The following is a 57,671-nucleotide window of genomic DNA, read 5'->3' on the forward strand; positions in this document are numbered from 1 at the left end:
AATCTATTATCGCTTGGTACTCCAATTACCGTCTTGTTCTTGTTATTTCATATTCTCCCTTTAAAACTCTCAACAAGAATTTACCTTATCCAATTAGAAAACTTAACACTTTACATGGAATTAACATTAATGCTAACTTCAACACAAAAATAATTACTCATGCATAAAGTTCAATATAAATAATTTACCAAAAACTATATATTTACTAATTAGTTTCAAAGTTAATAAAGTATACTAAACCTTTAGGGCATCTCTAAAAATAGTGTTTTTTTTGAGAGAGCAAAGAAATTCTGTACCGACAACTGTAGTGTATAAGGAATACATGAGGATCCAAGTACAGCGCTAACGCAATTGTCGTAAAAAAAGCGCATTTTTAAAGATGTCCTCTATGTGAAATATACCGTAAAGCAATTATAACCAAAGCAGTGATTTGATAGCACGAAATATTTTACACTGAAAAAACAAAATGTTATTCACTTTTACCATAATCACTTATACGTAATTCAAGAGTATAAAAACTAAGCATATAAATGCCTAATCACTTCTCTACTACCTTTAAAACCTGTTCTACCATGTAGTACCCGCTCATTATCTAATATCAATATATCCCACGCTTTTAAGGGGATAGCCCACAAGTTTATAGGATCAGATATAATATCAATGGCTGCTTGATACATCGCTTCTATTATCCGATTTTTACCTATCACATATTGAGCTAGCGTAGTAAACCGAGTGTGATAGCAAGTTTTATTGCTACCTTTGACATTCCAAAGCATTGCTGAGCATTCTTGCAACTCTCTACCTGACTGAAAACCTTTAAATATAAGTCAACGCTCTTGGATCTGCTAATTGTGTTACTAGGCTGCCAAACTGCTGTTGTAAACATGCACTCAAAGTGTCACTTTTCATAACAATGGAACTACCACCCACTGTTGCAGGTACTTTACACGTTAACGACATGATTCGTGGATAATGCTTTGCATAAGCACTATCTGTATGTAATGCCATATAGCCATCACCATAGGCTTGCACCTGATAACGACTATTTTTCTTGAGAAATTCTTCTTGCTGTCCTTCTAAATGGTCAGTCGATGAAGAATACATTGATTTTAAAGTATTACTACCTAGTCACTAGCAAAGATTCTAATCTTTTGTCTTTCACAGTCAGTATCTTGCTTATAAAACGAACAAGTCATAATTTCGTCTTATAAATGCTCGATAAACTCATGACAACTAAATTAGTTTTTATTTATATTGATTGACTGCTTCATTGGATTTAAACCTAATCCAAGAAAACCGCCTTTAGTTCACAAGTAAAATACAAACGAAATCCCGATAACTCAGTTCACTTACACAACAATGGCAAATATCCTACACAGGCATACAACAATCGTCACTTTGCTTCCAACCCAAGTTAGACCAAACTATATATCAACAGGCTGGCACCAACGGATGGTTCAAGGAAGCTCTTTCGTAAGGATGCGTCAGGGATAAGCCAGCCAGGTTTTAAGATAGGACCCAATGGAATGGGTTAGGGAACAACTTAAAGGACTAAGTATCACTAGGATGGTGACAAAAAAACCTGCAGGATGCAGGTTTTTTTGTGTCTGCAATTTAAGCAAGAAGCTTCATACTTCCTTCATTTTTCCTTGAGTGACAACTTCATCACTCGTTTGCCGACGATGGTTAATGAGGTATAACGCACCAAGTACCAAAACTAGACCAATGAAATGCAAAAAGTAAATTGCTTCACCATCTAATACTCCCCACATAGTCGCTACAATAGGAATAAAGTAAGTTATAGATACAGCAAAAATCAGTCCATATCTTAGAATTAAACGACTATAAAGCGAAATCGCAACACATGTACCTAATAATGCAAGCACCGCAATGGCTAATAAAGCAACAACCGTATGATTTGTAGTGGGCAGTTGACCTGCAGAATAACGTAAAACGATCCCTATAAATGCTGGTATAGACCATATACTGATGGAGATGGCTGTCAATCTCACTGCAGAGATATGCTTTAATCGGTAACGAATCAGGTTACTGGCAATCCCATAGCTGATAATACCAAGTAACACAACACCACAATAAAATAGGTGATGTGTAATATTAGCTAAATCAGAGCCTGCTGATACCAAAATAACAGCCCCAATACAACCTAAGCCAGTCCCCAGCAACTCGTTCCTAGAAAAGCGCTGATTATATGCAAAAAATGCAATAACCAAGACAAACACAGGTTGTAATGTATTTAACATCCCCACTAAGGCACTAGGCACAACCTGTTGCCCTACTGCAAACAATAGTGTTGGAAACACACTACCAAAAAAACCTGTAAGTGCTAAATACTTCCAGTCACTAAGTGACAACTGTTTTAATGTTGGCCGTAACCAAAAATACAGTGGAATAAAGAAGAATCCTGAAAAAAAAGTACGTAACAAACCAACATCCAATGAGCTAAACGCCGTTAAACCTTGCTTAATGAGAATATATGTACTACCCCAAATGATGGATAACACCATTAACAACAACCAAGGTTCAAGACGCATAAGCAGTTTTGTATCTTTACGATCGAAGTTCATTATGATGTCCTTCTCGCATGGGTTAATGCACTCAATATACTTAAGAGTATATTGAGTAAATATAGGACAAATCGATAGAGAAAAGATGTTAGTTAAATGAACCCAAAAATAACAAAATAAGGCATTATTAATCTAATTATCAAAAAACACTTTCCGTTGATTTAAACAGGAAGTCATTACTATTAAAATAGTTTTTTTGCCAGATGTATTATGAATAATATAAACATTTAAATTAAAACCGCAGCATCCTTGCCATAAAAGAAAGCTTCATTAATAGCTTTCAGCCGTTTTTCAGCTATAAATTAAATATCTTTTCCAAACGCTTTTTCTACAGACTTAATAAATCTACTCTGCTCATCTGTTAACTGACCATCGGCATTTGCTATATAGTTCAGTGTTTCAACGATAGATTTTTTTTGTGCTCCAGAAAAGAGACTCTGTAGAGGGGCAACGATATACTTTACTTCTGCAATATAATTTGCACTGTCTTTCCATAAAAAGGCCGCTGTAGTAAAAGCTTCAAGAGCCTGCTTTTCAGAAAGACAAAAAGTATGAACAAACGCTTGGATAATTGTCTCTTTTAGCTCTTTTGTTATCTCTCCTTGTAGCTTTGCAATCCCCAAAACCAATACTGTTGCACCTTCAACAGCACTTTCCAAGCGGTGTAGAGGCTTAATTGAGTAAAGCTTTGCCCATTTATGTCTTCTGAACCAATGAAAAGGATTGAATGAGTTTAAGTCAACACCAGACTGTTGTAGCCGGTTAAAAGCCCAAACCAAAGCAGCAATTGACGTTATTAACCCGATAAGTATATGCATATGACTATCCTGTTATACTGCAAAAATAACTACTCATAACAAAAAGTCCTTTATAATAGCACCAGGAATACCCCATCACAATTGTGGGTTATACCTTCGTAGTTCAGTCTGCAGTCAATTATCTTCTTTAAGAAGGCTGCTTAATTAGCTTTTGTTATCAATATTTATCATTATATGCCTTTCTATAATATATCGATCACGTAAGCTTTTGAACGTGGCTAATCTGGCCTTCTCACACTAACGTTAGTGACAAAAAACGTTTTAACAATGCTAGCAAAGCCATCACGTAAAAAAGCTCTAGGCCAAAACTGCCACTGTAAGGCTGACATGCTCGAATCATGAGGAGTCCAGGCAAAGCTGACAAATCTATCAAGAGCACGTTAAAATAGTTTCATAAACCATTGAAGTATGCGCTAAGGATAATACGCATAAAAATTTCTTGTGAAAGGCATAGTATGTTTGAGTATCTTAAGCTGATACATACTTAGAAGTTTATTAGCGATCTATCAAGACTTAGTATTTAGAACGATTGTCAACCTGATGATAATTACATATCTTCCATAAAATATAGACAGATGTTCACATTCTAATTTACGCTCTGATTTTTACTCAATTAACAGAGAAACATAAGCATTTTTCTTTTCAATATGACCATAAGACTCATACAAAATCCACTACGTGCAAATAATATTTTATCAAGTATATCTATCTTGAGCCATTATTAGAGGTTAGAAAATAAAAAGAATCATCTAAACAATAAATATAGGCTCACAGAATATCATTGTTAATCAATGAGGTAATATCCAATAGATTAAATTTTTTATTATGCATTACTCTAGGCATTGATAACTAGCATCTTTTAGACTAAAAGATATACTCAAAGTAACTATACAACAGTAAATAGGTATATAAATGCTCAAAAAGGCTAAGAACGTAAATGTTTGGCCTGATCCAATTATTGAATGGGCTGTTACCTCCACTATCGATGTCAACCACCCAGTAATATGGATTAAAACACTAATTAAAAATTTATTAAGTACAGGGCTACCACTCTCTCGGATTAGAATTCTTCATCAAATTCTCCATCCTCAGTTAGCTGGAATTAGCTATTGCTGGACTCATCCCTCCCAAGATATCGTAATTAATAAACCAACTCAGGGTCTATTAGAGAGAGAAACATACTTATCAAGCCCATTATACCTCATTTGCGAAGGTAACACCGAAAAAGTCCGCTGTCGTCTGAATCAAGTACAAAGTCAACCTGATTATCCAATACTCAATGATTTAAGAAAAGAAGGCATGACTGACTACCTCGTGCTACCACTTAAATTTTCGGAGGAACGTACGGGAGCTATAAGTTTTGCTACCACCCACTCCGATGGTTTTTCTGATGAAGAGGTTTCATACCTACAACAATTTGTACGAGCGATAACGCGTAGTTTAGAAGTACTGGTTCTTCATGAAAAGGCACTTTCTCTCCTCAATGCTTATTTAGGTAAGACAACAGGTAATCGTGTATTAGCGGGTACTATCCAACGTGGAGATGGAGAAACAATTAATGCTGTTATTTGGTTTTCTGACTTACGTGCTTCAACAAAGTTATCAGAAACATTACCCTCCAATGAATATCTCAACGTATTAAATCAATATTTTGACTGTCTTGCTGGCAGTGTTTTACAGCAAGAAGGTGAAGTATTACGCTTCATAGGAGATGCTGTTCTCGCAATATTTCCTGTTGGAGAACATAACTTTAAAACATGGGATAGTGCTTGTAATGCTGCGTTGGTAGCTGTAAAAGAAGCAGATAGACAGGTCACCGCTTTAAACCAGGCACGAAAACAAGTTAATCTTTCTCCTATTAATTACGGTATTGCACTCCACATAGGTGAAGTACATTATGGCAATATAGGCACAGCTACCCGTGTTGAATTTACGGTCGTAGGTAAAGCTGCTAATGAAGCAGCAAAAATAGAGTCATTATGCAAAGTACTTAACAAAAAAGTACTGATTTCTGAAAGTTTTACACAGTACCTTCAAGCACCATGGCGATCGTTAGGAGAACATGCACTTCCTGGATCACATCAAACTATCAAGCTATACAGTTTTGATTTTCATTAAGTTATTACCCTGAGAAACAATAAACACACAAAACATAAGGAATAATTACCTTAAACTATAACCTATCATAATTTACAGCGCGGCTATACTCCTTAAAATTCTATACTCAAATAAGAGAGCTGAAGTATTTATCTACTAGTCTATAAAAATATACCTTTTACTTAGTCATCTCCTTTCATTATGACTAAATACAAAATTTTGTTTTATAAAGGTATATATCTACTCGATTCATAGTTGTTTTCCACACTCAAGCTTGCTTTTTTATATACCCTTAACGAAGGGTTTTTATACTCAAACACTACTGGACGGTTATATTCATAAATAACTGGAGTGAAAGACGCTTTTCAATAAACACTAAAAATAACTTGTAAAGAAAATATTCAGCATATCAATTACGCCTACTATAACGCTAGTTATAGATAAATAAAGCCTCTTAATAACCAACGAAGGAAAGAGAAAACTTGACCATAAACAAGGAAGGTTATAATGAACTCTAAATCAAAGTTAACCCTTATTAGAAATAGCATCTTAGGTTACTTAGGTTCAATCTTTATACTAATCCATGCTAATAGTGTAATAAGTGCTGAACCTGAAAGCATAATACCAAATCAGTTTGAACAAGATCATCTTATATATACAACAAATGAGATGTTTAGCTTTAATATACACGAATTTATAGAAAAAAACGCGCCACATATAGTTCAATATACTGAAGTAATATCTCACTGGAGCGGTTATTCAAGCATCAGTCCGAAAGTATTAATTGCCTTAATAGAGCAGCAGACAGGGTTAATTACTAATAAGAATTTAAATATATCTGAATACAATAAGCCTTTAGCTAACTTATCAGATAAATATGGTTTTTCTGAGCAAGTAGAAGATGTGGCCATCAAGCTTTCAACATTCTTTTATAATAATGAAAATAAAGCAAGAAATGCGATACCAATAACGTCCACTGCACTCGAGCAACTTTTTTCCACAGTAAATCAGCAACAATATTCTGACATCACAAAAAAACAGTATACACAAGAGAAACTCGCAAGTTTTTATGCTATCTACTACAAGTTATTTCCAAAGGAGTCACATGAAACACATGAAATTTCATCTGAAAGAAAGCAAGATAAATTAACTAATCAAAACTTGCAAAATAATCAGCTTATTATTCCTCCTGACAATCTTCTACAACTACCTTACCTTGTTGGCAGGGCCTGGTACTTTGGCGGCACACATACTAACACCGGTAGTGGCACGTACCCTCAATCCTCATTAGACTTAAATAATGGTGGTGTTTGGGGGTCAGATACCTCTAACAAATGGGTTGCAGCTGCAGCACCAGGGCGAGCTAAAGTACACTCATCTTGTAACCTGGAGATTGTTCATGAAGGTGGCTGGTCTACCACGTATTACCATTTAGACAATATTCAAGTAAGCACAAATAACTCTGTTTCCCGCAACCAAAAAGTGGCTAATTACGCAGGCAATAAATCACAAGCATTATGTCAGGGAGGACACTCCACTGGACCACACCAACATTTCAGCCTTAAAAAAGACGGCCGCTTTTATCACCTTAATGATGTCAAACTTTCAGGTTTTAAAGTCCATACTGGAAGAGATAGTTATGACTCAAACTGTAACTATTTTTGGCTTGAAAAAAACAATAATAAGTATTGTGCCTGGAATAAATTAACTAATCCTGGCGTGCCTGGTGAACCCGACCCAGATGATGATGTTGAACTAAAAAATGGTATTCCTATAACTAATATTTCAGAAACTAAAGGGGATCAAACATACTATAAAATTAAAGTTCAAGCGAATGCTTCAGACCTCATGATTAAAATTGATGAGGGATCGGGTGATGCGGATATGTATGTCCAACCGGATACAAAACCCACATTATCAAATTGGGATTGTAGACCTTATAAGGTTACACAGCTTGAAGAGTGTTTATATAAAACTCCCAAAGCAACGACTTATTATGTACTACTTCATGCATTCAGTAATTATAATAATATAACACTCAAAGCTTCATATAAAAACGCAGGTGATCAAGTACTAGAAAATGGTGTGCCAATAACTAACCTTAGTGCCACCAAAGGACACCAAATCTATTACCAGATTAATGTACCCGCTAAAGCCAGTAACCTGAAGATATCAGTGGATGGTGGATCAGGTGATGTTGATATGTATGTAAAATCGAGTACTAAACCAACACTTTCTGAATGGGATTGTAGACCTTATAAAGTAACTCAATATGAAGAATGCGCTTACAATACGCCAGATGCTGCAACTTACTATATACTTTTACACGCATTTAGTGACTACAATGGCATTACGCTAAAAGCATCATACGACAATTAGAGCTTAAAAAAATGCCAGGCATGCTTAATCACGCAGTTTTGGATATTAAGCATGCCTGATTTTGACTCTTCCACTCTAATCAGTTAATAAACCTCTCTAAACACCATACTAATCCCATGCTTTTAGAGACTCCTCATAGGATGTTGTCTTTCCGGGTGGTTCTTCATTTGATAATTTGGGTTTTGGTGCGCCAGGTTGTGATAACCAGTAATTTTCATCTTTAGGCTTATTTAACCTTGGTTCGCAACGTTCCTGACCGTTAATTGCAATTTGTTGTAAACGATTATCCATTTCTTGGGCCATTTTATTCATTGCTTGCTGAGCTGAATGAGTACCTGTGATAGCTAATGAAACATAGATCCACCATACATCGGATAAAAATGGATAATTTGGTACATTTAAGCCTGTCGGTGTCCATGAGTTTCTTGCATTACTGCGGTAAAACTCAACAAGACCGCCGTATCTATTGGCAGCCTTGGAAAATGCCTCTGAGTTTATATCCGACTTTCTGATGGGGGTTAAACCAACCAGTAACTTACGTAAAGATACCGTTTTTGATACAACAAATTGTGCATATAACCATGCCGCTTTCCTTCTATTTAATGGTGTGTTTTTCAAAAGAGTCCAGGCACCTACATCCTGATACCCCATTTTCATTCCTGGCTCCCAATAGGCGCCTTTAGGTGAAGGAGCCATACGCCATTTAGGGATACCATCACTATCAGTGACCGGTAAAGAAGGGTCTGTCAATATTGCCGTATAAGCTGTATACCAGAAAATCTGTTGTGCAATATTACCTTGACCAATAATGGGTAACGAAAGTCTTTCATCCATATTGATCGCTTCAGGTGGTGCAAATTTTACCAGCCATTCCTTATATTTTCGTAACGCATATACCGCAGCAGGACTATTTAACGCTCCACCCCTGGCAACACTTGCCCCTACTGGGTGACAGTCTATAACTCTAATCCCCCATTCATCCACAGGCATACCATTCGGCAAACCTTTATCACCCGCACCCGCCATGGACAACCAGGCATCTGAAAAACGCCACGCTAAAGAGGGATCCTTTTTACCATAATCCATATGGCCATAAACGGTAATCCCATCAATTTTTTTTACTTTATTAGTAAAAAAATCTGCAATATCTTCATAAGCAGACCAATTTTCTGGTACACCCAACTCATAACCATAAATCGATTTGAATTTAGCTTTCAAGTCTGGCCGAGAAAACCAATCATGACGATACCAGTAAAGATTGGCAAACTGCTGGTCCGGCAACTGATAAAGTTTTCCATCTAACCCTGTGGTAAAACTTAAACCAATAAAATCATCTAAATCTAATGAGGGTAAGGTAACGTCTTTACCTTCATTTTTTATAAAGTCTGTTAAATTAACGACTTTTCCAGAACGAAAATGAGTACCAATTAAATCACTATCACCAATATAGGCATCATAAATATTAACCCCCAATTCAATCTGGGTTTCCATTTTCGTAACAACGTCATCCTCTGCCGTAGTTTCATGAACTACATTTATGCCCGTAATATCCGTAAATGCTTTGGTTAAAACATTAGCCTCATACCAATGCGTGGCAATGGGTTCTGATACAACCCGAATAGTTAAGTTTTGAAATGGTTTCGCCACACTGATAAACCATTCCATTTCATTTAGCTGTTCTTCTTTGCTTAATGTACTCTCTACAAATTCGTTTGTTATCCACCATTGAGCATCTTTCCTTCCTGCAGCACACGTCATACTCAATAGTAATAAAACAAATATTAAGGTACCCTCAAAAAATTTTTGATGTCCAAAACAATATGACGCAGCGTTCACTTTAAGCCTATAGTTTTATTGATACTGGCTTTTTATTTTAGTCACGCTACCATCCGCGTACATTATCTTCAGAACATTTTGTAACTTCGCTATCTCTTCATCTGGCGTATCCAAGTTACATGCTAGTGCACGCAGTGTTGTAAAGTAAACTAACTGTTCTTTTAGCTTCACATTATTTTTTTTTGCATAGTACGATGAAGTAACCGTATCTGCAGCCCATACATCTATTCGTTTATTGGCGAGTTTATGTACATTATTTTCTTCTTTCGACGTAAGCCTAATGGTGTACCCTAATTTTGCTAAATAGTCCACCACCGCACTTCCACTATAACTACCTATTTCTAGCTTTTTGACATCATCAAGTGCTTTTATATTATGGGGTGAATCTTCCATTGTATAAAAGCCAGTTTGTGTGATTAGCGTCGGACTTACCCACTGGAACAATGGTTCACGTGCCTGAGTTCTTTGCACCGGAAATACACAGTTATATTTTTCTGTTTGCGCTAAGTTATAAGCTCGACGTAGTGGTACAATTTTTATTTCAAAAGGTAACGAAGCTTTATTAAATAACATCGAAACAATATCAATACTTATACCTTTTAACGCTTTACCTTGTTTAAAGCTATAAGGAGGTAATTCTTCAGTAAACAATTTAAATTGTACTGCATAGCTATTTATAGGTATTAAGCTAAAAGCATACAGCAAAGACATATATTTTATTAGCCTACCCAATAGTTGCTTTGTCATCATAAATACTCTTTATTAGCTTTTAAAATAACAAACAGCATCTCACTCAGTTCATTGATACTTATTCATCACAGCAGAGATACTACCATCTTCATACATATTCTTTAATGTTATCTGTAACTTCTCAATTACTGCGTCAGGCACGCCTATATTACAAGCTAATGCCCGAAGTGTGGTAAAAAAGACCACATGCCTTTTAAGTTGCACATTATTTTTTTTTGAATAATACTTTGCCGTATTTGTATCTGCAGCCCAAATATCAATACGATTATGGATTAATTTATGAATATTATTTTCTTCCTTCGTTGTCGTACGAACAATAAATTTCAAATTACTCAAATAATCAACAATCGCGCTCCCACCATAGCTCCCTATTTCTAAATACCTTGCATCTTCCAACGTACGAATACGCAATGACGAATGTTTATTAGTATAAAATGCAGTATGTGTAATAAGTATCGGGCTTATCCAGTGAAAAACTACTTCTCTTTCTTGATTTCGTTGTACCGGAAATGCACAACTATCAACTTTATTTTGTAACGTATTAAATGCCCGTTTCCAAGGCACCACACGTACTTCATAATCAAGTTGTGCTTTTTCGAACAATAATGACACTATCTCCACACTAATCCCTACAGGCTGGTTGTCTTCCATCATACTATAAGGTGGTAACTCTTCAGTGTAGAGTTGAAACGTTGTAGCAAATGTTAGATTTGGCAATCCAGCAACAATGACAAAAATAAAAGCCATTGGTGCTATACAGTTGATGAGCATGACTATTTTCATCATCTATGCCAAATAAAAACTAATCCCATGCCTTTAGTGAAGCTTCATACGAAAGCGTTTTCCCCTTAGGCTTCTCATTGGCGAGTTTCGGTTTAGGGGCACCAGGTTGTGCTAACCAATAATTAGGATCTTTTGGTGCATTTAACTTTGGTTCACAACGCTGTTGTCCTTTACTTGCAATTTTTTGTAAACGTTCATCCATTTCCTTAGCCATTTCATCCATCGCCTGCTGCGCTGTCATTTGACCACTAATCGCCAATGCGGTCTTTTTCCACCATAAATCAGCTAACTCTGGATAATCCGGAACATTAGTCCCTGTTGGCGTCCATGCGACACGTGCTTTACTTCGATAAAACTCCACTAATCCCCCATATTTATGAGCGGCCTTCGAAAAAGTAGAGGATTGAATGTCAGAGTTTCTAATAGGTGTTAAACCCACAAGCAGTTTTTTCAAGGAAATGGTTTTAGATACGACAAACTGGGCATATAACCATGCGGCCTTGCGACGCTCTAAAGGAGTACTACTTAAAAAAGTCCACGAACCAGCATCTTGATAACCTAATTTCATTCCTTTTTCCCAGTAAGGCCCCCTCGGAGAAGGTGCCATACGCCATTTAGGTGTACCATCACTGTTCGTGACAGGTAAGCCTGGCTTAATCATCGCCGCTGTAAAAGCGGTATACCAAAAAATCTGTTGCGCAATATTTCCTTTACTTGGCACATCCCCTGCTTGGGTAAAGTTCATATCTTTAGCCTCAGGAGGCGCATACTTATTTAACCATTCGGTAAATTTACGAATAGCATACACAGACGCAGGGCTATTTAATGCCCCTCCTCTCGCTACACTGGCACCAACTGGGTGGCAGTTTTCCACTCGAATTCCCCATTCATCTACGGGGATTCCATTAGGAATACCTTTGTCTCCTGCACCTGCCATTGACAACCAGGCATCAGAAAAACGCCAACCAATTGAAGGATCTTTTTTTCCATAATCCATATGACCATAAACAGGATGACCATCAATCTCTTTCACTTTATTAGTAAAAAAGTCCGCAATATCTTCATAAGCAGACCAGTTTACAGGTACCCCTAATTCATACCCATAAATCGATTTAAACTTGGCTTTTAAGTCTGGCCGAGAAAACCAGTCATGGCGATACCAATAAAGGTTGGCAAACTGCTGGTCGGGTAATTGATAAAGTTTACCATCAGGTCCTGTTGTAAAACTCAATCCAATAAAATCATCTAAATCTAAGGTCGGCAAGGTAACATCTTTACCTTCATTTTTGATAAAATCACTTAAGGCGATGACTTTTCCATAACGATAGTGTGTCCCAATTAAATCACTATCATTAATATAAGCATCATAAATGCTGTAATCTAAATTGATTTGCGTATCAATTTTTTTAACGACATCATCTTCGCCGGTAATTTCATGAACAACATGAATACCTGTAATATCAGCAAATGCTTTTGCTAACACGTTTGCTTCATACCAGTGAGTATCAATGCGTTCAGAAACAACTCGTATCGTCATCCCTTGAAAAGGTTTTGCCGCACTAACAAACCATTCCATTTCACTTAGTTGCTCTTCTTGAGTGAGCGTACTTTCATTAAACTCAGATTTAATCCACCACTTAGCTTCTTCCATTCCAGCAAAAACGGGATAACTCAATAACAAAAAAAAAGCACTAATTGTTGTCGCGAGTGTTAACCGTCTAGATATAGTAGAGGTTTCTCTCATACTATCTGCTCCTATAAAGGATACCTATAACAAACTATGAATTTGTAATACTATTAAAGGTATTTTTTCACTGTAATAACATATAAAAATGAATATAAGAAGTATAGTGCTAATAATGTTGCCTGCCACTAGATAAAAAATCTGGAATACGCTATAAACTGCTTGGTAGCCTCATTAAAGCTATAATTCAAAACGTTCAAGTATTGGTTTATAAAGACTCAAGGATAACCACGATAAGAAACGCCATACTATCTGTTGGTAGCCGCTGAGGTGTTTAACATAAACAAAGTTATATTCAATAACGGCTTCAGCGCCACGTAGGCGCTTAAACTCAGATGCTCCTGCACTAAGATTTAATTTCAAATTATTTTGTTGAGCATAAACTAAATTAAACGTAACCAGGCGCCGATAAAGTGCCATTTTTTTTGGCATTTGCATATTATACCCAATAATAGGTACTGTAAGGGTGTCATCTATACCACAAAATCCAACAACACCTAACATCTCCTGCTTATGAAATAAACCGTAAAGTTCTAATAACCCAGCCTTTGCATGTTGCGCAAAATAGTCACTCGTAAACTGGATATTATGCTTACTGTACTTATCTAAATACAGTTGATTATAATATGCTTCAGCTTGATCCATATGCGCTTGGTTGTTTGGATCAAGCATTCTAAAACCCCAATCAGACTGCTTTAGTAATTTTAAATCGGCACGCGCATCTCTTTTTTGTTGCCATTTCTTAAAGTCCATGAACAAATAAACCTGTCGGTTGACTATGGGTAACCAACCATCTTCTTTTGTTTTCGCGATTATTTTCGAGTGTTCCTGTACATTCAGCGATCTTAACATTAAAGCATGATAGGGATATTTACTGAGTGCTTGCTTCCTTAAAGCGGTTATGTTTATTGCCTGCCATGCTTTTGCATAAAAATTGGTTGAAAAGCACAAATTATTAAGTATTTGTATTTCATCAAGCTTTGCCCAACGAAAAGGTGTTTCAAAAAGATATGTTAATCCCAAACAAAAAATACGTAATATACGACTACTTACTTTCGGCAATTCATCACGCGTGAAGTAAATCAATTGTGTCATGGGCGACACTACATAACAGTTGTTTTTTTCAGTTGACTGCTTTCCCTGCAACGTGTTAATAGAATCATTCACCGTTGCCGTGACAATGACATCCTCTTGTTTATATGAAATAAACTGTGTGTGCAATCGCCTTATCAAGCCAGGCTTTTGCATGATTGTTAAAAATCGCTGTTGAAATTCATTATTATTCAACTTCATTAGCTATTTACTTCTTCATATCTAATGGTGTATCCATCCCACTCAATATCCAAAGTACTGACATCAGTCACTGGCCGACGATAGCGTAAACAACGAAAACATAGCTCAGCAAACGTTAGCCACTGTCCACCAAAGAATAATGGATAAATACTATCGGCAAAGACATCACCAGCACATCGATAATCAAATAGTAACTTTTTAAACGGCTCCTTAAATAAAAAGCCATAAAATATGATGTTACCTAGCCGGTATGATCTGGTTGAAGCTGGTTTATAATAAAAATGACCTTTGGCGTTCATTGTCAAACCAGAAGCCAATAGGTGTAGCCCACTGGTTGCTCTTGGGTTACACTCAATCACAAATAATGTATTATTTTCTTCAATAAAATCAAAAGCAACCTGTCCGTGATAATGTGTTCGCTCACCAAACTGTCGAATAAATACCTCTAAGCGATTATCACAATAAGGCTCAAAATAACTAGCTGCCGACTGATTAACACAATATTTTGGCAGATAAGCCTGATGAGCGATTAATTGTCCATGTTGAAAAAGTGCATAATTGCATATCGCCTGCCCCACTATTTTTTGCTGTTGAACCCATGGTAGAGCAGGGTTAATCTGATCCGGTGTAAGAACACCCTGATAAGGATACCTAATTACCTGACGCCCAAATCGTGAATAAACAGGTTTTAAAATAGATGCTTTATCATCAACAATATCATCGGGGTGCTGACAATAATGTGTAGAGGGTATCTGCACCTGACCAAGCCCTGACAATAAAGACAAGCTAGTAAATTTATTATGTAGTGTAAACAATAAATCGTGTTCTGGTAGAAGCCATTCTATTACGCGTCCATCATTTAACTGAGCGTCAACGTCTGCTTTAATCGTCGCCAAATAGAATACTTCTTCACACGTAGGAATAATACATTCAATGCAATTATCTCGTAGTAGTTTAATTAATGCCTGCTTATATTCTTGTAAATTAAAACGGGGAAAAGGTAATTGAATATAGCCTTGAATACCCTTTACAAAACGGCCCAAAGGCCAAACCATACTATCCGCCAAAAAAACCTGGTGACTCGCTCGCATCAATAATCGTGCCCACTCTATGGCAACGGGAGCACGCGCACCTGTCACTAAGATAACCACTGATTAACCACGCGCCGCTGTTTCGTTAAAGGTTGCCACTGTGGACGTGGCCGATATTCAAAATGCACCTGACTAACATCCACATGTAATTGTTTGAAAAGCTGCTGTAAAGCCTTTGCTATGTGTTCATGTCGCTGATCACTTTCAATCTGAATACAATCTTTATTGATTTGACTGATTCGATAATCCAGGGGTTCATCACTGATTAAACTAATGGTTCGGTATATCAAATCAGATAACACGACTACTGATGTATTATTATCACCTGGTAATTTCAGTAAATCGCCTGTACGCCCAGCAATACTCCCTATAGCTTGGAAAACGACAGGTGAAGAATGTGCTATCTCTAATTGATTTTCGGCGCATTGTGTTCCATTACACTTATCACTTTGCTCATCAACAACCGCAATGACATCGTCTAATTGATAGCGAATAATAGGCTGTGTTCGTCGTCTAAAATCAGTGATGATAGGTGAAAAATGTGTTTTGTCAGGTGTTAGCCAATGTGGCTCAATATGCACAATATCCTCATTCCAACGCATAATCCCATCCCTTTGGGTGCATGCCAAAAAACCTTCAGTGCATTGGTAAATCTCATGAATTGGGCATTTAAACTTTGTCGCCAACAAAGCGCGATCAGAAGGCGTTAATACTTCAGCCCCTGAAACCACCAACTTAGGTGATAATGTCCGATGTTCTTGTGCGCATAATTGAAGCGCCTGGGCACTGCCAACCAATAAGGTAGGGTCAAATGCCGTTAACTCCGCCATCCATTGATCTAATGGTTGAGTAAGATCCACATAGTGAAAACGAATATGGCCCCGTTGTACTGTCTGGTACAACGGGCTATTCGCCCGAAGTAATAATGCAATACGTTGTGGAGCCCATAAGCTTGGCAGTAAGCGACCTAAGATATAACCCGCCCAGTAATGTCGCTCTGTTTGCGAAGCTAAAAATAATCCTCGCTGTCCTGAAGTTCCTGAAGATAAACCAACTGTTACATCCCCACAGATAGAACGACTAAAATCTCTTTCCTGCTCTGCTCTCAAAGCACAGTCAAATAACTGATCTCGATCCAACTGCCGTGTATTAAGCTGATTAAAATGTTCCATCATCAGTGACTTCGACATTAGCGGAAATTCTGCCAACGACTTGCCACGAAAGGCTTGGTAAAACAGTGAGTGCTGCGTAACCCAATCCAAATGCTTACTAATCTGCTGCTGTTGCCAGTTAAGTAACTGAGCGCGTGATTTAAAACGACGGTAGCGGCTCATGATTAAATGGCGAAGTATATTTAACTTTTCCATTAGCTAATCCAGCCACGCTGTTTTAATTGATTCAACGTTTCCTGGCAGTGAGAAGGTAGAAATATGACCTGATCCTTAGCCTGTTCATAGCAAATTCGCAGTTTGTTTAATGTATCTTGATAGGCCTGCCGATTATCACAGACAATATTCGCCAACCAATGTTGGTTAACACCATCTCTCAAGTTATCAATAAGCCAACAGGCATCAGCCAATAAAAATAAAAAACCTTCAGCTAAACGCACCAATAGCCCCATTTGCCCTGCTGCATGTCCAGGTAAAAAAACTAAATATAATGCGTTATCACCAAATAAATCATACGCATTAAGGCCTAGCGGCCCTGTTGTTAGCCCCAAAACACTAGCCAGGTCCAAAGGAAAATGATTGATAAATGTCAGGCTTAAATCTTCAGCATAAGACAACTGTTGTGGTGATAATAGCCCTTGTAAATAACCCTTTCGAATTCTATGAAAGCGATTCGCATGGGTCATAAAATGATGTGCATCAGAGTGACAATAAACCTTCGCCTCATTAAATTCACAAATACCCGCAATGTGATCAGCATGAAAATGCGACAAAACAACATGACGAATATCTTCTGGCTTAATTGCTAAGTGTGCAAGCTGAGATACCAGCGTTTCTGTCTCTGATAAAGAACACGGTGTCACCAACGCATAGACACGTTCAGGAAAATGCTGAGTACACTGCATAAAGCGTTGATGATAGCCTGTATCAAAAAGTATATAACCTTGTTGCGGATGGTTAATTAATGCTACTCCGGCCGGAAACGCTTTTGGAGTCCAACCCAATCCTGGTTTCACCATAAAGCCAGGATGAACACAATGACCGACTTCAAGCAGCCTGACGCTGATACCACTGAGCATAACGCTGAATTCCTTCTTTAATCGATACTTGGGGCTGATAACCCAATTGATTTTTGGCCTTCGTAATATCAAGCGTCTGATGATAATGAAAAAGAGCAGCGGTATAACGGGTTAATTTGGGTTCAGGTAATGTGGGAAGCTTTTGACAACACCATTCATTCATACGAATAATGGGTGCAATCAATGAATAGGGCAATGTTTTAATCTGTACAGTTTGCTGCAGTGTTGAAAATAAATTCTGTAAAACGGTTTGCATAGGCATCGGTTCATCATTGGTAATATTAAATACCGATTTGGATGCAACAGGCTGTTCTGTTGATAATAAGGCGGCATCGGCTACATTATCCACATAGGTCAAATCAACAATAGGATTTCGTCCTGAAGGCAACCACAATATCCCATGGCGAACAACGGCTAAAATACGTGGTAAAATCGCTTGATCATAGGGGCCAAAAATACCTCGTGGTCTTAAAATAACGCTATTTAAAGTACTATTAAGTACCTTTTTTTCTGCCCACGCTTTTGTTTGGGCATAGTCATTACAAAATGCCGGCCCCAAAGGTTCCTCTTCTTTTATCATCATTTTATCTTGAAAATTAAAGTAAACACTTGGGGTAGAAATATGTACAAATCGTTTTACCTGACACTGTGTTGCGGCTTTCAATATATTTTCTGTACCCTCTACATTACTCTGTACAAAATCTTGATGCTTGCCCCAAGGACTCGATAATGCAGCACAATGAATGACGGCATCAATATCCTGGCAAGCTTCAAGCAATAGCGCTTGTTGCTGTAAATCAGCACAGACAAACTCACTGTGCGTACTGCTGGCAAGCTGTTTGCCAATGACTTGATTTCGACCTAAAAAGCGAATGGAATGTTGAGTATGGTATTTCCGGACAATGGCTTGTCCTAACATACCCGTTCCCCCAGTCACTAATAATTTCATAATTGCAATACACCTAAACCTAACGACAATCCTGCTGCTGAGCCAAATAGCAGCACGTTTTTTCCTGCAGGAGGTTGCTGATGAACCAATAAATTGTGTAAAGCAATCGGGATCGATGCCGCAATTTGGTTACCCATGGAAGAAAAGATATTAATGACTTTATCCTGCGCAAAACCAAGACGCTGCGTTAAATGAGCCAATCCGGCATAACTGGCCTGATGAGGCACAATATAATCGATATCAGCCATGGTTAAACCGGCTTTGTTTAAACCTTGCTGAATAAATTCTGGAGCCAGTTTAGAAACCAGTTTATAAAGTGCTTTACCCTGCATTTCAAAAAAGCAACCCGATGCTACCGCTTCCATATCATAACGAGCAGGATGCAACGCACTTCCTCCCGAACGAATCTGACACAAGCTATAGCCTTCAGGAAACGTTTGGAACAGGCTTGATGTTAATCCACCTGCTGAAGAAGAAGCCTCTAAAATAAAAGCCGCCGCACCATCTGCAAATAAGGTGGCCGTTTCAGCTTTAGTATCGGTCACCCCCACCTTCGCCACTTCACTCGAAATAATCATCACTCGCTGATAACGCGCACATTGTAATGCACAATGACACATTTCCAACGCGGTTAAAAAAGATAAACAACTGGCATTCACATCCATACTGGCAACAGGCGTTTCAGCACCCAACTCAGCAAGAATCCCCGCGGCATTGTAGGGTAACGCCTGATGACTGGTACCACTGGCACAAACCAGCAAATCCACCTCATCTAAAGTAATACCTGCTTGATTCAATGCCGTTTTCCCTGCCATAGCGCCCATATATAGCGCTGTTTCACTGGGCGCCGCATAATGTCGGTAATCAACGCCATAACGTTGCCGACATGTACCAGGGGGTAGATTCAAACGTTGGTCCATTTCTTCTGCAGAAATGGTTTGTGCAGGGAGATAACAGGCACTTGCCCTGATCGTAAACGACATGTCAGCCTCACTTTACTACTTTAGTACGTCAGTCTTCAGACACCTATACATGAACTCGTTGTTTTCATCAGCCAAATATTTACATTTTTTTGATCGCTTGCTAATTCATTAAGTGAACTCTGTTCTATAGATTTCCACTCAAAAATCCAGCCCTTCACCATTTCGGTAAATACTCAACATAGAAAACACTTCCTAACCTTTTACTCTCAAATTACTATGCTTATAGACCATATCCCAGCGTAATACCCAGTTTTCCTAGCATGGATAAAACCAGATTAGAATCACCCACTAGGCTTTTAATCCGATATTTTCAAATACAGCCCAAAATATTATCCGCTATAAAAAAACCTGCTCAAAGAGCAGGTTTTTTAGGTTTTAACGTCATTATTTTTACAAAAAATAAACGATACCTACAGCTAATAATTACTCATCAGCGCTATTTTTTCTACTTTGCTTTTCTTGTTTAATTTTACGGTACAGTTTACCTAATTGCCTATTTCGCTGGTGCTGTTGCGCTAACGTTTCAGCATTCCTTCGCTGTTCCTTCAGTAATTTCTGGTAATTTTTCCAACGACGCCTGTCAAGCTGATTAGCCATTAGTGCTTGTTGTACAGAACAACCAGGCTCATTTTCATGCGTACAATTGTAAAATCGACAAGTAGTAATGAGCGCTTCAACATCAGCGAATACATTTTGTACGCCTTCTTCACTAGGGAGTAACTGAAGTTCTCTCATGCCTGGTGTATCAATTAACAACCCACCACTATCCATGACATAAAGTGTTCTTGCCGTTGTGGTATGGCGTCCTTTAGCATCATCCTCACGAATCGACTGTGTTGAAATCTGTTGATGACAAAGACTGTTTATCAACGTTGATTTACCCACACCCGATGACCCGACTAAGGCAATCGTTTGTCCTGGTTTACACCAGGCTTGTAATCCTTGTAACTGGGTAATATCACGGGCATCACAGACTTCCACGATGAGATTAGGATGGAGCCTACTGGCTTGTGCTACAAAATCATCATCGGCTGTACATTGGTCTGACTTAGTCAGCACAATAATGGGGGTTACTTGTGCCTCAAGCGCTAATACTAAATAACGTTCCAGTCGTGAAATATTAAAGTCCTGATTACACGAAGAAACAATAAACAATGTATCAACATTGCTCACAATAGGCTGAACCCCTACTTGCTCACCAACTGCTTTACGCGCAATAAGCGATAAACGAGACAACTGTCGTAAAGGCCTGGCATTATCATGTAGTTCAGTCGTATCAAATAACAACCAGTCACCCACCGCCAATGGTTGAAACTTTGCACATAACTGAGCATCAATTGAAAATACCTTCTCTGGCGTTAACACATGAATATGTGAACGATGGATTGCAATAACCCGAGCGGCTATCGTTGAAGACAATTCATCAAGTGTTAATTGTTGCTGAAAAAATGGTTGCCAACCAAGTGTTAAATGATTGATAAACATAGGAGAAAAGCCTAACAAAAGTGATTTTTAGGGCTTCTCATTGGAAAACCCCGGTTAGAAATACCGGGCTATACGGGAGGAATGGACCTAGAAAAGAAAAACAACACCTGCGTTATCTGCCAGATGTAGGCTTCTGTCTATTTATATCTGCTGACTATTTACAACATCTTACAACATCACTGATGTTGCTTTTAGATACATCTTAACCCATTAGCCCAGAACAGTTTCATTACACTCATGTCTATCCTCCATTAACTAAAAAAGGGCTTAAAACGCTGGCTTTTTAATAACGCCAAATTTCGACTGTTACATTACGTGGTGTATCTCTGGTTAGCAAGCCTTTTTAAATGAATACCCTCCATTAAAGGTATAACCTAATAAAAATATGACGAAATTAAGACAATCCTAGCTGTACTTTATGGCTAATTTCCTACACGTAATAGTAACAATTATCACTTTGATCATCTCTGAAATTCATGGATCATTACTCTCCATGATGGCTGGCAGCATGAAGCTTGAGGGAGCTAAAGCGTATGGATGCGTCAGGGACTTTCCAGCCATTGCTTGTGTGACGACCTAAGGATCAGGGTCTAGGGATGGGCTCAATGGAATAGCCACCAGGATGGTGATAGAAAACCTGCATTTTGCAGGTTTTTTTGTGCCTTCATTAAGCGGCTCATATTAAAAAGTACCTTCCCTTTCTATACTACCGGGGTTAATACATCACTTGTTGCATACTCAACAAATTCATAGCTGATGTTATTTTCATCACGATAAAAAACACGCATACCTTGGTTCGCCGCTCGCTCAACTTGATATTCAATGCTATACCCCCCCAAAGCCAAGCGACTTTTTAACGTTGGTAAACTATTAACCGCAAAACCCAGGCAGGTATTATGCTCACTCATATCTTGTGGATTGTAGACTTCAATAGCTGGGCTTTGTAGGGCCAGATTACAACTACCATCACCAACATGCACCCAATACACAGCCATATTCTGCCACTCATACTGGCCTCGAGCACGCATTGTCCAATGCGGAAAAGCAACCAATAAAAAGTGAACTGAACGCTGAATATCACCCACAGTGATATTCATACTTTCAACATAAGTTAATGACTCAGTACCCTTTAACACACTGTTTCCAGTGGTTGCCTCCTGCCTGCAATAGAGTAACTTGCATGTTGTTGACTTATGGGATGTCATCATTTAACACCCCCAATGGAGTGACTCATACAGTTATCCAATTTGATAACGCGCCAACTGTTGTTGAATCATCAGTGCTTGTTGATCCACATTTTCACTATGGGTAAATGCCTTGTCGGCATTCTCGGCAGAAGTGGATGCCTCCTGCTGAATCCGCTCTAAGTTGCTATTCATTTCAGAAATAACATTTACCTGCTCTTCAGCGGCTGTCGCAACCTGCGTGTTCATACTGTCAACATCCTGAACATCCTGTACCACTGTATTGAATACATTTTGTGTCTGAACAGCATGTTCAACGCCCTGTTCAGAACGCTGACGATTGTCATTCATGGCCACCACCACAGACGACAAACAGTTTTTAAAACCCGAAATTAATTCCTGAATAAGCTGAGTAGAATCCTGGGTACGTGATGCCAATGATCTGACCTCATCGGCCACCACCGCGAATCCACGTCCTTTTTCACCTGCTCTTGCGGCTTCAATCGCGGCATTTAACGCCAATAAATTTGTTTGGGCAGAAATTTCATTAATCTCATGAATAAATTCCGCAATTTTCTGCATATTCTCATCGAGCTGGCTGATAGCACTGGACACATCCACTAACTCATGGGCTAACGTTTGGCTATGCTGCTGTAATTGACCAACATACTGCTCACCACCACCCACCGCATTCACGACTTGCGAAGTGCGATCGGCGGTTAAGCTGGCATTTTTAGCCACATCTTGTGCGGTCGTTTGGAGTTCCTGCATGGCAGCTACCAGCTGCTCTACCTCTCGATCATGGGCAGATAAGGCATCACTTGTCGCTTTTGACTCCTGACGAAGTGCATTAGCCTCAGTCAGTAGCGTCTCTACAGACTGATAGAGAGAACCAATCATCTTTTGTAATGATCGAACAACGCGATTAAAAGACTCCGTCAACACGCCAATTTCATCCTGAGTTTGAGTCGCCATCTGTTGACGCAAATCCCCCTGCTCAACAGCCTTCATCACCTTTACCATTTCAGTGACCGGTTGTGTTATTCGCCGTACCCACCACAGGCTACCCGCCATAACAAGTACCAATAACACACCAAAGGCAATGCCATTTACCCGGACACTGGACCAAAACTCATTACGAATATCATCAATATATTCACCTGTACCAATCACCCAGCCCCAAGGTTCAAAAAGCTGTGCATAGGATATTTTCGGAAAAAACTGTTCGCCTTCTCCCGCTCGGTGCCATTTATACTCAAACCAGTCTCCTCCCGCCAATGCAACACGTGTTGCCTCAGCCACCATAGCGATACCATCAGGATCTTTTAAATTACTCATATCCTGACCTTGCAACTCACTATTCAAAGGATGCATCACCATTCGGTTACGTGTGTCATTTATCCAAAAGTAGTTTCCCTGACCATAACGCATCGCTCGAATAGCGGATAATGCATTTTGTTTAGCTTGCTCTTCTCCCTGCGTAGTTCTTTGCTGGTAATAATAGTTGGAAATAGCATGCACTGACTCAACCAGCGTCTTCACTTGTAGTGCTCGCTGTAAAGTCATTTGTTGGTATTGGTGATAATAGCTATAAACTTGAAGCGCAATGGTGGTCAGCGCAAAAAGCAAGAAAATAAATGTTAGCTTGACTGCGATTCCTATTCGCACATCCATTGCTTATTACTCCTTTAAACCTTGTCAGTAACCACTGTTAAGAGTAGGAGATGGCTTATAGGACAACAAACAGCAAGTTATGCGAATAAGCAATCAATAAGCGCCTTATACTTCACTCTTAGTATATGTAAGACTGAGGACATAACGCCACAGCACAGGGCCATTGCCCTGCTCCACGCCAAATGTTTAGGTAAAAAAAAACCACAGCCTAAACTGTGGTTTTTCTAAAGCTCGATAAACGTTGTCACCAATACGACATGTTCATTTCACCAAAGGTTACTTTTCAACACGCCATTTTGTTCCTTCACGACTATCTTCTAATACGACACCCATTGCTAGCAGTTGATCTCTAATTTCATCTGCTTTAGCAAAGTCACGTTGTTTTCGTGCTGCATTACGCTGCTCAATTAAGTTTTCCACCTGTTGTGGATCAACATCCTGCGTTTGTTGCTGAAAGAACGCTTCAGGGTCCTGTTGTAACAAGCCTAAAACATCGCCCAGCGCTTTCATTTCTGCCGCGATCTGTGCCGCTTGTTCAGGTTGAGTGGCTTTATTACGGTTGATTTCTCGAACCATATCAAACAACACGGCTAACGCTTCTGGTGTGTTAAAGTCATCATCCATCGCCCCATAAAAACGCGCGCTAAACTCACTTTCCTGCGCTTTAGGTAATGTAAGCCCACGCAAACCATGGTAAAAGCGTTCCAGACTGGCACCCGCTTCCTTCAAGCTTTCGATGCTGTAATTAATTGGACTGCGATAATGACTGGCCAGCAAAAAGTAACGTACGACTTCTGCCGGAAAGTCTGCCAACACATCACGAATCGTAAAAAAATTACCTAATGATTTAGACATCTTTTCATCATTAATCCGCAATGCACCGGCATGCATCCAGATATTCGCGTATTTTTCACCCGTAGCAGCCTCAGACTGGGCAATTTCATTTTCATGATGAGGGAATTTTAAATCGGGCCCCCCCCCATGAATGTCAAAGGTATTACCCAAGCAGCAGGTCGACATCGCTGAACACTCTATATGCCAGCCTGGACGACCTTTACCCCAAGGCGATTCCCATGAAGGCTCTCCTGGTTTGGCCGCTTTCCACAATACAAAATCCAGTGGATTTTGCTTGGCCTCATCCACTTCTACACGTGCACCTGAGCGCAGATCGTCCAACACTTTACCGGACAGTTGACCATAGTGAGCAAATTTTTCTACTACATAGTAAACATCACCATTATCTGCCGCATAGGCCATACCTTTATCAATCAAGGTTTGCACCATGGCAATAATCTGACCAATATGTTCTGTCGCTTTAGGCTCCAGATTGGGTTTACCAATACCCAATGCCGCAAAGTCTTCATCCATGGCATCAATAAAACGTTGGACTAATTGCTGCCAGTCTTCATTGGCCTCCTGGGCACGACGAATAATTTTGTCATCAATATCGGTGATGTTACGGATATAATTCACATCATACCCTTTAGCCCGCAGATACCGCACTATGACATCAAATGCCACAAACACGCGACCATGGCCCAGGTGACAGTAGTCGTAAACCGTCATGCCACAAACATACATGCTGACTTTGCGTGGTTGTAACGGTTTAAACTCAGACTTTTCTCGGGTCAGAGTGTTATAAATCTTCAACACAGCTACTGTTTTCCTTTTTCTTATCCTGCTTCATTCGCAATTTTTGCCCATGTATCACGCAAGGTGATGGTCCGGTTAAACACCAGATGATCTTTACTACCCTCTTTACTGTCCAGACAGAAATACCCTTCCCGCTCAAACTGGTAGGCCTGCCCAGGCTTGGCTTCGGCTAGACTAGCTTCAAGGCGACACTCTGCCAGCACCTGCAATGAACTTTTGTTAAGGAACGCTTTAAAGTCACGCTCTTTGTTGCTATCTGGGCTTGCTTCATCAAACAGTCGATCATAAAGACGTACTTCTGCAGACAATGAATGTTCAGCACTCACCCAATGGATAACCCCTTTCACTTTACGACCTTCAGGGTCCTTACCCAGGGTTTCAGGGTCATAGCTACAACGTAACTCAATGATTTCGCCTGCTTGATTTTTAATGACGTCATCACAGCGAATAACGTAGGCATTCCGAAGGCGTACTTCTTTACCCAACACTAAACGTTTAAATTTTTTGTTGGCTTGCTCTTTAAAGTCTTCTACATCAATGAACAACTCACGGGCAAAGGGCAATGTCCGTGTTCCCATCGATTCATCTTGTGGGTGCACAGGTGCGGTTAACTGCTCAACCTGATCTTCTGGGTAGTTGGTGATGACAACTTTTAAGGGGTGTAGCACTCCCATCGCCCTGGGTGCATGTTTATTTAAGTCATCACGCAAAGCATGCTCTAACATGCCCACGTCGACCACCCCTTCACTTTTGGTCACACCCGTTGCTTCACAGAAGTTACGGATAGCGCGTGGTGTAAAACCCCGGCGGCGCATCCCAGCAATGGTGGGCATTCGGGGATCATCCCAGCCATCAACCACTTGCTCATCGACCAGCTGCTTCAACTTACGTTTACTGGTCACGGTGTAATTTACATTAAGGCGTGCAAACTCAATCTGTTGTGGATGACAAGGTACATCCAGCTGGTCCAAAAACCAGTCATACAACGGACGGTGGTCTTCGAACTCCAGCGTACAAATCGAGTGTGTAATCCCCTCAATCGCATCAGAGAGTCCGTGAGCAAAATCATACATTGGGTATACGCACCACTCATCACCCGTTTGGTGATGATCTACTTTGCGAATACGGTAAATGATCGGGTCACGCATATTCATGTTAGGTGAAGCCATATCAATTTTGGCCCGAAGTGCATGTTCACCTTCAGCAAATTCACCACGGCGCATCCGCTCAAACAGATCAAGGTTTTCCTCAACAGAACGCTCTCGATAAGGGCTATTCTTCCCAGGCTCTGTTAATGTACCCCGATATTCTCTGGCTTGTTCTGCATTTAACGAGCAGACATAGGCTTTGCCTTTCTGAATCAGTTCAACGGCATAATCATATAGCGCCTGAAAGTAACTGGAGGTGTAACGAACCTCTCCTTCCCACTGAAAGCCTAACCAACGAATATCTTCTTGAATCGCGTCAATAAACTCCTGGCTTTCTTTCTCTGGGTTAGTGTCATCAAATCGCAAGTTACAGACGCCACTATTCTGCTCCGCCAGAGTAAAGTTCAAACAAATTGACTTAGCATGACCAATATGCAAAAAACCATTAGGCTCTGGGGGAAATCGTGTGTGAACCTGACCATTATTTTTATTATTTTTTAGGTCTTCACTGATAATTTGCTGAATAAAGTTATTCGGACGTGTTGTTTCTTGATGATCCATACTAGCTTACTGTAAACCCGTCAAATAAATACACAATAATCCTCCCCTAATACGACACATGACACCGAGTAGAGATACGCGCTCACTATGAGCAAATACCTCAGCAAGCGCCATGCTTTTACATACATTCCTACACATTAGCATAGGCCAGTGTAAACCCAATGGGGAGGCGTAGTTTGCGGAGCAATAGGTAAAGAGGCTATTATAGCGCCCTTTTCATGCTGTGATAAACCTAACTGAAGTCTATCCTGTCATGCTACAGTGATAAACGATGACTGTATAGGTTTTCCACCTTACTTAACGAACGCTTGTTACTGGCACATGCCTGTAAACTGTTAAGATGGAAAACACAGCAGATATTGATCTAATTAACATAACCCAACAAGGCAATAGCATGGTTATTTTGCACACCAACTTTGGCGATATCAAAATCCAACTCAACCATGAAAAAGCACCTAAAACAGCGGCTAACTTTGAAAGCTATGTAAAAAATGGTCATTACGATAATACTATTTTCCATCGTGTTATCGATAACTTTATGATTCAAGGTGGCGGCTTTGCACCTGGTATGCAAGAAAAAGACACTAATGCCCCTATCGAAAATGAAGCGGATAATGGCCTGGAAAATAAAATTGGTTCCTTAGCCATGGCACGTACTCAAGACCCTCACTCAGCTTCAGCTCAATTTTTTATCAACGTTGCTGACAATGACTTCCTAAATTTTCGCTCTAAGACCATTGAAGGCTGGGGCTATGCTGTATTTGGTGAAGTAGTAGAAGGCATGGACGTCGTCAATCGTATTAAAGGTGTTAAAACCACAAGTGTTGGTTTCCACGCTGATGTACCTGCTGAAGAAGTCATTATTGAATCCGCTGAATTAGTAGAAGCCTAATCACCATGTCTGTGCTGTTTATCTCTGACTTGCATTTGCAGGTAAAGCGTCCTGACCTGACAACCGCATTTAGCCGATTTTTAACGGAACAAGCGCCTCAAGCGACGTCGCTGTATATCTTGGGGGACCTGTTCGATGCTTGGCTGGGTGACGATGCAATGGATGACTTACAACAGACCGTGGCAAGTGAAATAAAACAGCTGGTTGATCGTGGTGTTGCCGTGTATTTTATGCACGGCAATCGTGACTTTCTGATTGGTGAGGACTTTGCTGCACTTACAGGTCTTCAACTATTAAATGACCCTTGTATTATCTTCCTGGGTGATCAACCTGTATTACTATCCCATGGTGATCAGCTTTGTACGGCAGATAAAGACTATATGGCGTTTCGCCAATACATTCGCAATCCAGCCACCGTCCAAAAACTGCTCTCATTGTCAGTTAATGAACGCATTGCGATGGCTGAAAATATCCGAGCACAAAGTCAAGCAGCCAATCAAGCTAAAACCGATGAAATCATGGACGTCACCCCAGCAGAAGTTGAGAAGTGGATGGTGGAGCATAATGTTCAATGGTTTATCCATGGCCATACCCATCGCCCTGCAATTCACACTTTAACTATCAACCAACAGCCTGCGCAACGCATTGTGCTAGGTGACTGGGATAAAAAAGGTTGGATGTTACGTTGGGATGAGTCAGTAGGTTTCGACCTGATCGATTTTTCACTCTAACCATTTTTCTTTTTAAAAAATCAGATTAAGCTGTTTATTCTCCCCTCACAAAGCTTGTTAATTTGTGGGGGATTTAATTCGTAAGAGCTATTTTTTTTAATTTTCTAAACCATCTTTATTTAAAGTCTGCATAACACTCTTCGAACACGCCGTAAATCCCTCCTTGGAGGCTTGGCTGCCGCATCCTTGCGGCAAACAGTTCGCTGTGCGTTATCCAGCCTTTATCTACCACTGTCATACATCGAAATACCACAGGTTGTTCTTTATGATAGGGATATAGCAAAAGTGGGGTTGCTGTGGTTAACAGGCCCTAGGTTTGAGGCACGCCACTATGAAAGCGAAACTCAGTATCCGGGCTTAAGATTAGCGCCTTTTCCATTTCAGCAAAAAAAGATATTCGCTCATCAATGGGTTCTTCACTGTATTGCATAGCCAAACGTAAGTAATCCTGAAAATGACGACGTTCAGATTTGAGCAGAGAGCAATAAAATTTATTTAATGTTTCGTCTAAATAAGGTGCTAATACAGCAAAGCGTTCACAAGAACGTGCCTCAATAAAAGCCCCAATGATTAAAATATCCACGAACTTAGCCGGTTCGTGAGTTCTCACGCCTGATCGCAAAGCACTAGCATAACGTGCAGGTCCTAACTTTTGATAAGTGATATTTCTGTCCTGCATAATGGCAAAGACCTGCTCAAAATGCCTCAATTCCTCCCGTGCCAACCGCGACATTTTATGCTGTAAATCAGCATATTCGGGATACCTGAACATCAATCTTAACGCAGTTGATGCTGCTTTTTTTTCACAGTTTGCATGATCAATTAGCAGAATTTCTGGCTCATCAAGTGCAGCCTCAATCCATTCTTTTGGCGTCTCACACAACAAAAATTCATCGAGTTCAGGTAATGCTTGCATGGCGATAATCAAATTCTTATAAGACAATCAATAAAGTGACGGATTATAGCGGATAGCAATTACCAAGCACATACTCTTTTTAACTCAACGATTAGTTCCCCTTACAACAGCTAAAATCTTGTTCAACATGATCTAATCAATTTTCAATTAAGATCTACCATATAACAAAGTAAACTGAACACGAACTCAACTATTTACACAGCATAAATCAACTCCTGACTAATCAAAAATTTGAACTAGACTACTTTACAGTTATAGCTATTCATTACCACCTAATGGGTAAAATTTACTTCAAGGTATTATCATGAAAATCGTCGTTATATTTGCATTTATGCTATCATGCTTTTCTCTCATTCCTTCAATAGCTAGCAGTGCGGAAAAGCTTACTATTGTCGCAACTGAATACGAACCTTTCACTAGCTCAAAAGCAAAATATGACGGTTTCGTAAACCGAGTGATAAAATCAGCCTTCGAACGAAAAGGCTATGATGTTGAATTTAAGTACCGTCCATGGAAACGCGCATTGATCGAAGGCCATGATAAATTTGATGGTGTTTCTTTTTCGTTTACCAATAAAGAAAGAGAAAAAGAATACCTATTTAGTGTGCCTATTTCAGAACACCGAGAAGTTTTATTTCATTTAAAGAAAACAAACATTCCAGAATGGAATACACTTAAAGACTTAAAAGATTTTAAGTTTGGTCTTACAAGAGGTTACACCTACACTGATGAGCTATGGGATTTAGTTAATAAAAAAATAATTAACTCAGACATTATCGCTTCCGACAGTAGTAACTTTAAAAAACTTGCAGCAGGAAAAATAGATATTTTCCCTATGGACGAAATTACTGGGTGGAGAGTAATATCTTCTGAACTACCTGTAGCCAAAGATACTCTCACCATCCATTCAAAGCCATTACGTTCAACCACAGGACACCTCATTATTTCGAAGAAGCATAAAAAGAGTGCTGAGTTAATAAAACTATTTAATGAAGGTGTTAAAGAGTTAAAAGAATCTAAAACATATGATAATTACCTAAACGACTTATACAAAGGCATATTTTAAAAACAAAGTATATGGTCAGATTACTCATATTTAGTTTACTATGTTTTTATTCTAAAAGCTTTTGCTTTGCTGAGAATACTCTTAAAACCGTAGCCATTACTTCTGGTGAATGGCCTCCTTATACTTCTCAAAGTCTAAAAGATGGCGGCGTTTTCACTAAATTAACATCTGAAGCTTTTAAAGTAATGGGATATTCAATAGATGTTAAGTATTACCCTTGGCAACGTAGCTACTTTGTTGCGGCAAGCGGTCAAGCTGATGCCTCTCTTGCCTGGGCTCCCACTGATGAAAGAGAAAAAGACTTTGTCTTTAGCGATCCTGTTACTTTTTCAACCAAGGTATTTTTCCATTTAAAAGCATTTAAATTTGACTGGATGGATCTAAATGATATAAAACACTTACGCATTATCGCAACAAAGAAGTATACCTATGGAAATAAATTTGATGTTGCAGCAAAACAAAAAAAAATTAATGTTATTTATTCCAATAGCGATGAGCAAAAATTCAGCATGTTTCTAGCAGGTCGGGCAGACTTAGTTCCTATGGAAAAGCTTGTTGGTCTTTATTTACTCAAGCATAAATTCAGTGAACCTCAGGCTTCCCGTATAACTTTCCATAATAAATCATTGCAGAATACACCTATATGTGTCGCATTTTCAAAGAAGTTAAACAGTAAAAGGCTCATAAAGTTGCTACAAGATTTTAATGATGGCTTAGCCAAACTTAAGGAAAGTGGCCAATATGATAAGATCTTAGAACACTTATATTAACTTCCTGATTATCCAGTCTAATAATCCGCTTTTGTTATGATTAAGTCCAATCCTTGGACTTAATCATATTTTTATTTGCTAGTTTTTAGACTGCCAGGCAGTTGCTAGCACAGGTGCAATCGCAACTTGAGCATCGGATGTCAAACTGCCATCTGCAGTTTCATAATCATTGAAAGCAGCCATTGCTTGAACAAGATTATTTAGCTGAGATAAATCAAGCGTCGAGTTTTCAGTCTCAATACTATCAAGCTGATAATTTTCTCCTGAAAACCAGTTCTGGATAGTTGTTTGATCCGAAGAACCAATAACATCAACAACTAAATTATTACCCTGTTTTTTAAACCAAATATCGTTTTTAGATAGCTGGTTTAATTTCAAAGTATCAACTCTGTCCTTATTTCTGTCGTTGTTATTGATCCGATCCTGGCCATCGCCCCGACCAAAGTGGTAGGTGTCATTACCCGCACCACCGGTCAGGTAGTCATTGCCTGCACCACCCATAAGGACATCATCTCCATGGCTGCCATCCAGGCTATCATTGCCGTCACCACCGACTAGCTGATCCTGGCCTTTCCCTCCGTTCAGGCTGTCATTACCTGCGCCACCGTCCAGTTGATCGTCGCCGTTGTCGCCATACAACTTATCGTTGTCCGCACCGCCGATGAGTTCATCATTACCGTCCTGGCCACGCAGTTGATCGCTACCCGCACCACCTTCCAGTCGGTCATTGCCTGCACCACCATACAAGGTGTCATTACCACCTAACCCCGCTAGATGATCATCTGTGCTATAGCCATACAGCTTATCAGCACCTTCTGTACTAACTTGCACTCGCTGTTTCACTGTCGGGATATCCCACTCAGTACCATCAGCAAAGCGGATGGTATTTAGCGCATAACCACCTTGACCTTCACCATTAAAGTAGTTTTGCACCCGCACCAGGTCATTGCAGCCCTTTAACTTCAGGTACAGATCATCACCATTGCGCGTCACGACCACTTCATCGGCACTTATGCCTTCACCCAGTTGCAGCACATCAACCCGGCCAGCGCCACGGTCATAGTTATTGATCCGATCCTGGCCATCACCCCGACCAAAGTGGTAAGTGTCATTACCCGCACCACCAGTCAAGTAGTCATTGCCTGCACCACCGGTGAGGACATCATCGCCATGGCTGCCATCCAGGCTATCATTGCCGTCACCACCGACTAGCTGATCCTGGCCTTTACCTCCGTTCAGGCTGTCATCACCCGCACCGCCATCCAATTGGTCATCGCCGTTATCGCCATACAACTTATCATTGTCCGCACCACCGAGGAGTTCATCATTACCTTCCTGGCCTCGCAGTTGATCGCTACCGGCACCACCTTCCAATCGGTCATTGCCTGCGCCACCGTACAGGGTGTCGTTACCGCCTAACCCCGCTAAGTGGTCATCGGTGCTATAGCCATACAGCTTATCAGCCCCTTCCGTACTGATTTGCACCCGCTGTTTCACCATCGGGATGTCCCACTCGGTACCATCAGTAAAACGGATGGTATTTAGCGCATAGCCACCTTGACCTTCACCATTGAAGTAATTTTGTACCCGTACCAGGTCATTGCTGCCCTTTAACTTCAGGTACAAATCATCGCCATTACGCGTCACGACCACTTCATCGGCACCAATACCTTCTCCCAGCTGCAGGACATCCACACGATTAGCGCCACGATCATAGTTATTGATCCGATCCTGGCCATCACCACGCCCAAAGTGGTAGGTATCATTACCCGCACCACCAGTCAGGTAATCATTGCCTGCACCACCGGTGAGGACATCATCCCCATGGCTGCCATCCAGGCTATCATTGCCGTCACCACCGACTAGCTGATCCTGGCCTTTACCTCCGTTCAGGCTGTCATCACCCGCACCGCCATCCAATTGGTCATCGCCGTTATCGCCATACAACTTATCATTGTCCGCACCACCGAGGAGTTCATCATTACCTTCCTGGCCGCGCAGTTGATCGCTACCGGCACCACCTTCTAGTCGGTCATTGCCTGCGCCACCGTACAGGGTGTCATTACCGCCTAAGCCTGAAAGCACATCATTACCACTCGTGCCATACAACTTATCAGCGCCCTCTGTTGCCCCAGTAGCTAACTGGTTGACCGCCTTATAATCCCACTCGGTACCATCAGCAAAGCGGATGGCATTCAGCGCATAGCCACCTTGACCTTCACCATTGAAGTAATTTTGCACCCGCACCAGGTCATTGCTGCCCTTTAACTTCAGATACAGATCATCACCGTTGCGGGTCACAATCACGTCGTCGGCACCAATGCCGTCACCTAGCTGCAGCACGTCAACCCGACCATCACCACGATCATAGTTATTGATTCGATCCTGGCCATCGCCCCGACCAAAGTGGTAGGTGTCATTACCGGCACCACCGGTCAGGTAATCATTGCCTGCACCACCGGTGAGCACATCATCCCCATGGCTGCCATCCAGGCTATCATTACCCTCTCCACCGACCAGCTGATCCTGGCCTTTGCCCCCGTTTAGGCTGTCATCACCCGCACCACCCTCCAGTTGGTCATCGCCGTTATCGCCATACAACTTATCGTTGTCTGCACCACCGAGGAGTTCATCATTACCCTCCTGGCCTCGCAGTTGATCGCTACCAGCACCACCTTCCAGTCGGTCATTGCCTGCACCACCGAACAGGGTGTCATTACCGCCTAAGCCCGCTAAGTGGTCATCGGTGCTATAGCCATACAGCTTATCAGCGCCTTCTGTACTGACTTGCACTCGCTGTTTCACCGTCGGGATATCCCACTCGGTACCATCAGCAAAACGGATGGTATTTAGCGCATAACCACCTTGACCTTCACCATTGAAGTAATTTTGCACCCGCACCAGGTCATTGCTGCCGTTTAGCTTCAGATACAAATCATCGCCATTACGCGTCACGACCACTTCATCGGCACCAATACCGTCACCTAGCTGCAGCACGTCAACCCGACCATCACCACGATCATAGTTATTGATCCGATCCTGGCCATCGCCCCGACCAAAGTGGTAGGTGTCATTACCGGCACCACCGGTCAGGTAATCATTGCCTGCACCACCGGTGAGCACATCATCCCCATGGCTGCCATCCAGGCTATCATTGCCGTCACCACCGACCAGCTGATCCTGGCCTTTGCCCCCGTTTAGGCTGTCATCACCCGCACCACCCTCCAGTTGGTCATCGCCGTTATCGCCATACAACTTATCGTTGTCTGCACCACCGAGGAGTTCATCATTACCCTCCTGGCCTCGCAGTTGATCGCTACCAGCACCACCTTCCAGTCGGTCATTGCCTGCACCACCGAACAGGGTGTCATTACCGCCTAAGCCTGAAAGCACATCGTTGCCACTCGTGCCATACAACTTATCAGCACCCTCAGTCGCCCCAGTAGCTAATTGGTTGACCGCCTTATAATCCCACTCAGAGCCATCAGCAAAGCGGATGGTATTCAGCGCATAGCCACCTTGACCTTCACCATTGAAGTAATTCTGTACCCGTACCAGGTCATTGCTGCCGTTTAACTTCAAATACAAATCATCGCCATTGCGGGTCACGACCACTTCATCGGCACTTATGCCTTCACCCAGTTGCAGGACATCTACACGATTAGCGCCACGGTCATAGTTATTGATCCGATCCTGGCCATCGCCACGTCCAAAGTGGTAAGTATCATTACCCGCACCACCGGTCAGGTAGTCATTGCCTGCACCGCCCGTGAGCACATCATCCCCATGGCTACCATCCAGGCTATCATTGCCGTCACCGCCCACCAGCTGATCCTGGCCTTTGCCCCCGTTTAGGCTGTCATCACCCGCACCTCCCTCCAGTTGGTCATCGCCGTTATCGCCATACAACTTATCGTTGTCTGCACCACCGAGGAGTTCATCATTACCCTCCTGGCCTCGCAGTTGATCGCTACCAGCACCACCTTCCAGTCGGTCATTGCCTGCGCCACCGTACAGGGTGTCATTACCGCCTAACCCTGCTAGATGATCATCTGTGCTATAGCCATACAACTTATCAGCCCCTTCCGTGCTGATTTGCACTCGCTGTTTCACCGTCGGGATGTCCCACTCGGTACCATCAGCAAAACGGATGGTATTCAGCGCATAACCACCTTGACCTTCACCATTGAAGTAATTCTGTACCCGCACCAGGTCATTGCTGCCGTTTAACTTCAAATACAAATCATCGCCATTGCGCGTCACGACCACTTCATCGGCACCAATACCTTCTCCCAGTTGCAGCACGTCAACCCGGCCAGCGCCACGGTCATAGTTATTGATCCGATCCTGGCCATCGCCACGCCCAAAGTGGTAAGTGTCATTACCCGCACCACCAGTCAGGTAATCATTGCCTGCACCACCGGTGAGGACATCATCCCCATGGCTACCATCCAGGCTATCATTGCCGTCACCGCCCACCAGCTGATCCTGGCCTTTGCCCCCGTTTAGGCTGTCATCACCCGCACCGCCCTCCAGTAGGTCATCGCCGTTATCGCCATACAACTTATCGTTGTCTGCACCACCGAGGAGTTCATCATTGCCTTCCTGGCCGCGCAGTTGGTCACTACCAGCACCACCTTCCAGCCGGTCATTGCCTGCGCCACCGTACAGGGTGTCATTACCGCCTAAGCCCGCTAGATGATCATCTGTGCTATAGCCATACAGCTTATCAGCGCCTTCTGTACTGACTTGCACTCGCTGTTTCACCGTCGGGATATCCCACTCGGTACCATCAGCAAAACGGATGGTATTTAGCGCATAACCACCTTGACCTTCACCATTAAAGTAGTTTTGCACCCGAACCAGGTCATTGCTGCCGTTTAACTTCAGGTACAGATCATCACCATTGCGGGTCACGACCACTTCATCGGCACTTATGCCTTCACCCAGTTGCAGGATATCTACACGATTAGCGCCACGGTCATAGTTATTGATCCGATCCTGGCCATCGCCACGCCCAAAGTGGTAAGTGTCATTACCCGCACCACCAGTCAGGTAATCATTGCCTGCACCACCGGTGAGGACATCATCCCCATGGCTGCCATCCAGGCTATCATTACCGTCACCGCCCACCAGCTGATCCTGGCCTTTACCTCCGTTCAGGCTGTCATTACCAGCGCCGCCATCCAGTTGGTCATTTCCGTTCTGACCATACAATTTATCGTTCCCAGCTAATCCAGTGATAACATCATCAGCCTCAGTACCTTTTATATAATCATCTAAAGAAGAGCCTTTCAGTACAGCAGATTGAATATAAGATTGGTCAATTGAAGAGCCGTCATTAAATTTTATTTGATTGATTGTGCCGTAACTAAAATGATTTTTTACCCTCACTTGGTCATCCGAACTATTTACATGAATAATTAAATCATTCGATTGACGCTGTAAAATAAGGGTATCTTTAGTAATTCCTTCACCAAACTCAATAACGTCTAAACCTGTCTTATTTGAGTTACTTGCAATAACATCTAACCCATCACCAATATTGAACTGGTAGATATCATTACCTTTTCCTCCGACTAAATAATCATCTCCCTGACCACCAACCAAAATGTCATTACCATCACCACCTTCCAGACGATCATGACCTTCGCCACCGGATAAATGATCATCACCCGCATCACCCACTAGCTTATCATCGCCTTGACCACCCGCTAGCTGGTCATTGCCATCTTTTCCATAGATGACATCATCTCCACCAAGACCATCTAATTCATCATTTTTTGATGTACCATGTAGTTCATCCGATGCTTCAGTAATTTTTTGCAGCGCAATATTAATATTTTCAATGTAAGCTGGCCCTACTTCCATTGCTGTACCATCAGCAAACACCAGCTTGTCGATGCTATACCCTTTACTTCCTTCACCAGCAAAGTGAGACTCTACCCTTATTTGATCATCAGTATTTTTAATTTTGATAATTAAATCATCACCCATCCGCAATAATTCAACATCTTTTTTCTTAATACTTTCATCAAAAGCGATAACATCTTGTCTTCCATCTGATGTATCATGATTATTTATTCGATCTTTACCGAATCCTCTTGAAAAGCGATAAATATCACTACCGCTGCCACCCTTCAGATAATCATTTCCTCGCCCACCAATCAGTTCATCGTCACCAGCATGCCCTGATAGAGTATCGTTACCATCTAAGCCAAATAGCATATCGTTTTGACTATTACCATTTACTTGGTCATCACCATCAGACGCACCAGTAGCAACTGCCAGTAGAATATTTACTGTTTTTCTATCAATATTTTCAGTTAACTGCTGGTTTTCAGCTACTTTAACAATCGAGTCTTTTAATCGTTGAACATTTATTTGATTGTATGGATTGATACCTCTCACTGACTGCAGAAAATCCTGAGCTAAATCATATGCTGTAGCCTTATCTGCATCCATATCAGCTAAAACAAGTTTTACCGCTTCATCATAATTACCTTTATAGACACTATCTTTTTCATCAAAGATAAAGCTGATTGCAGTAAAGTACTTAGACAAGTTCGATCTTGCTGAAAGCTGGTAATACACGGTATCAACTAAATGATCAAAATACCCTCTATACATAGCAGCATATTGCTGGCCAGACCCACGAGGCTTATCAACTTTATAACCATAAAACGCTTCTAATGCACCAATCTTTCTTGCATCAACAGGTGACTGATAATATTTGCGGTATTCGCCTTCTTGATGGGTCCATTTAAAAATAATATCCGTAACATACGTTATCCGTTCATCTCTGGTTTTAGCATTCACGAACTGGCGAACAAGTGATTTCAGGCTACCTGTTTCATCTCTTTGCATCGCTTGGCGTAAAGAGTATGCAGTTCCATAGCCTTTCGCATTAGGTAACAAACGAACTTCATTAGAGAGTTTGACTTTTTCTTCTTGGGTTAGAGTCCGGTTTGTAGTAAACCATACATCGGAAGCAGTATACTCAACTCCATCGGTTGTCTTATATGTACCCGTTTGCTTATGTATATTACCCGCATTATCTTCAAAGGAAGCGTTTTTATACGTTAAGTTGATTTCACTGATACTTTTTTCTTCTAGAGAATACAACTCACCATCATCTACCACACCATTTTGATTGGCATCCTGGTAAATTTTCAGGCTATTAAAGACCGTGTCTTCACTATTAATAATGCCATCCTGGTTTTCATCAAACTGTTTTAATGCATCAAAACCATTGCTGGCTTTTTCACCATTTGCAAGTAATGTGTTGCTCCCAAATAATTCAGCACCACTAGATATTTGGCCATCATTATTTAAATCATTCACTAGAAAGCCATCATCTTTACCGACAAAGCCAGATAGTTCTTTAAAACCATCGCCATCATGGTCAAAGTAGATGTTCTCTTCTAGCCCAACGGTTTCAACACCATCACCATCTAAATCCAAAATTATTGGGCTAGCCGGCGTTGGATCAGGCTCAGGTGGTGGTGGCGGCGGTGGTAGGTCATCATCGTCATCGTCCCCATCATCACTGTCATCATCTTCTTCCCCCGATGGAGTACTATCTTGTGAATTAGGTACACCATCACCATCCGTATCATTATCTATAGAGTTTGGAGCACCATCACCATCAATATCATCATCTTCATTATTAGGAATACCATCGCCATCCAAATCATTTGGGTCTACACCAGAAGGTGTGGAATCTTCTGCATCGGGTATTCCATCACCATCAGAATCATTATCAATTGAATTTGGAGCCCCATCTCCATCAATATCATCATCTTCATCATTAGGGATACCATCATTATCTATATCAGTTGAGCTTCCTCCATTTGGAGAGTGATCTTCTGTATTATCAATGCCATCCCCATCAATATCACCATCTATCGTATTTGGAATACCATCATTATCAACATCATCATCTATGGCATTAGGTATTCCATCGCCATCGACATCTTTATCATCAACGTTATCAACACCATCATTATCAATGTCACTGGATTCACCATTAGGCGAAGTGTCATTTTCATCCAGTACACCATCCCCATCTGAATCATTGTCTATAGCATTGGGGGCACCATCATCATCTATATCATTATCATCTTGATTAGGTATACCATCCCCATCAATATCAAAGTCTTTACTATCAGGAATACCGTCTCTATCAAGGTCATGGTCAATACCCGTTTTATCTGCCCCATGTTTTACAGCGCTATCTATCCTTTTTTCCCAATTATCAAAATTTTCAGCATTACCACCTTCAGATGTTGGTCTAAATTGAGTGTTCTTTTTTAAGTAGCTTATTAAACCATCTAAGGTAGGTGCACCATTTAGCTCAAGCTCTTTACCACCAAGCTTTACTTTATCCCCCTGGAGATATTTGGAGAGTAAGTTTGGTGCCCCTGTGCGGTTTATCCAAGCAGCAATCATCGCAACCGTTTTTAGATAATTATCTGAGGTTGGTTTTAAATCGCCTAGTCCATTTTTATTGTTACTTGCGGCATCAAGCGCTTGCTGAACCCTTGAAGTAATTGTATTTAGCTCTTTATTATCTCTTGCATCAACCAGTTTTTTACCATCAGCACTACTTAAAGCATTATTAATATTCTGTAATTCAGTACTGGTAAAGTCGCTACCTTTGGATCCTTTAGCTGCAGCTCTAGAGACAATACTGTTTACTTCTGACTCAGTAAAATTTCCTGATTTTTTTAGAATCTCGCTAAAAGTACTTTTAGCCTCACCATTTTTTCTTACATCATTTTGATACTTACCAAATGAAAGCCCACTTTCCCCACCCGCAAATGAAGCCTGATAACCTAAGCTGAGTGACGAATCTTCCATTTTTTGGGTGCTGTGACCAATATAGTCTTTTACAATATCCGAAATCATTGACTCTCTATCCCAGTAGTTCACTATATACGGCTAAAGAATTATAAGTTTATCAATTAGACCATATGTGCCGGCTATCGGCTATTAGCCATTAGTCTATACACAAAGCATCATATTTAGCACTTCAGTCCTTGATAAAGCCAATTTTAAACTTACATATTTCAGTCGTTGCAGTATCAGCAGCTAAAGGAGTGAATGAAATAGTTGCAAACCCATCATCAAAAAATGTATCGGTTAACAACGCATAAATACTAGGAATCCCATTATTATAGTAACTAACGAAAGAAAGTTTCTGCCCCCAGTTTGCACAAAGCTTTCCCTCATTCTCATACGAAGAAAAATCAGCATTATTAATTAATGTTAATCCCTTCCCAGTAGACACAAAAAATAAATGGGTTTTACAATCTGCTTTACCATCAGAAACCACAATAATGTAGTCACCGAGCTTATCATTATTTATATCTACTTTATAAAGCTCAACATAATTTGTTGTATCAGAATATTCTAATATTATAGACTTAACCTTCTCGCCTTCTTTACCTAGCCCTGAGATAATCTCTGCTAAACTACCATTCAATTCTGGATTTATAACATCATAACCTAATGGATTGCCGTGAAAAAAATCATCCTTAAACCCACGACAAATATCGGGATATTGTTCAAGATATCTTATTTGTTCATCATATACTTTTATAAAGCACTCTGATGTTTTACATTTATTTCTCGTTGCTTGCCATTTTGATTTTTGCTTGCTAATTACAGACCAATCACTAGCAGCAATATGTAAGGAATTATATAGTTTCAGAAGATGATCATGCTTATTTCTAAGTTCAGGGTTTCTACAGTAAATTTTATTATCGTTATAATCTTCACAGTCAAGATTACTTGCAACGGCTGAAACACTATCCAAAAAGCAAAAACCAAATAGTAATATGCCTGCCAGCTTGTTAGTTAACACTGATATTTCCCTCTATTTATCTTCAAGACTACCTAAACTACTTTCAACCGCTGATGATTTTACTACACGACAAAGGAAAATAATTATTAAAACTACGCAAATATTATATTAGTCAATACTAAACTATAAATATCGAAAACAAATAACTCAGCAGTGTCCATAAAAATATACCCTTAATGAAGAGAATATATCAGTATTACCTAAACGATAACATAATCAATACCTTCTTAAGGTCAATTTAAAACTGTTTCTAGATTATAGTTAAAACGTTAAAAACGTTCAATTTATGACCATAACGTTTAAAATAAAACTAAACAGTTAAGTCATTTTTTCTAAACCATAGCTACATAATACAACTACTTTTGACACATATACTGTGTAACCTCAGCTATACTTATCTTCTTGGTAAGTAGATCTTAATGGAATAATTTGTAAGGAAACCGACATGAGCAACAATAATGTATATGCATCCTATAATGGATCACAAAGAGGCTTTACCGTTCGTGATTTCCAACTAAACCAATTGTCTTTTGCCAGCACGGACTTTGACTTTCATAGCATTGCAGCTGGCCCAAATGATGATGTGTATTTAACATCGTGGAATCATATCTTTCATTACGATACTAATGGCACATTAATCAAAGATATGAAGTTTCCCGATGGTGGTATCATCTATGCCAGTGTTATCGTTAGAGGTGACCGTGTGTATGCGGCATATGAAGGATCTCAGCTGGGTGTAACTGTCCGTGATTTGAATCTAAACCAGCTTTCTTTTTTTAATACAGGTGTCAAAGCCAATGGTATTGCTGCCGGTCCGAATAATGATGTTTTCGTTGCCGCTGGTAATCATATTTATCACTACAAAACAAATGGTACCTTAATAAAAGATATGGAGTTTCCAATCTCCACAATCAATTACACAGATGTCACGGTTATAGGCAACCGGGTTTACGCATCTTACAATGGATCACAGAAAGGATTCACTATACGCGATATGAACCTTAATCAATTATCTTATACAAATACTGGTTTCGACATTAACGGTATTGCAGCTGGCCCAGAAAACGACTTATATTTAGCGTCGGCCAATCACATTTATAACTACAATACAAATGGCTCACTGATAAAAGATATGACCTTCCCTGATAATCGAATTAATTACACGGGCGTATCCGTTATTTTTACCACACTAACATAAAAACTTTGTATCGTTCATAACTCATAGGGCTAGTATAAAGCGCTTCTATTAAGTCACTAGAATATGCGCACCTAGCCCTAAAAAACCTATCAATAAAAGTATTCTAAAAACATTACAAAATCAAATAAACTCTTAAAATCATATGAGACCAGCAGCAAAATTATACCTACCCTTTCTCTAAACATTCATTCTCCTCAAGCCTTTTAGGCAAAAAATTGCCGCCTCCCTTTTAATACACTAAATCAACAAAGCACTATATCGTCTTAATATATCATCCCAGATCGATTTGCTACTGAAGCACGACATCCTGGCTTAAAAATTGCCTAATACAATGTTCAATAAAAAAATTAGTAATATAGATAGCAATCAAAATGTGACATATTTTAAAGGATAAAAATATGAAATATATCAACCTACTAGGATTATTGCTAGCAAGCATTCCAATAGCTGCATTATCACAACTCAACCCTCTTGATAATGAGTCTAACCAACCATCTACTCAAACACTCAATGAGGAAAATGCGATTGAAGATTTGCGCACCAAAAATGTCAGGCAAGTAATGTTTCTCAATGGACGACACGCAGATGAAGAGAATGGATACCTAGCCTATGCAAGTCTAAACCCTGAATTTGACTACGATAAGTTTACAATGGCGTTAAATTTTTTGCCTTATGCGAATGAAGACAACAATTATACTATTGTTGTCGGCGGTATTGCTACGCGTTGGATTAGTCTACATGTTAATGAGGGTATACTTCAATTATCGCTGAATAACCATAAAAAAACCTATCCACTACCTAATTTAACCATAAAAAATAATCAATGGAATCATGCTACTATTTCGACAGATATAGCAAAAAAAGAAATACTTATCACACTTAATGGCTGGTCACTTGAAGTCATTAACCTCGACCATGATTTTCAATTCGATCCTAAAAGGAACAACATACCAGATAAATACATAAGTTTTTCTGACTTTAGCTGTGGATGTGTATTTCATGGTTTTGTATCAGATATAAAAGTTTTCAAAAAACCTTTAAAATACACCGAAATGTGGTTACTATTTATGGCTGATGCTATTGATCCAATATCTTCTGATGGGGAAGCTATCAATCAATAATAGTTATATTATTAACTTAATCCTAGCTCACTGATGAAGAAATAGTATTTCAGTATGGTTATCTCCCTCTTATAACTGAGAGGGAGAGCTAAGCCACAGTTAAAGATGTTTATTATTTTTTATCTTGAACCAACACCCATGGTCGAATAACCACAGCCCACAACACAGAATCTTGCTCATACCATGCTGTAGCTTGTTGGTCAGTCACTTTTGCGATTTTATTTTCAACCATCCAAGCTTCAATTTGGCTTTTATTATCCTGAGCAATCTGTGCCGCAACTTCAACTAAATCTAAGCCTTTATTTACAGCGATTACTTGCCCAGCAGCAAAAAATGACTGCAAATCTTTCCAGGCAATCGTTGAAGTTTCAAGATTTAACTTTGCTTTTAATAGTGTTTGCTGGTCAAGCTCTGCCATCATATTACTCCAAGCTCTTTTAACCTTTCGAGCAAGTATTCTCTTGCAGTATAATGTTCAGATAATACAACATCGGGATTAGGGTGTAAAAACAACGGTAAGGAAATTCGTGATTTATCTTGACGTCCACCTGTAGGATTAATCACTCGGTGAGTAGTTGAAGGAAAGTAGCCTTGAGAAGCCTCCTGAAGCATATCACCTGTATTAATAATGAGGGCTCCAAAGTCACAGGGTACATCTAACCACTCACCATTACTTCCTTTAACTTGCAAGCCCGGTTCATTAGCAGCCGGTAAAATAGTAAGCAAATTTATATCTTCATGAGCAGCCGCTCGAATAGCACCAGGTTCCTCCTCACCCGTTAATGGTGGGTAGTGCAATACTCTAAGTAGTGTACCACGGCTACTTTCTATCATTTTTGATAAAGGCATTGAATAATGTTGGGCGATCTCTGCAGGTGTATGCGCTTCTACCCAACTTAACAACTCTGTTGCCAAAGTGTTAGCCATTTGATAATAGCTCATTGCATCAGCTTTTAATTGAGCAGGAATTTGTCCCCAAGGATAAATATGATAATACTCTTTAATATCTTTAACCATGTGTCCTTTGGCTACTTCAGATACTTCAGAGGGAAAGTAACCATCTTGCGTATCAACATTGTAGCGATACTGATGTTTTTCATCGCTAACAAAAAACGTATACCAATTATTATAAATAGACTCAACAAGGGTCTGAGAGATAGGATGGTTCTTAATTACTCCAAAACCCGTCGTTCTTAAAGATTCAACAAATTTCTGAGCACAATCAGGGGTTAAATAATCAACAGTTTTTACTTGCATTATTATGACTCTATTGATACAGAATCATGACAGTTTACCAGCTATTGACTGATTAGCAACCAACTAGTCTCGGTAAATTCTCAGTTCAACCGACTTATACTGATACCAAACTTTTAATCAATTGGATTTTTGGCTATCTTTCTATTCTCACCACTACAAAGAGCTTGAAATTTATCTGTCAACACAAATCATTTAAATATCAACAGTTATTTTAACTAAATCTTCTACATCTATATTAATTTCCTCACAAACACACCAAAACAAAATAAAGCTTCCACTAGACTTCATTTTTACATATAACCTAAAAATCAAATAAATTAATCCCACATTTTGTACAACAAACTCTATTAAAAATAAATATCCATTCTTAATGGAGTTAGTATCATGCAAAATAAAAAAGGAAAGAAAAGGAAAGTGGACATCCACATCTTAATAACTATCAAATGACAGAAAAATGCCTTACTACAAATACATTACAACTACAAATCATTCAGTTAACATATTTGCAGACTATTTTTAATTGATATAGGATGAGATTAAACAGGAGAAAACAAAGGTTTTTTGAATGTTTTTTAGCAAATATCCTTACAAAGACAAAAAATATTCACACAGCATATAATTACATACTTGTTACTATTACAACCGCTATGTTAAGTATATCGAATACTGTTTGCCGCAAATAGTTGCTTAACAAGTCTAATACCTTTAATAAATTTCCGTTGCCATTGCGTCACTGCTTTTTGCATACTATTTTCTGTTCCAACCACATCAATAAAACGCTTTTCTTTCCGGCTTACAAACCCAAGCAATTCATCTTTATTGATATTTAAACGCTCAAGAATAGGCGGTTGTTGCTCGCTAATGGCACCACGCTTATCATCACAGATAGCACGACCCAACCAATCCACTAATTGTAAATAGTCTTTTAAGCTGAAGGGAATTGCCGTTTTCTTTCCTTGTTTTTCATTACCTGAAAAACGCAATAATAGAGGTACAACAGGTAGGGGTTGTTTTGGCAATTTTGTTTTTCGTACAAAAGTCTGGTTTCGTGGTTTTCTTTTCTGCTGGCTTTTCTGTTGCCGGTTAGCCCACGCTACCATCCGAGCCTGGATTGATGTGAAATCCGACGCTTCTGGCGTTTCTGCCATACCGGCGCGAACAGGATTTAAGTCCACATAACTCATGCACGTTAATAATGCGGCTTCATCCAATAATGCCTGACTTTTAAATCGGCCTTCCCAGAATCTACCTTTACAACCATCTTCATCATTGGCCCAGCGGGCGATAGGCTCATTTAAACAACGCATAAACCAGGATAAATCAGATAATCGTTGCCGCCATTGCTGGACTATCTCATCAACAACATTTAATTCAGCTTTATCCAACGTTGCTCCTGCTAAATAACGCTGAATCATAGGAGGACCTTGATACAACTTGCGCCAGCGACGAATCACTTCATTATCAGTCCATTGTTCAGCCTTTTCCGCATCAATACGCACCACTAAGTGGTAATGATTTGACATCACCGCATAAGCGCAGATATCAATCGCAAACACTTTAACTAGCTCAGTCAGCCTTTCCACCATCCACGCTTTGCGGTGATCAAAATTTTGGCCTGTCAACTTGTCATCACCACACAAAAAAGCACGGCGGACACAGCGACAAATACAGTGATAATACGGCGTATCCTGCACACTCACCAACTCACTTCGTGGCCTCGTCATCCTTAAACCTCTCACTACAACTGATCAAAATTCAGACAACATCATAACCACATACACCAGACTATTTTTTGATCAACATCAAATCTAGGGTGTCCCCTTCTTTCACGACAGATACAGTGATAATACGGCGTATCCTGCACACTCACCAACTGACTTCGTGGCCTCGTCATCCTTAAACCTCTCACTACAACTGATCGAAATTCAGACAACATCATAACCACACACAACAGACTACTTTTTGATCAACATCAAATCTAGGGTGTCCCTTTCTTTTACTGCTGAAGCTGGATTGTTTGGAACTATTGCATTAAGTCAATGTACTCTTCTATATCTCCAATTAAGAAACTATTAAACCCAATTTCTAATTCTCGCTCTACATGCTTATCTAAATTAGACCATATAGTGATAACACAATCGTCGTCATCAATCTTCTTACTAGTGTCTAAGCACAAGAAAATTTCATCATTAACACTACGGAAAATTATTAGATAATCTGGAAAATTTTCTTGCTCTCGCTTTCTGAGATTAAACCAAACGAAGTTTGGAAAGCCTGCACTTGAGAAATCACTAGATTTTGTTAACCCTAGATACTCAACATGACCAAAGGCCATATTCCCAAACTCCTTCAAGTATCTTTTAAAACTATTAGGCAATGAAACACCTAAATATTGTTCCGCTGAAGATATTTCTTCTGAGCTGTGATGCCCATGGCAATCAAACTCTTTGAGTTCATCTAGTGCTAACATTAAATCTTCGAAGCTGCTACGCTCCATAATTAATATCCTCCCGCTCGAGTCTTCCAATAATCAGAACTCCATTTAATAAAGAATTAAAAAGGACATCCACTTTTTGATCAACGTCAAATCTAGGGTGTCCCTTTATTGTTCTCGGCTCGCGATTTACGCCTTATGCCGTATTGTGTTCCCTATCACCCAACAAGATCCACACACTCAATTTGTGATTTCGGAGCTCAATACTGAGCCTATACATGCTTCTGTCAACGCTTAACCATTGTCCTTACGGACAACCGCCCATGACTCGAAGTCTCAGCGGGTCGCTAGCCCTTACTGAGTAGAGGAATTTCACCTCCAACCTTTTGCCGGCTTAGCCCGGCGCACTGAGTGTCCTCTTTCTCAATTTTTTCAATCAAACCCTCTGTGAGCAATAAAAGCTAACCATTCAGATCCAAGCCATATCAAACAAATGTCACAAAAATCACCATTATCATTATCTTCAAACACTTGCATATCTGATATCGTATCTGATGAGAATTCTAACAAACTTGAAAAATAATAACCTTCGCCAACAAAATTTAAGAGATCATTTATAAACTGATTCACGTCTTCTTCTGAAGACTTACCAAATGGTGGATACTCATTAATCAACGGCTTTGTTAATAAGTACAAAAACTGACTAAGCATCTCCTGAAAAGATATGATGTTCCAGTCAACCTCTATACAACTATATTTACGCATTATAGAGTTTACAAAGGCTTTTAATTCCTTATCATTCCAGTCTCTTGGATAATTTTCAATTTGTTCAAAACCTATAGTAGCTTCACAGTGTTTGCCGCATGCATTTTTGTATGCACTAATTAATATTTCAGGCGTTATACTATTTTTCACTTTTTTGTATCACCTTATAGCTGTGGGAAAGCTGTTTGTATTCTAAATCCACTTGGAGAGTTAGTATCCTTTACAAGCCTCAAAAACACTTTTTTCGTTTTCAGCATTTTTGTACTACCCTGCACAGTAATTAAAAAGGACATCCACTTTTTGATCAAAGTCAAATCTAGGGTGTCCCTTTATTGGTGCTCTTTTCTCGACTTTGACCATTTGATTTCCAGTTATTGTGCATCGCCACTTAAAAAAAACAAATTCTACTTATTATTTGATCACACTTAGCTAAATCAAAAGAAAAAAATCGAGCATAAACCTCTCGTTTTAATAATTAAAATTGGTTTTTATAGTCTTTTTCAATTTTTTCTTTTTGGTATAAATATCCATTAAATGTTGCACTACTCATTATTTGAGTATCAGCATACTCTCCCTGCTGCTCTCCAATAACATTAACTTCTTTTCCTTCAAAATCATATTCCACTAAAATCGGTGCATCATTTTCACCTTTGATAATATCTCTGGCATACACTGCGCCACTAACCAACTCAGACTGCTGGACATATTCCCCGCCCATCAAACCTCCGCCAAAGGGAAAAGCATGGGGCTTTCCACTTACAAAAATAACAAACAAAGCAAGCCAGAAGCCCAATCCCAGTCGTAATAAATTCAGCCAAAGTGGCGAAGAAAGGATTAATTGAATAACAGGCACATACCACTGCATATTTTTAACTACCCTACGCTCAAAAAAGCGCTTTTACAGCCTGCTTAAAACTATCAATAACAAACTTCCAGTTTAGGCCATGAAATCCAATTCAGTAGGAGATGGCGGTACAGAAGGTTTTTTGAATTTGCGATTCAAAGCAACTGAAAATACTCAAGTGGTTACTAGGCCCTAGGCTCAAAAGAAATGCTATTCCTAAACATAGGCTTGATGCACATCAAACAGTTGTTTGAAAACTAATCTTAGACTACATTTATCCTACTCTTGTCGAGTATTAAACCGTCATCAAATGGCTGTTAACCTCTATGCGTGAATTTGAACACTCAATAACACGCATATATCTAGGGCAACCATCTCGTAACAAGTAACAACGGTCTAACCCCGAATGCTCATGAATAGGGAAAAGCACCATGCAAGCGATACGTAAACTGCTGGTAGTTGTTGATACCCGCAAGCCTGAACATACTGCACTGAACCGTGCCTGCGCGATTGCACATGTAACAGGCTCCCAACTTCATATCCTTTGTTGTAATCCACATCCTGATGAAGAAACCCATGCTGTTCTCAGTGACTGGTGTGAGCCCATTCGAGCGCAAGGGTTATCGGTTACGAAGCATATTCATTGGGATCACAGTCTTCATGAAACGATTATCAAGGTCCAGCAAGCCGAGCAGTGTGAACTGGTCATCAAAGATGCGCGCGAAGAAAGTGAACTGAGTAAAGTTGTTTTTACACCCAGTGATTGGAAATTACTGCGACAGTGTCCAGCGGGCATCTTATTAGTCAAGAATGATAAGCCTTGGGAGAATGGTAATATTTTGGCGGCCGTCGATGCTGATCCAAACGATGGTGACCACCAAATATTAAATGATGTCATTATCAGCCATGCTCGGGATATTGCCGGACTTGCTGATGGTGAGTGTCACCTGGCTTCAGCACATCCCGCACCTATGCTGTCATCTCCTGATCCGGTCTATCAATTACAAGATGCTTTACAGAAAAAATATTTAGAAGTCTGTTCAGGTTTTGCTGAAAAATATCATATCCCGGCAGACCACATTCATGTCGAAGAAGGGCCAGCTTCAAGCTATATTCCCCATATCGCTAAAAAGCTAGATGCACCTCTCGTCGTCATTGGTACTGTGGCACGTAGTGGACTGAAAGGCGCCATTATCGGCAATACTGCAGAACAGATTATTGATAGCCTGGACGCGGATATTCTCACACTAAAACCAACGCATGTGATGGAAACACTAGAAGCCGCTCTGAGCCATAAATAAACATAGAGAGAACATGTAAAGCTATATTCTTCATTAAATATGCCGTATTTTTAGTTATACCGACAATAATGGTATATAAGCGGCATATTTTAAATCTACTGTTAATTGACCCACTGCAACTGGCTTATAACAATACGACAGTTTGTAACATTTTTTTCATGAATAATGGAAATTAATAAGGTAAGTCACCGACTTACTTAACAATTTTCCCTTACTTCGTTATACTTTCATAACCAAGTGGGGTCACTAAATTGCTATTTATTTACCTGCCAAATACCCCATAAGCGCTTGCGAGTTCAAGCCCTAAAGGCCCACCTAATTCTCTGATGAGCATCATCACCAGCGCGTGATAATAACCCGGCAGGAAGCACACTGATGAGGGTAAGAATCGTGTTAGAAGCCTACCGCAAACATGTTGAAGAACGCTCCGCTGAAGGCATTCCCCCAAAACCACTTAACGCAGAACAAGCCGCAGGACTCGTTGAACTGCTTAAGTCCCCTCCTGCAGGCGAAGAAGAGTATCTGGTTGAACTCTTAGTTGAGCGTATTCCACCTGGAGTAGATGAAGCAGCCTACGTTAAAGCCGCTTTTTTATCAGCCATCGTAAAATGTGAAGCAAACTCACCACTTATCTCCAAAGAGCAAGCCACAAAATTACTGGGCACTATGCTCGGCGGCTATAATATCGCGACCTTGATTGAACTGTTGGATAACGACCAGCTGGCCAGCCTTGCTGCTGATGAGTTATCTCATACCTTGCTGATGTTTGATGCATTTCATGATGTGGCTGAAAAGGCAGATGCAGGTAATAAGCATGCTAAACGCATTATGGAATCCTGGGCTAATGCTGAGTGGTTCACCGCCAAAAAAGAATTACCTGAAAAAATCACCTTAACGGTTTTTAAAGTGACTGGCGAAACCAATACTGATGACTTATCGCCCGCCCCTGATGCCTGGTCTCGTCCTGATATCCCACTGCATGCCAAAGCCATGTATAAAATGCCTCGCGAAGGTATCACCCATGCCGCTGAGCAAATTGCTGAGCTAAAAGATAAAGGTCACCCTGTTGCCTTTGTCGGTGATGTGGTCGGTACAGGCTCATCTCGTAAGTCAGCCACTAATTCAGTACTTTGGTATATCGGTGACGATATCCCTCATGTACCCAATAAGCGGGCAGGTGGTGTCGTTCTTGGTGGTAAAATTGCACCTATCTTCTTTAATACCATGGAAGACGCGGGCGCTTTACCCATCGAGTGTGATGTCAGCAGCCTTAACATGGGTGATGTGATTGATATCTATCCCTATGAGGGCGTTATCAAAGCCCACGATACAGATAATGTCCTGACTGAATTCAAACTGAAGAACGATGTCATTCTGGACGAAGTACGAGCTGGTGGACGTATCCCACTGATTATTGGCCGTGGTCTTACTGATCGCGCCCGAGAAACACTAGGACTGGAACCATCCAAAGTCTTCAGACGTCCCATCGCCCCACAAAGCTCAACAAAAGGTTTTACATTAGCACAGAAAATGGTGGGGCAAGCCTGTGGTGTTGAAGGCATTCGTCCAGGCCAGTACTGTGAACCTAAAATGACCACAGTCGGCTCACAAGATACGACTGGCCCCATGACCCGTGATGAGCTTAAAGACCTTGCATGCCTGGGCTTCTCTGCTGATTTAGTGATGCAGTCTTTCTGTCATACTGCGGCTTACCCCAAACCCGTCGATATCGAAACCCAGCACACCCTGCCAGACTTTATTCGTAACCGTGCGGGTGTTTCATTACAACCTGGCGATGGCATCATCCACTCCTGGCTAAACCGTATGTTACTGCCAGATACTGTCGGTACCGGTGGCGACTCACATACGCGCTTCCCCATTGGTATTTCATTCCCTGCCGGTTCAGGATTGGTCGCTTTTGCGGCAGCCACAGGGGTGATGCCACTGGATATGCCAGAATCTGTCCTGGTGAGATTTAAAGGTGAAATGCAACCTGGGATTACCTTGCGTGACCTGGTCAATGCCATTCCTTATGCCGCTATCCAACAAGGTCTACTCACGGTTGCCAAAACCAATAAGAAGAACATCTTCTCTGGACGAATTTTGGAAATTGAGGGCTTACCTCACCTGAAAGCAGAGCAAGCTTTTGAATTATCGGATGCGTCTGCCGAGCGCTCCGCCGCAGGTTGTACCATCAAGCTGGATAAAGAACCTATCATTGAGTACCTCACTTCTAACATAACCTTACTTCGCTGGATGATCAGTGAAGGCTATGGTGATGCACGTACTTTAGAGCGTCGTGCCCAAGCAATGGAAGCCTGGTTGGCGAATCCACAGCTGATGAGTGCTGACGAAGATGCAGAGTACGCAGCGGTTATTGAAATTGATCTTAATGAGGTCAAAGAGCCTTTACTCGCTTGCCCTAACGACCCTGATGATATTAAGCCGCTTTCTGAAGTCGCTGGCGACAAGATTGATGAGGTCTTTATTGGTTCATGTATGACAAATATTGGCCATTATCGGGCAGCAGGACGTTTGCTTGATCAGCTTTCTTCTCCCATTGCCACCCGTTTATGGATTGCTCCTCCTACCAAAATGGATGAACACCAATTGATGGAAGAAGGTTTCTACAACGTTTATGGCCGAGCGGGTGCTCGTACTGAAATGCCAGGCTGTTCACTGTGTATGGGTAACCAAGCACGGGTTGCAGCAGGGGCAACGGTCGTTTCTACCTCTACCCGTAACTTCCCCAACCGACTGGGTGACGGTGCGAATGTATATCTTGCCAGTGCTGAGCTAGCAGCGGTAGCGTCAATTGTAGGTAAACTGCCTACCGTAGACGAGTATATGACCTACGCTAAAAACCTTAACAGCATGGCAGGAGATATTTACCGCTACATGAACTTCAATGAAATTGAGTCCTTCCAAAAAGCAGCCAACCAAATTATTGCCACTGATGCTGCAACCTCTTAATACTTCTACGGAAGTTAGTCGTATCAAGAAAAACCCGCTATTGCGGGTTTTTCTTTGCCTTTTGTTATCTGGCCAATATTACAATCTTGCGTCAGTACCTTTCGCTTGATACTGTTGGTTCGCAGTCTGTACTCAACCTAAAGAAGACAGATCGCTTGTGAACCAGAGGCAAAATAATAATTCATATACCCAAACTTAGGGGTATAAATACGCCAATAAAGAAAAACGACTAAACAAAAGCAGTTTACAGGCAGTGACTATGGCATCTGCGCATTTAGCCAATACAGTGGAGTCCGGCTCAGGCCAACAGGTACTCATCCCATCCAAGATATCAGTACCCAACCGACCCTCAAAACTTACCCATCGACCCCGCTTAGCCAACAGACTGGCAGACTATTCAGCTCACCAGCTTACGCTGATTCACGGCCCTGCAGGCTACGGCAAAACCTCCCTGAGCTTAGACTGGATCAGCCAACTTAATCATCCTGTCGCCTGGTTCAGCATCGACTCGGCAGACAACGAACCTGTCCGTTTTATTGCTTATCTCACTGCCAGTATTCAGCAAGCAACACAGTGTTGTCCTCAATCCCTTGAACAGGTACTTACTGCTAATCCCATTCACTTAGAAAGCCATATTTCACAGTTACTTATGGAGTTGGCTAATACCAAAACACCCTCATTATTAGTACTTGATGACTACCACTTGATTGATAATGAAGTAATTCATCAAAGTATGCGCTTCTTGATTAAACATAAACCGGCGTTTTTACATATTGCGATCAACTCTCGCAGCTTACCGCCATTAGGCCTTGCTAACTTACGACTACATGACCAGCTATTGGAAATAGCGCCAGAACAGCTTGCATTTGATACAAATGATGCCCACCAGTTTTTTGCTGATCGACTCACTTTTTCACTGACATCGACGCAACTCACCCCCCTATTACAACAAATTGAAGGTTGGCCTGCGGTTTTACAGCTGATCGCCCTACTCTCAACCCCCGATATAGATAGTTTCGAATCCTGGACCAATGAAGTCATCAAGGGCCATACCTATTTACTCGACTATCTGGCTGAAGAGGTTTTGACCCAGGTTTCTCCTGAAGTAAAACAGTTTCTGTACTTCAGCAGTGTACTTGACAGTATGAATGATTATTTAGTGAAAACCGTCACAGGGGTTGAGAATGGCCAGGCAATGTTGGAGCAAGTGGAACAGCTTGGTCTCTTTATCACTCCACTTGACTGTCAACGTCGCTGGTATCGCTACCACCCCTTATTTTCAACATTTCTTCGTCATCAGTTGAGTAAGCACTACCCCGGTCAAACCCAGGCCTTACACCAACGGGCCTGCACTGGTTGGCAACAGTTAGGGTATATTCACGAGGCCCTCACCCATGCCATTGCAGGAGAAAGTCATACTGCACTCACTAATATCCTGCTTGAACATGGCTGGTCATTTTATCAACAAGGCCAGTGTCGTATTCTTCAACAAGCGTTACACAGTATTCCCTCGGTACAACTGGCTACAGATGCAGAACTCACTATGCTTGCAGCCTGGGTTGCCCAGAACCTTTACCAGTATGATGAAGTTGAAAACCTGCTGGTACAGGCTGAGCAGCAGCTGCCTCAACAAATGCCCCAAGCCCAGTGGCAAGAAATACAGTGTGAATTCAATACCATACGCGCCCAACTGGCGATGAATTTAGGACAGATAAAAGAAGCACAAATACTTGCCCAGGATGCGTTAGCAAATTTACCTGAAGAGCGGCGACGGATTCGAACTGTCGCATTGTCCGTATTAGGTGAAGCCAGCTTTTGTCAGGGACAACTGACCAAAGCACAACAGATGATGGAAGAAGCGGAACAACTCGCTCGACTAAGAGGCGCCAGCCAAATCGCTTTGTGGACACTATGTCAGCAGTCTGAAATCGCTATGGCACAAGGCTATCTGCAAAAAGCCTTTAACATTCAAGATAAAGCCTTGCAGTTTGCTACGGAACATCAGGTTAACCATTTACCCATCATGGAGTTTATCCACCGCGTGCGGGCTCAGGTGTTATTTGAGTGGCATCACCTGGATGGTGCTGAAAAAAATAGCTTGATGGGTATCGATATTCTCCGTCCTCAAGGCGAACACTGGTTCTTACAATGCTATGCCCTACTGGCAAAAATTGCATTATTGCGTGGAAAACATACGGTTTGTGCAGACTATATACAAAAACTACAACAGTTAATGCAAGGTGATGATTATCACAGTGACTGGATGGCAAATGCCCACGCTACTCTGCTCGTCTATTGGCAAGCGACTCAGGATGTATCGGCGATTAAACGCTGGCAGCAAGCAGCCCCATCACTATCTCCTGCAACTAATCACTTTTACCAATGCCATGCCCGAAATCGAGCCAGGGCAGCAATCTATCTTAATCATCCTGCGAAAGCCATTGATATACTGACCTCCCTTCAACAGCAAGCGGTAAAATACCGACTTATTACTGATCAAAACCGCAACCATATTTGTTTTGCCCAAGCATACTGGTTAAAAGATGAGCGTGAACTTGCCTTAGAACATCTAGAGCAAGCACTACAACTGGCATCTACAACAGGCTTTATCAGTAGCTTTTTAATGATGGGTAAATCGCTTATTGTTATGTTAAAGGCCCTTAAACAGGACTACCCTCTGGCAGAAAATGAACTGCAACGCGCAGATCGTCTGATTAAACTGGCCCAACAGCAACGTAGTTTAAGTAAATCAATTACCATCACGCTGGATGAAACATTAATTGGCGATATTTTGCAGCAAGCTGATATCCCTGAGTTAATAAAGTCCACCCCCTTAACCAAACGTGAGTGGCAGGTATTAAGCCTGATTCACAGTGGTTTGAGTAATGAACAAATTGCTGGACACCTGGAAGTAGCACCCAGTACCATCAAAACCCATATTCGTAGCCTTTACCAAAAGCTCAATGTTAACCATCGGCATGAAGCCATCGACATTGCCAATAAAATGCTACGCACTATTCAGGGTGATTAAATAGCAAGTCAAGGGGATTAAACAAAGGGGACTACGCCCTGCACCTACGCCTATAAATTAAATCCCGGGGGAGGATGTTTTTGTTACCTTGATTCTTGATGATAAGGATATCTGTTAACTAATTTGGGATGAGCAAGGTAATTACAATGCGTAAGCATAATCAGGAATGGTGGCGTGGAGCCGTTATTTATCAGGTTTATCCACGCAGCTTTATGGATTCCAATCAGGATGGTATTGGTGACTTGCCTGGCATCACAGCCAAAATACCCTATATTGCCAGTCTAAATGTTGATGCTATTTGGCTGTCACCGTTTTTTACCTCACCGATGAAAGACTTTGGCTATGATGTCAGCAATTATCGTGATGTTGACCCTATTTTTGGCACACTTGAAGACTTTGATCAGCTTATTGCCGCAACCCATCAACACAATCTAAAAGTCATTATTGATCAAGTACTTAGCCATACATCAGATCAACACCCCTGGTTTAAAGAAAGCCGTAGCAGTAAAACAAACAACAAAGCAGACTGGTATGTTTGGGCTGACCCAAAAGCTGATGGCTCCCCGCCTAACAACTGGCTATCGATTTTTGGTGGCTCAGCCTGGACCTGGGATAGCCGACGTCGGCAGTATTACTTACATAATTTTCTAAGCAGTCAGCCAGACTTAAATTTTCATAACCCCAATGTTGTACAACAGTTGCTGAATGATGTGGAGTTTTGGCTAAAACGAGGCGTTGATGGTTTTCGTCTGGATACTGCCAACTTTTACTTTCATGATGAAAAGCTACGAAACAACCCACCCAGTAAAAAAATTGTGGATGGCAGTATCGGTGTCCGACCCGATAATCCTTATGGTTATCAACAGCATATCTACGATAAAACACGCCCTGAAAATCTTGAATTTTTACAAAAACTGCGGGCCCTGTTGGATCGTTACCCCAATACCACAACTGTTGGTGAAATTGGCTGTGATCACTCATTAAAAACCATGGCAATGTACACCTCTCAAGGTAATAAACTGCATATGGCCTACTCCTTTGATTTGCTTACAGAACAAAGTAGTGCTGATTTTCTGCAAATAACCATGGAAAATATGGAAGCAGCACTGGGCGATGGATGGCCTTGTTGGTCCCTGGGTAATCATGATGTTGCTCGGGTTTTAAGCCGCTGGGGTAAAACCGAAGCAAGTCAGGCACAAGCAAAAGCCTATATGCACTTTCTTCTCACTCAACGAGGCAGTAT

Annotated in this window: 40 protein-coding genes (1 of these 40 only partly in view); 12 read left to right on the plus strand and 28 right to left on the minus strand. The window is 40.8% G+C overall.

Features of this window, described 5'->3' with window-relative positions; all coding sequences use genetic code 11:
• Window positions 1–518 precede the first annotated feature (518 nt).
• From ACQ96U_RS12330 to ACQ96U_RS12345, 4 genes are all read right to left on the minus strand, one after another.
• The gene (locus tag ACQ96U_RS12330; RefSeq protein ID WP_431721557.1) at window positions 519–776 is read right to left on the minus strand and encodes a TauD/TfdA family dioxygenase; all 258 of its coding nucleotides are present in this window, start codon (window positions 774–776) and stop codon (window positions 519–521) included.
• A gap of 40 nt (window positions 777–816) precedes the next feature.
• Window positions 817–1,104 carry a TauD/TfdA family dioxygenase gene (locus ACQ96U_RS12335; protein WP_431721558.1) on the minus strand — a complete coding sequence of 96 codons (288 nt, stop codon included), beginning with the start codon at window positions 1,102–1,104 and terminating at the stop codon, window positions 817–819.
• Window positions 1,105–1,628: 524 nt separating this feature from the next.
• Window positions 1,629–2,585 (minus strand): DMT family transporter, encoded by a 957-nt coding sequence (locus ACQ96U_RS12340; protein WP_431721559.1) that lies wholly within the window; start codon window positions 2,583–2,585, stop codon window positions 1,629–1,631.
• A 302-nt stretch (window positions 2,586–2,887) separates the two neighbouring features.
• The gene (locus ACQ96U_RS12345) at window positions 2,888–3,403 is read right to left on the minus strand and encodes a TerB family tellurite resistance protein (protein WP_431721560.1); all 516 of its coding nucleotides are present in this window, start codon (window positions 3,401–3,403) and stop codon (window positions 2,888–2,890) included.
• A gap of 912 nt (window positions 3,404–4,315) precedes the next feature.
• On the opposite strand from ACQ96U_RS12345, the gene ACQ96U_RS12350 reads away from it, so the two are divergent.
• The gene (locus ACQ96U_RS12350; protein ID WP_431721561.1) at window positions 4,316–5,521 is read left to right on the plus strand and encodes an adenylate/guanylate cyclase domain-containing protein; all 1,206 of its coding nucleotides are present in this window, start codon (window positions 4,316–4,318) and stop codon (window positions 5,519–5,521) included.
• 486 nt (window positions 5,522–6,007) lie between these two features.
• The gene (locus tag ACQ96U_RS12355; RefSeq protein WP_431721562.1) at window positions 6,008–7,879 is read left to right on the plus strand and encodes a pre-peptidase C-terminal domain-containing protein; all 1,872 of its coding nucleotides are present in this window, start codon (window positions 6,008–6,010) and stop codon (window positions 7,877–7,879) included.
• A gap of 108 nt (window positions 7,880–7,987) precedes the next feature.
• On the opposite strand, the gene ACQ96U_RS12360 is transcribed toward ACQ96U_RS12355, so the two are convergent.
• The 15 genes from ACQ96U_RS12360 to ACQ96U_RS12430 all read right to left on the minus strand — a co-directional run bounded on the left by ACQ96U_RS12360 (window position 7,988) and on the right by ACQ96U_RS12430 (window position 27,261).
• On the minus strand, window positions 7,988–9,637 hold the full coding sequence (locus ACQ96U_RS12360; protein WP_431721563.1) for an ABC transporter substrate-binding protein: 1,650 nt from the start codon (window positions 9,635–9,637) through the stop codon (window positions 7,988–7,990).
• 93 nt (window positions 9,638–9,730) lie between these two features.
• A complete protein-coding gene (locus ACQ96U_RS12365; protein ID WP_431721564.1) occupies window positions 9,731–10,465 on the minus strand; it encodes a substrate-binding periplasmic protein in 735 nt (244 codons plus the stop codon).
• 48 nt (window positions 10,466–10,513) lie between these two features.
• The gene (locus ACQ96U_RS12370) at window positions 10,514–11,251 is read right to left on the minus strand and encodes a substrate-binding periplasmic protein (RefSeq protein ID WP_431721565.1); all 738 of its coding nucleotides are present in this window, start codon (window positions 11,249–11,251) and stop codon (window positions 10,514–10,516) included.
• 16 nt (window positions 11,252–11,267) lie between these two features.
• Entirely contained in the window at window positions 11,268–12,992 is a 1,725-nt protein-coding gene (locus tag ACQ96U_RS12375) for an ABC transporter substrate-binding protein (RefSeq protein ID WP_431721566.1), read from the minus strand.
• Window positions 12,993–13,172: 180 nt separating this feature from the next.
• On the minus strand, window positions 13,173–14,285 hold the full coding sequence (locus ACQ96U_RS12380; protein WP_431721567.1) for a hypothetical protein: 1,113 nt from the start codon (window positions 14,283–14,285) through the stop codon (window positions 13,173–13,175).
• Window positions 14,285–15,436: a hypothetical protein gene (locus ACQ96U_RS12385; RefSeq protein WP_431721568.1), complete on the minus strand. Its 1,152-nt coding sequence runs from the start codon at window positions 15,434–15,436 to the stop codon at window positions 14,285–14,287. Before ACQ96U_RS12385 ends, ACQ96U_RS12380 begins: the two co-directional genes overlap by 1 nt.
• A complete protein-coding gene (locus ACQ96U_RS12390; protein WP_431721569.1) occupies window positions 15,424–16,743 on the minus strand; it encodes a F390 synthetase-related protein in 1,320 nt (439 codons plus the stop codon). Before ACQ96U_RS12390 ends, ACQ96U_RS12385 begins: the two co-directional genes overlap by 13 nt.
• Complete coding sequence (locus ACQ96U_RS12395; RefSeq protein WP_431721570.1) at window positions 16,743–17,624, minus strand: MBL fold metallo-hydrolase; 882 nt, start codon at window positions 17,622–17,624, stop codon at window positions 16,743–16,745. Before ACQ96U_RS12395 ends, ACQ96U_RS12390 begins: the two co-directional genes overlap by 1 nt.
• Complete coding sequence (locus ACQ96U_RS12400) at window positions 17,593–18,573, minus strand: NAD-dependent epimerase/dehydratase family protein (protein ID WP_431721571.1); 981 nt, start codon at window positions 18,571–18,573, stop codon at window positions 17,593–17,595. Before ACQ96U_RS12400 ends, ACQ96U_RS12395 begins: the two co-directional genes overlap by 32 nt.
• Complete coding sequence (locus ACQ96U_RS12405; protein ID WP_431721572.1) at window positions 18,570–19,556, minus strand: 3-oxoacyl-[acyl-carrier-protein] synthase III C-terminal domain-containing protein; 987 nt, start codon at window positions 19,554–19,556, stop codon at window positions 18,570–18,572. Before ACQ96U_RS12405 ends, ACQ96U_RS12400 begins: the two co-directional genes overlap by 4 nt.
• A gap of 423 nt (window positions 19,557–19,979) precedes the next feature.
• The gene (rsgA, locus tag ACQ96U_RS12410; RefSeq protein ID WP_431721573.1) at window positions 19,980–21,041 is read right to left on the minus strand and encodes a ribosome small subunit-dependent GTPase A; all 1,062 of its coding nucleotides are present in this window, start codon (window positions 21,039–21,041) and stop codon (window positions 19,980–19,982) included.
• Between the two features lie 701 nt (window positions 21,042–21,742).
• Entirely contained in the window at window positions 21,743–22,249 is a 507-nt protein-coding gene (locus tag ACQ96U_RS12415; protein ID WP_431721574.1) for a VOC family protein, read from the minus strand.
• Between the two features lie 30 nt (window positions 22,250–22,279).
• A complete protein-coding gene (locus ACQ96U_RS12420; protein ID WP_431721575.1) occupies window positions 22,280–23,899 on the minus strand; it encodes a methyl-accepting chemotaxis protein in 1,620 nt (539 codons plus the stop codon).
• A 276-nt stretch (window positions 23,900–24,175) separates the two neighbouring features.
• Complete coding sequence (cysS, locus tag ACQ96U_RS12425) at window positions 24,176–25,549, minus strand: cysteine--tRNA ligase (protein ID WP_431721780.1); 1,374 nt, start codon at window positions 25,547–25,549, stop codon at window positions 24,176–24,178.
• A gap of 23 nt (window positions 25,550–25,572) precedes the next feature.
• Window positions 25,573–27,261 carry a glutamine--tRNA ligase/YqeY domain fusion protein gene (locus tag ACQ96U_RS12430; RefSeq protein WP_431721576.1) on the minus strand — a complete coding sequence of 563 codons (1,689 nt, stop codon included), beginning with the start codon at window positions 27,259–27,261 and terminating at the stop codon, window positions 25,573–25,575.
• Window positions 27,262–27,655: 394 nt separating this feature from the next.
• Between ACQ96U_RS12430 and ACQ96U_RS12435 the strand changes: the two genes are divergently transcribed.
• Window positions 27,656–28,153 (plus strand): peptidylprolyl isomerase, encoded by a 498-nt coding sequence (locus ACQ96U_RS12435; RefSeq protein WP_431721577.1) that lies wholly within the window; start codon window positions 27,656–27,658, stop codon window positions 28,151–28,153.
• A gap of 5 nt (window positions 28,154–28,158) precedes the next feature.
• Window positions 28,159–28,884 carry a UDP-2,3-diacylglucosamine diphosphatase gene (locus tag ACQ96U_RS12440; RefSeq protein WP_431721578.1) on the plus strand — a complete coding sequence of 242 codons (726 nt, stop codon included), beginning with the start codon at window positions 28,159–28,161 and terminating at the stop codon, window positions 28,882–28,884.
• 310 nt (window positions 28,885–29,194) lie between these two features.
• On the opposite strand, the gene ACQ96U_RS12445 is transcribed toward ACQ96U_RS12440, so the two are convergent.
• On the minus strand, window positions 29,195–29,800 hold the full coding sequence (locus ACQ96U_RS12445) for a tRNA-(ms[2]io[6]A)-hydroxylase (protein ID WP_431721579.1): 606 nt from the start codon (window positions 29,798–29,800) through the stop codon (window positions 29,195–29,197).
• Between the two features lie 304 nt (window positions 29,801–30,104).
• Between ACQ96U_RS12445 and ACQ96U_RS12450 the strand changes: the two genes are divergently transcribed.
• Both ACQ96U_RS12450 and ACQ96U_RS12455 read left to right on the plus strand, forming a co-directional pair.
• A complete protein-coding gene (locus ACQ96U_RS12450) occupies window positions 30,105–30,866 on the plus strand; it encodes a substrate-binding periplasmic protein (protein ID WP_431721580.1) in 762 nt (253 codons plus the stop codon).
• A gap of 11 nt (window positions 30,867–30,877) precedes the next feature.
• Entirely contained in the window at window positions 30,878–31,636 is a 759-nt protein-coding gene (locus ACQ96U_RS12455; protein ID WP_431721581.1) for a substrate-binding periplasmic protein, read from the plus strand.
• Window positions 31,637–31,714: 78 nt separating this feature from the next.
• Here the strand turns inward: ACQ96U_RS12455 and ACQ96U_RS12460 are convergent, their stop codons facing one another.
• Together ACQ96U_RS12460 and ACQ96U_RS12465 are read right to left on the minus strand one after the other, a co-directional pair.
• A complete protein-coding gene (locus ACQ96U_RS12460; RefSeq protein ID WP_431721582.1) occupies window positions 31,715–40,546 on the minus strand; it encodes a calcium-binding protein in 8,832 nt (2,943 codons plus the stop codon).
• 124 nt (window positions 40,547–40,670) lie between these two features.
• The gene (locus ACQ96U_RS12465; RefSeq protein ID WP_431721583.1) at window positions 40,671–41,504 is read right to left on the minus strand and encodes a hypothetical protein; all 834 of its coding nucleotides are present in this window, start codon (window positions 41,502–41,504) and stop codon (window positions 40,671–40,673) included.
• Between the two features lie 445 nt (window positions 41,505–41,949).
• On the opposite strand from ACQ96U_RS12465, the gene ACQ96U_RS12470 reads away from it, so the two are divergent.
• The gene (locus ACQ96U_RS12470; protein WP_431721584.1) at window positions 41,950–42,702 is read left to right on the plus strand and encodes a hypothetical protein; all 753 of its coding nucleotides are present in this window, start codon (window positions 41,950–41,952) and stop codon (window positions 42,700–42,702) included.
• Window positions 42,703–43,100: 398 nt separating this feature from the next.
• Complete coding sequence (locus ACQ96U_RS12475) at window positions 43,101–43,823, plus strand: hypothetical protein (RefSeq protein ID WP_431721585.1); 723 nt, start codon at window positions 43,101–43,103, stop codon at window positions 43,821–43,823.
• Window positions 43,824–43,935: 112 nt separating this feature from the next.
• Here the strand turns inward: ACQ96U_RS12475 and ACQ96U_RS12480 are convergent, their stop codons facing one another.
• From ACQ96U_RS12480 to ACQ96U_RS12505, 6 genes are all read right to left on the minus strand, one after another.
• Complete coding sequence (locus ACQ96U_RS12480) at window positions 43,936–44,244, minus strand: DUF2288 domain-containing protein (protein WP_431721586.1); 309 nt, start codon at window positions 44,242–44,244, stop codon at window positions 43,936–43,938.
• A complete protein-coding gene (locus tag ACQ96U_RS12485) occupies window positions 44,241–45,080 on the minus strand; it encodes an isopenicillin N synthase family dioxygenase (RefSeq protein ID WP_431721587.1) in 840 nt (279 codons plus the stop codon). Before ACQ96U_RS12485 ends, ACQ96U_RS12480 begins: the two co-directional genes overlap by 4 nt.
• A gap of 650 nt (window positions 45,081–45,730) precedes the next feature.
• On the minus strand, window positions 45,731–46,804 hold the full coding sequence (locus ACQ96U_RS12490; RefSeq protein WP_431721588.1) for a transposase: 1,074 nt from the start codon (window positions 46,802–46,804) through the stop codon (window positions 45,731–45,733).
• A gap of 299 nt (window positions 46,805–47,103) precedes the next feature.
• Window positions 47,104–47,577 carry an SMI1/KNR4 family protein gene (locus tag ACQ96U_RS12495; protein WP_431721589.1) on the minus strand — a complete coding sequence of 158 codons (474 nt, stop codon included), beginning with the start codon at window positions 47,575–47,577 and terminating at the stop codon, window positions 47,104–47,106.
• 369 nt (window positions 47,578–47,946) lie between these two features.
• Window positions 47,947–48,429, minus strand: coding sequence for a hypothetical protein (locus tag ACQ96U_RS12500; protein WP_431721590.1), 483 nt, complete (start codon window positions 48,427–48,429; stop codon window positions 47,947–47,949).
• 325 nt (window positions 48,430–48,754) lie between these two features.
• The gene (locus ACQ96U_RS12505) at window positions 48,755–49,144 is read right to left on the minus strand and encodes a hypothetical protein (protein WP_431721591.1); all 390 of its coding nucleotides are present in this window, start codon (window positions 49,142–49,144) and stop codon (window positions 48,755–48,757) included.
• A 410-nt stretch (window positions 49,145–49,554) separates the two neighbouring features.
• Between ACQ96U_RS12505 and ACQ96U_RS12510 the strand changes: the two genes are divergently transcribed.
• The 4 genes from ACQ96U_RS12510 to ACQ96U_RS12525 form a co-directional block, all read left to right on the plus strand.
• On the plus strand, window positions 49,555–50,424 hold the full coding sequence (locus tag ACQ96U_RS12510; RefSeq protein WP_431721592.1) for a universal stress protein: 870 nt from the start codon (window positions 49,555–49,557) through the stop codon (window positions 50,422–50,424).
• 390 nt (window positions 50,425–50,814) lie between these two features.
• Window positions 50,815–53,397, plus strand: coding sequence for a bifunctional aconitate hydratase 2/2-methylisocitrate dehydratase (gene acnB / locus ACQ96U_RS12515; protein WP_431721781.1), 2,583 nt, complete (start codon window positions 50,815–50,817; stop codon window positions 53,395–53,397).
• 259 nt (window positions 53,398–53,656) lie between these two features.
• Window positions 53,657–56,428 (plus strand): HTH-type transcriptional regulator MalT, encoded by a 2,772-nt coding sequence (gene malT / locus ACQ96U_RS12520; RefSeq protein WP_431721593.1) that lies wholly within the window; start codon window positions 53,657–53,659, stop codon window positions 56,426–56,428.
• 146 nt (window positions 56,429–56,574) lie between these two features.
• Window positions 56,575–57,671 carry the 5' portion of an alpha-glucosidase gene (locus ACQ96U_RS12525; RefSeq protein ID WP_431721594.1) on the plus strand. It continues 535 nt past the right edge of the window, so only the first 1,097 of its 1,632 coding nucleotides appear in the window; its start codon is at window positions 56,575–56,577; the stop codon falls past the right edge of the window.

The sequence above is a fragment of the Zooshikella sp. RANM57 genome (assembly GCF_050749885.1).
GTDB lineage: Bacteria > Pseudomonadota > Gammaproteobacteria > Pseudomonadales > Zooshikellaceae > Zooshikella.

Bases quoted from the DNA above. Each gene is read 5' to 3' on its own strand.
- ACQ96U_RS12330 (WP_431721557.1), bottom strand. From the start codon at position 776: ATGCTTTGGAATGTCAAAGGTAGCAATAAAACTTGCTATCACACTCGG.
- ACQ96U_RS12335 (WP_431721558.1), bottom strand. From the start codon at position 1,104: ATGTATTCTTCATCGACTGACCATTTAGAAGGACAGCAAGAAGAATTT.
- ACQ96U_RS12340 (WP_431721559.1), bottom strand. From the start codon at position 2,585: ATGAACTTCGATCGTAAAGATACAAAACTGCTTATGCGTCTTGAACCT.
- ACQ96U_RS12345 (WP_431721560.1), bottom strand. From the start codon at position 3,403: ATGCATATACTTATCGGGTTAATAACGTCAATTGCTGCTTTGGTTTGG.
- ACQ96U_RS12350 (WP_431721561.1), top strand. From the start codon at position 4,316: ATGCTCAAAAAGGCTAAGAACGTAAATGTTTGGCCTGATCCAATTATT.
- ACQ96U_RS12355 (WP_431721562.1), top strand. From the start codon at position 6,008: ATGAACTCTAAATCAAAGTTAACCCTTATTAGAAATAGCATCTTAGGT.
- ACQ96U_RS12360 (WP_431721563.1), bottom strand. From the start codon at position 9,637: ATGACGTGTGCTGCAGGAAGGAAAGATGCTCAATGGTGGATAACAAAC.
- ACQ96U_RS12365 (WP_431721564.1), bottom strand. From the start codon at position 10,465: ATGATGACAAAGCAACTATTGGGTAGGCTAATAAAATATATGTCTTTG.
- ACQ96U_RS12370 (WP_431721565.1), bottom strand. From the start codon at position 11,251: ATGATGAAAATAGTCATGCTCATCAACTGTATAGCACCAATGGCTTTT.
- ACQ96U_RS12375 (WP_431721566.1), bottom strand. From the start codon at position 12,992: ATGAGAGAAACCTCTACTATATCTAGACGGTTAACACTCGCGACAACA.
- ACQ96U_RS12380 (WP_431721567.1), bottom strand. From the start codon at position 14,285: ATGAAGTTGAATAATAATGAATTTCAACAGCGATTTTTAACAATCATG.
- ACQ96U_RS12390 (WP_431721569.1), bottom strand. From the start codon at position 16,743: ATGGAAAAGTTAAATATACTTCGCCATTTAATCATGAGCCGCTACCGT.
- ACQ96U_RS12395 (WP_431721570.1), bottom strand. From the start codon at position 17,624: ATGCTCAGTGGTATCAGCGTCAGGCTGCTTGAAGTCGGTCATTGTGTT.
- ACQ96U_RS12400 (WP_431721571.1), bottom strand. From the start codon at position 18,573: ATGAAATTATTAGTGACTGGGGGAACGGGTATGTTAGGACAAGCCATT.
- ACQ96U_RS12405 (WP_431721572.1), bottom strand. From the start codon at position 19,556: ATGTCGTTTACGATCAGGGCAAGTGCCTGTTATCTCCCTGCACAAACC.
- rsgA (WP_431721573.1), bottom strand. From the start codon at position 21,041: ATGTTTATCAATCATTTAACACTTGGTTGGCAACCATTTTTTCAGCAA.
- ACQ96U_RS12415 (WP_431721574.1), bottom strand. From the start codon at position 22,249: ATGATGACATCCCATAAGTCAACAACATGCAAGTTACTCTATTGCAGG.
- ACQ96U_RS12420 (WP_431721575.1), bottom strand. From the start codon at position 23,899: ATGGATGTGCGAATAGGAATCGCAGTCAAGCTAACATTTATTTTCTTG.
- ACQ96U_RS12430 (WP_431721576.1), bottom strand. From the start codon at position 27,261: ATGGATCATCAAGAAACAACACGTCCGAATAACTTTATTCAGCAAATT.
- ACQ96U_RS12435 (WP_431721577.1), top strand. From the start codon at position 27,656: ATGGTTATTTTGCACACCAACTTTGGCGATATCAAAATCCAACTCAAC.
- ACQ96U_RS12440 (WP_431721578.1), top strand. From the start codon at position 28,159: ATGTCTGTGCTGTTTATCTCTGACTTGCATTTGCAGGTAAAGCGTCCT.
- ACQ96U_RS12445 (WP_431721579.1), bottom strand. From the start codon at position 29,800: ATGCAAGCATTACCTGAACTCGATGAATTTTTGTTGTGTGAGACGCCA.
- ACQ96U_RS12450 (WP_431721580.1), top strand. From the start codon at position 30,105: ATGAAAATCGTCGTTATATTTGCATTTATGCTATCATGCTTTTCTCTC.
- ACQ96U_RS12455 (WP_431721581.1), top strand. From the start codon at position 30,878: ATGGTCAGATTACTCATATTTAGTTTACTATGTTTTTATTCTAAAAGC.
- ACQ96U_RS12460 (WP_431721582.1), bottom strand. From the start codon at position 40,546: ATGATTTCGGATATTGTAAAAGACTATATTGGTCACAGCACCCAAAAA.
- ACQ96U_RS12470 (WP_431721584.1), top strand. From the start codon at position 41,950: ATGAGCAACAATAATGTATATGCATCCTATAATGGATCACAAAGAGGC.
- ACQ96U_RS12475 (WP_431721585.1), top strand. From the start codon at position 43,101: ATGAAATATATCAACCTACTAGGATTATTGCTAGCAAGCATTCCAATA.
- ACQ96U_RS12480 (WP_431721586.1), bottom strand. From the start codon at position 44,244: ATGATGGCAGAGCTTGACCAGCAAACACTATTAAAAGCAAAGTTAAAT.
- ACQ96U_RS12485 (WP_431721587.1), bottom strand. From the start codon at position 45,080: ATGCAAGTAAAAACTGTTGATTATTTAACCCCTGATTGTGCTCAGAAA.
- ACQ96U_RS12490 (WP_431721588.1), bottom strand. From the start codon at position 46,804: ATGACGAGGCCACGAAGTGAGTTGGTGAGTGTGCAGGATACGCCGTAT.
- ACQ96U_RS12495 (WP_431721589.1), bottom strand. From the start codon at position 47,577: ATGGAGCGTAGCAGCTTCGAAGATTTAATGTTAGCACTAGATGAACTC.
- ACQ96U_RS12505 (WP_431721591.1), bottom strand. From the start codon at position 49,144: ATGCAGTGGTATGTGCCTGTTATTCAATTAATCCTTTCTTCGCCACTT.
- ACQ96U_RS12510 (WP_431721592.1), top strand. From the start codon at position 49,555: ATGCAAGCGATACGTAAACTGCTGGTAGTTGTTGATACCCGCAAGCCT.
- malT (WP_431721593.1), top strand. From the start codon at position 53,657: ATGGCATCTGCGCATTTAGCCAATACAGTGGAGTCCGGCTCAGGCCAA.